Annotated in this window: 50 protein-coding genes (2 of these 50 running past the window's edge); 26 read left to right on the top strand and 24 right to left on the bottom strand. The window is 61.1% G+C overall.

Translation table 11 applies throughout. The features are described from left to right. Positions 1-1006: the 5' portion of an asparagine synthetase B gene (locus F0P96_RS19245; RefSeq protein WP_151080615.1), read on the bottom strand. It extends 275 nt beyond the left edge of the window; 1006 of the gene's 1281 nt are visible here — the first part of the coding sequence; it begins with the start codon at positions 1004-1006; its stop codon lies beyond the left edge, outside the window. 149 nt (positions 1007-1155) lie between these two features. Between F0P96_RS19245 and F0P96_RS19240 the strand changes: the two genes are divergently transcribed. Both F0P96_RS19240 and F0P96_RS19235 read left to right on the top strand, forming a co-directional pair. Beyond that, positions 1156-2397, top strand: a complete 1242-nt coding sequence (locus F0P96_RS19240) for an ABC transporter permease (RefSeq protein ID WP_151080614.1) — start codon at positions 1156-1158, stop codon at positions 2395-2397. A 555-nt stretch (positions 2398-2952) separates the two neighbouring features. Further along, a complete protein-coding gene (locus F0P96_RS19235; RefSeq protein WP_151080613.1) occupies positions 2953-3570 on the top strand; it encodes a helix-turn-helix domain-containing protein in 618 nt (205 codons plus the stop codon). 86 nt (positions 3571-3656) lie between these two features. On the opposite strand, the gene mtaB is transcribed toward F0P96_RS19235, so the two are convergent. The 3 genes from mtaB to F0P96_RS19220 form a co-directional block, all read right to left on the bottom strand. Further along, positions 3657-5006 (bottom strand): tRNA (N(6)-L-threonylcarbamoyladenosine(37)-C(2))-methylthiotransferase MtaB, encoded by a 1350-nt coding sequence (gene mtaB / locus F0P96_RS19230; protein ID WP_151080612.1) that lies wholly within the window; start codon positions 5004-5006, stop codon positions 3657-3659. 80 nt (positions 5007-5086) lie between these two features. Then, the gene (locus F0P96_RS19225; protein ID WP_201743878.1) at positions 5087-5464 is read right to left on the bottom strand and encodes a hypothetical protein; all 378 of its coding nucleotides are present in this window, start codon (positions 5462-5464) and stop codon (positions 5087-5089) included. A 28-nt stretch (positions 5465-5492) separates the two neighbouring features. Continuing rightward, positions 5493-7352 carry an LTA synthase family protein gene (locus F0P96_RS19220; protein WP_151080610.1) on the bottom strand — a complete coding sequence of 620 codons (1860 nt, stop codon included), beginning with the start codon at positions 7350-7352 and terminating at the stop codon, positions 5493-5495. Between the two features lie 317 nt (positions 7353-7669). Between F0P96_RS19220 and F0P96_RS19215 the strand changes: the two genes are divergently transcribed. Continuing rightward, a complete protein-coding gene (locus tag F0P96_RS19215) occupies positions 7670-9856 on the top strand; it encodes a glutamine synthetase III family protein (protein ID WP_151080609.1) in 2187 nt (728 codons plus the stop codon). A gap of 193 nt (positions 9857-10049) precedes the next feature. Here F0P96_RS19215 and F0P96_RS19210 read toward each other — a convergent pair whose 3' ends face one another. Next, entirely contained in the window at positions 10050-10574 is a 525-nt protein-coding gene (locus F0P96_RS19210) for a hypothetical protein (protein WP_151080608.1), read from the bottom strand. A gap of 191 nt (positions 10575-10765) precedes the next feature. Between F0P96_RS19210 and F0P96_RS19205 the strand changes: the two genes are divergently transcribed. Then, positions 10766-11740, top strand: coding sequence for an NAD(P)H-quinone oxidoreductase (locus F0P96_RS19205; RefSeq protein WP_151080606.1), 975 nt, complete (start codon positions 10766-10768; stop codon positions 11738-11740). A gap of 6 nt (positions 11741-11746) precedes the next feature. Here the strand turns inward: F0P96_RS19205 and F0P96_RS19200 are convergent, their stop codons facing one another. Further along, a complete protein-coding gene (locus F0P96_RS19200; protein WP_151080604.1) occupies positions 11747-14200 on the bottom strand; it encodes a TonB-dependent receptor in 2454 nt (817 codons plus the stop codon). Positions 14201-14313: 113 nt separating this feature from the next. Here F0P96_RS19200 and F0P96_RS19195 point away from each other — a divergent pair, with 113 nt between their 5' ends. The 7 genes from F0P96_RS19195 (at position 14314) to F0P96_RS19165 (ending at position 24839) form a co-directional block, all read left to right on the top strand. Next, entirely contained in the window at positions 14314-15006 is a 693-nt protein-coding gene (locus tag F0P96_RS19195; RefSeq protein ID WP_151080603.1) for a MarR family winged helix-turn-helix transcriptional regulator, read from the top strand. A 560-nt stretch (positions 15007-15566) separates the two neighbouring features. Further along, a complete protein-coding gene (ispG, locus tag F0P96_RS19190) occupies positions 15567-17564 on the top strand; it encodes a (E)-4-hydroxy-3-methylbut-2-enyl-diphosphate synthase (RefSeq protein WP_151080602.1) in 1998 nt (665 codons plus the stop codon). Positions 17565-17864: 300 nt separating this feature from the next. Beyond that, positions 17865-18956, top strand: a complete 1092-nt coding sequence (locus tag F0P96_RS19185; RefSeq protein ID WP_151080601.1) for an efflux RND transporter periplasmic adaptor subunit — start codon at positions 17865-17867, stop codon at positions 18954-18956. A 124-nt stretch (positions 18957-19080) separates the two neighbouring features. Then, positions 19081-22272, top strand: coding sequence for an efflux RND transporter permease subunit (locus tag F0P96_RS19180; protein WP_151080600.1), 3192 nt, complete (start codon positions 19081-19083; stop codon positions 22270-22272). Continuing rightward, positions 22265-23698: a TolC family protein gene (locus tag F0P96_RS19175; RefSeq protein ID WP_151080599.1), complete on the top strand. Its 1434-nt coding sequence runs from the start codon at positions 22265-22267 to the stop codon at positions 23696-23698. The genes F0P96_RS19180 and F0P96_RS19175 overlap by 8 nt, the downstream gene beginning before the upstream one ends. A gap of 139 nt (positions 23699-23837) precedes the next feature. Further along, on the top strand, positions 23838-24509 hold the full coding sequence (locus F0P96_RS19170; RefSeq protein ID WP_151080598.1) for an HAD family hydrolase: 672 nt from the start codon (positions 23838-23840) through the stop codon (positions 24507-24509). Positions 24510-24518: 9 nt separating this feature from the next. Then, a complete protein-coding gene (locus F0P96_RS19165) occupies positions 24519-24839 on the top strand; it encodes a DUF6984 family protein (RefSeq protein ID WP_151080597.1) in 321 nt (106 codons plus the stop codon). A gap of 16 nt (positions 24840-24855) precedes the next feature. Here the strand turns inward: F0P96_RS19165 and F0P96_RS19160 are convergent, their stop codons facing one another. Then, on the bottom strand, positions 24856-25269 hold the full coding sequence (locus tag F0P96_RS19160) for a nuclear transport factor 2 family protein (RefSeq protein WP_160619933.1): 414 nt from the start codon (positions 25267-25269) through the stop codon (positions 24856-24858). Between the two features lie 265 nt (positions 25270-25534). Here F0P96_RS19160 and F0P96_RS19155 point away from each other — a divergent pair, with 265 nt between their 5' ends. The 4 genes from F0P96_RS19155 to F0P96_RS19140 all read left to right on the top strand — a co-directional run bounded on the left by F0P96_RS19155 (position 25535) and on the right by F0P96_RS19140 (position 27362). Then, complete coding sequence (locus F0P96_RS19155) at positions 25535-25714, top strand: DUF6728 family protein (RefSeq protein WP_151080595.1); 180 nt, start codon at positions 25535-25537, stop codon at positions 25712-25714. Between the two features lie 23 nt (positions 25715-25737). Beyond that, positions 25738-26100, top strand: a complete 363-nt coding sequence (locus F0P96_RS19150; protein WP_151080594.1) for an MmcQ/YjbR family DNA-binding protein — start codon at positions 25738-25740, stop codon at positions 26098-26100. An 82-nt stretch (positions 26101-26182) separates the two neighbouring features. Beyond that, positions 26183-26632: an Rrf2 family transcriptional regulator gene (locus F0P96_RS19145; RefSeq protein WP_151080593.1), complete on the top strand. Its 450-nt coding sequence runs from the start codon at positions 26183-26185 to the stop codon at positions 26630-26632. 79 nt (positions 26633-26711) lie between these two features. Further along, positions 26712-27362, top strand: a complete 651-nt coding sequence (locus F0P96_RS19140) for an NAD(P)-dependent oxidoreductase (protein WP_151080592.1) — start codon at positions 26712-26714, stop codon at positions 27360-27362. 330 nt (positions 27363-27692) lie between these two features. On the opposite strand, the gene leuS is transcribed toward F0P96_RS19140, so the two are convergent. The 6 genes from leuS to F0P96_RS19110 form a co-directional block, all read right to left on the bottom strand. After that, on the bottom strand, positions 27693-30476 hold the full coding sequence (gene leuS / locus F0P96_RS19135) for a leucine--tRNA ligase (protein ID WP_151080591.1): 2784 nt from the start codon (positions 30474-30476) through the stop codon (positions 27693-27695). Between the two features lie 62 nt (positions 30477-30538). Next, the gene (locus F0P96_RS19130; protein WP_151080590.1) at positions 30539-30751 is read right to left on the bottom strand and encodes a hypothetical protein; all 213 of its coding nucleotides are present in this window, start codon (positions 30749-30751) and stop codon (positions 30539-30541) included. Between the two features lie 24 nt (positions 30752-30775). After that, positions 30776-31477, bottom strand: coding sequence for a hypothetical protein (locus tag F0P96_RS19125; RefSeq protein WP_151080589.1), 702 nt, complete (start codon positions 31475-31477; stop codon positions 30776-30778). Positions 31478-31618: 141 nt separating this feature from the next. Next, complete coding sequence (locus tag F0P96_RS19120; protein WP_151080588.1) at positions 31619-31843, bottom strand: hypothetical protein; 225 nt, start codon at positions 31841-31843, stop codon at positions 31619-31621. Positions 31844-32103: 260 nt separating this feature from the next. Next, the gene (locus F0P96_RS19115; protein WP_167291248.1) at positions 32104-32838 is read right to left on the bottom strand and encodes a spheroidene monooxygenase; all 735 of its coding nucleotides are present in this window, start codon (positions 32836-32838) and stop codon (positions 32104-32106) included. Between the two features lie 137 nt (positions 32839-32975). Next, positions 32976-33488 carry a pyridoxamine 5'-phosphate oxidase family protein gene (locus tag F0P96_RS19110; protein WP_151080587.1) on the bottom strand — a complete coding sequence of 171 codons (513 nt, stop codon included), beginning with the start codon at positions 33486-33488 and terminating at the stop codon, positions 32976-32978. A 106-nt stretch (positions 33489-33594) separates the two neighbouring features. On the opposite strand from F0P96_RS19110, the gene F0P96_RS19105 reads away from it, so the two are divergent. Continuing rightward, on the top strand, positions 33595-34191 hold the full coding sequence (locus tag F0P96_RS19105; RefSeq protein ID WP_160619935.1) for an acyl carrier protein phosphodiesterase: 597 nt from the start codon (positions 33595-33597) through the stop codon (positions 34189-34191). A gap of 359 nt (positions 34192-34550) precedes the next feature. Here F0P96_RS19105 and F0P96_RS19100 read toward each other — a convergent pair whose 3' ends face one another. Beyond that, positions 34551-35063 carry an FKBP-type peptidyl-prolyl cis-trans isomerase gene (locus tag F0P96_RS19100; protein WP_151080585.1) on the bottom strand — a complete coding sequence of 171 codons (513 nt, stop codon included), beginning with the start codon at positions 35061-35063 and terminating at the stop codon, positions 34551-34553. Between the two features lie 137 nt (positions 35064-35200). Beyond that, entirely contained in the window at positions 35201-37210 is a 2010-nt protein-coding gene (locus tag F0P96_RS19095) for an AAA domain-containing protein (protein ID WP_151080584.1), read from the bottom strand. A gap of 218 nt (positions 37211-37428) precedes the next feature. Here F0P96_RS19095 and F0P96_RS19090 point away from each other — a divergent pair, with 218 nt between their 5' ends. Beyond that, positions 37429-37932, top strand: coding sequence for a hypothetical protein (locus F0P96_RS19090; protein ID WP_151080583.1), 504 nt, complete (start codon positions 37429-37431; stop codon positions 37930-37932). Between the two features lie 31 nt (positions 37933-37963). Here the strand turns inward: F0P96_RS19090 and F0P96_RS19085 are convergent, their stop codons facing one another. Then, a complete protein-coding gene (locus F0P96_RS19085) occupies positions 37964-40207 on the bottom strand; it encodes an ATP-binding protein (protein WP_151080582.1) in 2244 nt (747 codons plus the stop codon). A 402-nt stretch (positions 40208-40609) separates the two neighbouring features. On the opposite strand from F0P96_RS19085, the gene F0P96_RS19080 reads away from it, so the two are divergent. The 3 genes from F0P96_RS19080 to F0P96_RS19070 are packed head-to-tail and all read left to right on the top strand — an operon-like array spanning position 40610 to position 44080. Next, positions 40610-41335 (top strand): HAD family hydrolase, encoded by a 726-nt coding sequence (locus F0P96_RS19080; RefSeq protein ID WP_151080581.1) that lies wholly within the window; start codon positions 40610-40612, stop codon positions 41333-41335. Continuing rightward, positions 41310-42347 carry a UbiA family prenyltransferase gene (locus F0P96_RS19075; RefSeq protein WP_151080580.1) on the top strand — a complete coding sequence of 346 codons (1038 nt, stop codon included), beginning with the start codon at positions 41310-41312 and terminating at the stop codon, positions 42345-42347. Before F0P96_RS19080 ends, F0P96_RS19075 begins: the two co-directional genes overlap by 26 nt. A 26-nt stretch (positions 42348-42373) precedes the next feature. Then, a complete protein-coding gene (locus tag F0P96_RS19070) occupies positions 42374-44080 on the top strand; it encodes a glycosyltransferase family 39 protein (protein ID WP_151080579.1) in 1707 nt (568 codons plus the stop codon). A gap of 21 nt (positions 44081-44101) precedes the next feature. Here F0P96_RS19070 and F0P96_RS19065 read toward each other — a convergent pair whose 3' ends face one another. The 3 genes from F0P96_RS19065 to F0P96_RS19055 all read right to left on the bottom strand — a co-directional run bounded on the left by F0P96_RS19065 (position 44102) and on the right by F0P96_RS19055 (position 47509). After that, positions 44102-44461, bottom strand: a complete 360-nt coding sequence (locus F0P96_RS19065) for a hypothetical protein (RefSeq protein WP_151080578.1) — start codon at positions 44459-44461, stop codon at positions 44102-44104. A gap of 16 nt (positions 44462-44477) precedes the next feature. Next, entirely contained in the window at positions 44478-45065 is a 588-nt protein-coding gene (locus F0P96_RS19060) for a hypothetical protein (RefSeq protein ID WP_151080577.1), read from the bottom strand. Positions 45066-45211: 146 nt separating this feature from the next. Next, positions 45212-47509 carry an efflux RND transporter permease subunit gene (locus tag F0P96_RS19055; RefSeq protein ID WP_151080576.1) on the bottom strand — a complete coding sequence of 766 codons (2298 nt, stop codon included), beginning with the start codon at positions 47507-47509 and terminating at the stop codon, positions 45212-45214. A gap of 190 nt (positions 47510-47699) precedes the next feature. Here F0P96_RS19055 and F0P96_RS19050 point away from each other — a divergent pair, with 190 nt between their 5' ends. Further along, entirely contained in the window at positions 47700-47957 is a 258-nt protein-coding gene (locus tag F0P96_RS19050) for a hypothetical protein (protein ID WP_151080575.1), read from the top strand. Positions 47958-48028: 71 nt separating this feature from the next. Here the strand turns inward: F0P96_RS19050 and F0P96_RS19045 are convergent, their stop codons facing one another. Then, positions 48029-49066: an N-acetylmuramoyl-L-alanine amidase family protein gene (locus F0P96_RS19045; protein ID WP_420840983.1), complete on the bottom strand. Its 1038-nt coding sequence runs from the start codon at positions 49064-49066 to the stop codon at positions 48029-48031. A 207-nt stretch (positions 49067-49273) separates the two neighbouring features. Here F0P96_RS19045 and F0P96_RS19040 point away from each other — a divergent pair, with 207 nt between their 5' ends. The 4 genes from F0P96_RS19040 (at position 49274) to F0P96_RS19025 (ending at position 51777) form a co-directional block, all read left to right on the top strand. Further along, positions 49274-49732: an SMI1/KNR4 family protein gene (locus F0P96_RS19040; protein WP_151080574.1), complete on the top strand. Its 459-nt coding sequence runs from the start codon at positions 49274-49276 to the stop codon at positions 49730-49732. Between the two features lie 57 nt (positions 49733-49789). Continuing rightward, the gene (locus F0P96_RS19035) at positions 49790-50584 is read left to right on the top strand and encodes a thymidylate synthase (protein WP_151080573.1); all 795 of its coding nucleotides are present in this window, start codon (positions 49790-49792) and stop codon (positions 50582-50584) included. A 73-nt stretch (positions 50585-50657) separates the two neighbouring features. Then, positions 50658-51290 carry an energy transducer TonB gene (locus F0P96_RS19030; protein ID WP_151080572.1) on the top strand — a complete coding sequence of 211 codons (633 nt, stop codon included), beginning with the start codon at positions 50658-50660 and terminating at the stop codon, positions 51288-51290. A 262-nt stretch (positions 51291-51552) separates the two neighbouring features. Next, a complete protein-coding gene (locus F0P96_RS19025) occupies positions 51553-51777 on the top strand; it encodes a hypothetical protein (protein ID WP_151080571.1) in 225 nt (74 codons plus the stop codon). Here F0P96_RS19025 and F0P96_RS19020 read toward each other — a convergent pair. Genes F0P96_RS19020 through F0P96_RS19005 form a run of 4 tightly spaced genes read right to left on the bottom strand, consistent with a single transcriptional unit; the run spans position 51774 to position 54464 of the window. Further along, on the bottom strand, positions 51774-52619 hold the full coding sequence (locus tag F0P96_RS19020; RefSeq protein WP_151080570.1) for an aminotransferase class IV: 846 nt from the start codon (positions 52617-52619) through the stop codon (positions 51774-51776). The two genes, F0P96_RS19025 and F0P96_RS19020, sit on opposite strands and share 4 nt — an antisense overlap. Then, the gene (gene dprA / locus F0P96_RS19015; RefSeq protein ID WP_476729744.1) at positions 52616-53749 is read right to left on the bottom strand and encodes a DNA-processing protein DprA; all 1134 of its coding nucleotides are present in this window, start codon (positions 53747-53749) and stop codon (positions 52616-52618) included. Before dprA ends, F0P96_RS19020 begins: the two co-directional genes overlap by 4 nt. Before the next feature lie 41 nt (positions 53750-53790). Continuing rightward, positions 53791-54042, bottom strand: a complete 252-nt coding sequence (locus tag F0P96_RS19010; protein ID WP_151080569.1) for a hypothetical protein — start codon at positions 54040-54042, stop codon at positions 53791-53793. A 59-nt stretch (positions 54043-54101) separates the two neighbouring features. Then, positions 54102-54464, bottom strand: a complete 363-nt coding sequence (locus tag F0P96_RS19005) for a MerR family transcriptional regulator (protein WP_151080568.1) — start codon at positions 54462-54464, stop codon at positions 54102-54104. 251 nt (positions 54465-54715) lie between these two features. On the opposite strand from F0P96_RS19005, the gene alaS reads away from it, so the two are divergent. Beyond that, positions 54716-56951 carry the 5' portion of an alanine--tRNA ligase gene (alaS, locus tag F0P96_RS19000; protein WP_151080567.1) on the top strand. 449 nt of this gene lie beyond the right edge of the window, so only the first 2236 of its 2685 coding nucleotides appear in the window; its start codon is at positions 54716-54718; its stop codon lies beyond the right edge, outside the window.

Below are 56951 nucleotides of genomic sequence, written 5' to 3'. Positions count from 1 at the left end.
AACCCTTCACGGTTTTGGTGTGGTTCTGGGTGAGCATGGTGGGCACCGGGTCGTACTTGGCCGAGAAAGTGAAGAGCGAAAAGTAGTCGTTGTCTTCGCCCACGCCTCGCTCGTAGGGTTGCATGTCAATGTTGGAATACTCGTACTGGTACGGGTCGCGCACCAGCGTGAAGTCCTTGAAAGCCAGCGTGCGGTTGAAATTAAGCTTCGATTGGGCCGTGGGGTCGGCCGGGTCGCCGTCGTACATGCTTTCCACCATGTCGAGGCCCAGGCCGGCCAGGGCAATGTCGTAGGTGTCGGTGGCCGAGCACATGGCGAACAAGAAGCCACCGCCAGCTACAAATTCCTGCATCTTGGTTACCACCGAGGCTTTCATCTGAGCTACTTTTCCGAAGCCGTGGCGCTTGGCCGCGGCCTCGGCATCGCGCTGCTGCTGCTGGTACCACGGACGGTTGCGGTAGGAGGCGTAGAACTTGCCGTACTGGCCGGTGAAGTCTTCGTGGTGCAGGTGCAGCCAGTCGTATTTGGGCAGCTTGCCGTCGAGCACTTCGTCGTCGTAAATTTCCTCGTAGGGAATTTCGGCGTAGGTCAGCACCAGCGTCACGGCGTCGTCCCAGGGCTGCTTGCCTTTGGGCGTGTACACCGCAATTTTCGGCGCCTTCTCCAGTTTCATCACGTCCATATTGGCGTTGGGCTCGGCTATCTGGGCCAGCACGCCGTTGTACTGCGCGTCGCTGATTACCTGGTAAGTAACACCCCGCACGGCCAGCTCCTGCTCCACGCCCGGCATGTTGGGGCAGGCAAAGGAGCCGCCGCGGTAATTCAGCAGCCAATCAACTTCTACCTGCTTGCCCAGCAGCCAATAAGCCATGCCGTAGGCCTTGAGGTGTTCCTTCTGCGCCTCGTCCATGGGAATGAGCACCTCGCTGGCGCGAGCCGCCAACGGGCGACCCAGCAGCGCCACGCCCAGCAGCAGAAAAGAGAAAACAGTACGGAGCAAAAGCATGCGACGAAGCGGAAAAAGCAGCCTAAACAAATGTAGCGAAACCAGCAGGAGTTTTGCCGAAAGCCAGTACCTTTCGGCCGGGCCGCGTGTGGCAAGTTGCCGCCCGCAGCGCCACGGTAAGACTACAGACGTCTTTTGGCTTGGTGGGTATGCATTGGTTAGAAAACATTCGCGAAGCGTTCCGTTCCATCAACAGCAACCTGCTGCGCACCATTCTCACGGCCCTCATCGTGAGCATCGGCATCTTCGCGCTGGTCGGTATCCTTACGGCTATTGATGCGCTGAAGTACTCGCTGAACGAAACCTTCAGCAGCCTCGGCGCCAACTCCTTTGATATCAGAGCCAAAGGCTACACCAATAAAATCCGCCGCGGCGGATTGCGGGGAAAGCAGTACCCGCCCATTACGTATTTACAGGCCACCCAGTACAAAGCACGGCTGGGCAGCGACGGGCAAGTGGGCGTCTCGGCCTACATTGCCGGGGCCGTGAAAGTGAAGGCCGGCAGCAAGGAAACCAACCCCAACACCCAGGTAATGGCCGGCGACGAAAATTACCTGCGCAACCAAAGCTACAAGCTGAGTGCCGGGCGCAGCTTTACGCCTACCGAGCTGGAAAGCGGCGCCAGCGTGGCCATTGTGGGGAGCGAAATCAAGAGCAAGCTGTTTGGTAGCGTACCCGCCGAGGGCAAATACGTATACTTCCTGGGGCGCCGGTTTCTGATTGTGGGCGTGCTGGAGCACAGCGGCAGCGGGGCTGGTGGCGGTGGCGGTGCCGACCGTTTAGCGCTTATTCCATTGGTGGCGGGCAACCAGATGCCGCGCCAGCAAGCCCTAACCTACGACATCAAGACGGCCGTAGCCACGGCCGACAACCTGCCCTTTGTGCTCGACCAGGCCCGCGGCATAATGCGCGCCGTCCGCCAGGATGCGCTGGGGCAGGAAGACAGCTTCGAGGTAGAAAGCAGCGACTCGCTGGCCGGCAAGCTCGATTCGCTGTCGGGGCAAGTGCGCTGGGTGGGTGGCATTGTGGCCGCTCTGGCACTGCTGGGAGCTAGCATTGCCCTGCTCAATATCATGCTCGTATCGGTGACGGAGCGTACGCGCGAAATTGGAATTCGCAAAGCGTTGGGCGCTACGTCGCGGCAAATCCGGCAGCAGTTTTTGGTCGAAGCCGTGGTCATCTGCATCATCGGTGGCACGTTCGGCATCATTCTGGGCGTGCTCGGCGGCAATCTGCTGCCGCTGGTTATGGGCGGCGGCGGCTTTTTTGTGCCGTGGCTGTGGGTCTCGTTGGGCTTGGCAATTTGCGTCGCGGTGGGCACCGCATCGGGCTATTACCCCGCTAGCAAAGCTGCCGCTCTGGACCCTATCGAGTCGTTGCGCTACGAATAGTGTAGCTGAATTGGGCTATTGCTCTAGAAATAGACATGAACGTGCCCGTTTGTAGCACGTGCATTACCCGCCAAGAGCAATAGGATAGGGGCACACGGAGGATAAGACAGGTGTAGGTGCTTGAGCCTAGCTCGGCATCATATGATGCTATGTTGCGTCGCGCTCGTAGTCGGAAATGTGTACTTACTGGCCATGATTTTTAGTGACTAAAGAATTGGAGAAAGATTATTCCTAGTCAAGACAAAGCCGAGCGCCAAGCAACTCGCAATGTGGCCTTGGCTGGTTGGCACGCTATATAATCTGTCGGAGTATGAAACTAAGCCTGTCAACGTTCCTGCGCCGGAAGTAGAAAACGATAACTCAAGGTCAGGTCACGATGCGGGTTTTTCATTAAGCTGTGGAAATTGATTTGAAATGCCGGGTACACGTGCCGGTAATAATTGAATCTGATAGGCTCTGTAAAGAAGCCGGTTTATTGGACTCAATGGAGGTAAGAAGATTATTACTCATTTGGTGTATATTTGCCACACATGAGTCTGTTACTCATTTGGATATATGGAAAAGCAAGAAACAGTAGGGCAGCGAGTGAGCAGGTTAATCCAGTCTTTGGGGCTGTCGAAAAACGCCTTTGCTCTATCTCTCGATAAAACGGCAACAGTGATACAACACATTGTTGAAGAGCGGAATAAACCCGGGTTCGACCTGCTATGTAAAATATTTGAAGTATACCCAAATGTATCAAAAGATTGGTTGATGCAAGGGAATGGACCAATGCTCGTTTCAACCTCAGCGGCAGAACACTCACTGAAAGAAATGGGCAATGAAGAAGCTGTACTGCAACCAAATGTGCAAACGGAGCATAAGTTGGACTCAGTGGTTAACAAGGATGTGCCTGATCCTGCTGCGGTGGCCGCTTCCGCTCCCACGGCTGTAGGTGTCCCTGCCGCTTCGAAGGCTAACGAGCCAGTTGCGGCATTTGAATCTGCCCCAGTGCACAGTGCGCAACCCACAGTTTCTGCTGTTCCGCCGGTTGCTGCGGTATCTTGGGAAGCAGCTTTGTATTCCCAGCAACTAAGCCACCAATTGGCAATGGCTGAATTGCGCAACCAACACTTGCAGGAGCAGCAAAAGCTGATGCAACAAATGTTGGAGCTACTTCAAAAGCAACGGTAACACTGCGACGAAAAACCACCGAAACCACAAGCGGCACCTCAACTTGAGGTGCCGCTTGTGGTTTCGGTGGACAACGCGCTTGGGATTTAATGAGCGAATGTCTCTATGCCGAGCTCTTCTGCTTCCATTAGGCCACCAGAGTTTACCTGAACCAACCGTAGCCGCTTCAACTCCCCAACCAGCAGCGGGTCGTACTGCGCCGCTACGCGAATGTAGTTGGGTGTGAAGCCCTCCATGCGCCCGTCGGGGCCGAGGTCGTCTTCAAACAATACTTCGGTTTCCAGGCCCACGTGCTGTTCGTAGAAAAAGCGCTTCTTCTTTTCCGAGAGTCCGCGCAACTGCGTGGTGCGCTCGTGCCGAATGCGGTCCTGAACCCGGCCCGGTAGCGTGGGAGCCAGCGTGTTTTCCCGCTCTGAATAAGGAAACACGTGCAGGTACGACACTGGCAGCTCGTTCAGGAACTGGTACGTGTCGAGGAAATCCGCTTCGGTTTCGCCGGGGAAACCCACAATAACATCGACGCCGATGCAGGCGTGGGGCATCACCTGCTTGATGAGGGCCACGCGCTCCTGGTACAGCTCGCGGCGGTAGCGGCGGCGCATGAGGCCCAAGATTTTATTGGAGCCCGACTGCAATGGAATGTGAAAATGCGGCATAAAGCGCCTCGACTGCGCCACCGTGCGGATGATATCGTCGGTCAGCAGGTTCGGCTCGCAACTGCTGATGCGGAAGCGTTGAATGCCTTCCACCGTATCCAGGGCCTGTACCAAATCGGTAAACGACTCGCGGCGCTGGCGTTCGGGGCCTTGGAGGCCAAAGTCGCCGAGGTTTACGCCGGTCAGCACGATTTCCTTCACGCCGGTAGCGGCTAAGGCCTGCACCCGCTCCACTACGCTCTGCACCGAGCCGGAACGGCTGTGGCCACGCGCCAAGGGAATGGTGCAAAACGAGCAGGAATAGTCGCAGCCGTCCTGCACCTTGAGAAAGGTGCGCGTTCGGTCACCAAACGAATGGGCGGCGTGAAACTCAGTGGCTTCCGAAATAGGTGAGGCAAATACCTGACCCGGCTGCCCGGCTGCTGGTTTGCGGAATGCCGTTTCGTCGAGGATTTCAGCCAGTCGAAATTTCTCGGCCGCGCCCAATACGGCGTGCACCCCAGGAATTTCGGCAATTTCCTGGGGCTTAAGCTGGGCGTAGCAGCCCACAATGGTGACGTACGCCTCGGGGTTATGCTTGAGGGCCTGCTGCACCACTTTCCGGCATTTGCGGTCGGCGTGGTCGGTTACGGAGCAGGTGTTGATGACGTAAATATCGGCCCCACGCTCGAAGGCAACTTTCGCGAAACCCCGCTCCTCGAATTGCCGGCCCAGAGCCGACGTTTCGGAGAAGTTGAGCTTGCAGCCCAGCGTGTAAAAGGCAACGGTGCGCGTTTCCATAAGTTCGGCAAAGATACAACGGTCGGTGGGCTGGCAGTTCCCCCGGAAACATAACGAACCTGTGGTGGGGCAATTCAGAGCTACGGGGTAGCTGGGGGCCTTGCACCTGCAACCCGTGCTTGAACCAAGGCCATTAAGCCCGATAAATCGAGGTGACGGAATTCTGCCGCCGTAACCAAAGGTGCCACGGTGCCCGTCGTGTCATCGGTAAACACGGCTGGCAACGGCAAGGCAGCGAGGTGCGGATAAAGGTCCACTAGCTGGTCGCGGTAGAGAAAAACAACCGGTAGGGGCAGCGTTTGCAAAAACGCCTTCCATTCGGGCCGCATGCGCGTAGCGCCGTACGTGAGGCTGCACAGCGTGCAGGAGTAAGTAGCGGGCGAGAGCAGCTTGTGGAGGGCATCCAGTAGTGCATGGCCTGCACCCGAATTGGCGTTGTAAACGAACAGTAGCTGCATTATGTCTGGAAGTACAGTCGTTGCGGCCTCACTTCTCAAGAAAATCGGCAAACGACAACTGCTGATAGGCCTGTCCTTGGCGAACTTGCCGGGGAATAAGGGGGGCGGGGGTAAGGGGCGCGCGGCTCACGTTGTCCATAACGGTCGGGCCTTGGGGAGTCATCATACCGTAGCCGTCGGTGAAGCAAAAGAAGGCAAAGCCGCCCGGCGCGGCAGCCGGCGCCGGGCTCAGCAGGTTACGGCTCCACGAATAGACACTGGAGGGTAGCCGCAGTTGGGCCAACAGGGTGGCTGCCACATCGGTTTGGCTGCCAAACGTGGCTACCGAACGACCCGCTGCCTCCGGCTTGAGGGCACCGCCCGCGAGCAGCAGCGGAATGCGGAACTTGCGCGGGTCGTACACGGGCATCCACCCCGGAAGTTGGTGCCCGTGGTCGGCTACCAGCACCACCAAAGTATTGGGCCACCACGCTTCGCGGCGGGCGGCCTGGAGAAACTGCCCCAGCGCGTGGTCGGTATACGCGACGGAATGGCGGAAAAAAGCTTCTTCGTCCTGATTGCGAAATTGCTTCTGCCCCGGCACGTCAAAGGGCTCGTGGCTGCTGAGCGTGAAGGCCGTGGTGAAAAACGGCGTCGGCTGCTTGCCCAACTCCCGCAGCATCCGCTGAAACAGCACGTGGTCGTGGGCGCCCCACTTCGAGTTCTGGTCGCGCTGGGCAAAATCCTGCCGCTCGGTCAGGTGCTCGTAGCCGCTGCTGAGCAGGTAGGATTTCATGTTGGCAAAAGCCAACTCGCCCCCGTAGTAAAACGACGTGTGGTAGCCCGCGTGGCCCAGCGTGCGGGCCAGGCTCGGCAGCTGCTCGGTTTTCCGCGGAAACTTAATGATGCTGGTCGTTGGCTGGTTGGGGTAGGCGCTGAGCAACGACACGAGGCCCTTCTGGCTCCGGTCGCCGCTGGCGTAGAAGTTCCGAAACGAAATGCCGGTGCGGGCCAGGCTGTCAAGCGTTGGCGTAACGCCCCGCTCTCCGCCGAGGTGCCCCACCAGCTTCGCCGTGAAGCTTTCCAGAATAATGAACAGCACGTTGGGGCGCGGGGTGGTCAGTAGCTGCACCGAATCGGCGGAGGGCGACTCCTTATATAAGGCCGCTACCTCGCGCCGCGCCGCACTGTCGGCCATGTATTGGTAGGGGTTGCGGCGCATCTCGCGCAACTGCAGCGACTGAGCCACGTTCCACGGCACGTTGATGGCCGCGTGGTTGGCAAACGGGTGCGCGGCCGAAAAGTACACGTCGCTCTGGTTGACGGGAATCTGCTGCACACCCCCGCGCAACGGGACGACCAGCAAGCCGGCGTAAAGAAGGCTCGCCAGAGCGGCTTGCGGCCGTGGAAAAGCAGGCGGCAAGGGCGGCAGCGGTGTGAGCAGACGGCGGTAGAGCCACCAGCCCAGCAGCATCAGGCCCGCAAATACCGCAACCAGGAACGCCAGCGGCGCGCTGCCGGCCGAGGCCGCCATTTCACCCGGCGAGTCGAGGTATTGCAGGGGAGTGGCATCGAGGCGGAAGCCCCAGGCGCGGTAGAGTTCAAGGTCGGCACTCGTGAGTAGCCCCACCACTATGCCTGTCACGGCGGTGTAGCCCCCAATGAGCCGGCCAACCGGCAGACGCGGCCACAAGCTGCCCACCAACAACAGACCAAATGGAATAAAGCTGATGTAGGCTACAGCCGAGCCATCGAGACGCACGCCGTATAGAAAAGAGCGTACTATCTCACCACTGCTCAGGGCCGCCGTGTGCGCGTGGTGGTAAATCAGAAAAGCAGCCCGAGCCAGGGCAAACAGCAGCAGCCAGTACAAAAAGTAGCGCGGCTGAAAGGTTAAGCGGTTTCTCACGCAGTGCAGCAAACAAGACTGCAAAGGTAAGGTCTGTCGTTTGTGCGACGTGGTAGACAGCGCAGCAGTTATACATCCGTCAACATAAGCAGTGCACCAGAAGAAATAAGCATCAGCTGAGGCGCTTCCTCTTTATTATCCGGCAATTCGCCCTATTCTGGTAGATGCCTGCTAAATCATACGGGGGTAAGTGTAATTTAGAACCAATTTGTGGAAAATGCCCTTCTTTTTATGGGGGTGTTTTGGAATTTAGTGTTCGTAATCTACCTTTGGCCTATCGAAAGCAACCCCTGCTTGTTCTCCAACAAACTTTTTTTGTGGCAACCCTCCGTTTCAAAGCCCTCGAACTGGTAGATCAGCGTAAGCCGCGGCCGGTCGTATCCTCCGAACGCCGTTCCGACATCTTCGGTCGCAACGTCTTCAACCTGGAAGCCATGCGCACCACCATGTCGGGTGACTACTTCAAGAAGCTGCAGTCGGCCATCAAGCAGGGCACTCCGGTGGAGCGCTCGGTAGCCGATGCCGTAGCCGGTGCCATGAAAACCTGGGCCATGAGCAAAGGTGCTACGCACTACACGCACTGGTTTCAGCCGCTGACCGGTGCCACCGCCGAGAAGCACGACTCGTTCTTTGACCTGAACTCGGACGGCCGACCGATTGAAAACTTCAAGGGCTCGGCCCTGGTACAGCAGGAGCCGGATGCCTCGTCGTTCCCATCGGGTGGCATCCGCAACACCTTCGAGGCCCGCGGCTACACCGCCTGGGACCCCACCTCGCCCGCGTTCCTGATTGAAACCGCCGGCGCCACCACGCTCTGCATTCCCACGATTTTCGTGGCCTACACCGGCGAGGCGCTCGACTACAAAGCCCCGCTGCTGAAGTCGCTGACGGCGCTGGAGGAAGCCGCGCTGCCCGTGTGCCAGTACTTCGACAAAGACGTACAGCGCGTGCACACCACGCTCGGCATCGAGCAGGAGTACTTCCTCGTCGACCGCGCGCTGTACGGCGCCCGCCCCGACCTGGTGATGACCGGCCGCACGCTGTTTGGCCACGCGCCGGCCAAAGGCCAGCAGCTCGAAGACCACTATTTCGGCTCGATTCCGGCCCGCGTACACGCCTTCATGCTGGAGTTTGAGGAAGAAGCCACCAAACTGGGCATTCCGCTGCGCACCCGCCACAACGAAGTGGCCCCGCATCAGTTCGAGTGCGCCCCCACCTTCGAAGACGCCAACCTCGCCATCGACCACAACCAGTTGTTGATGGACTTGATGGAGCGCGTGGCCGACACCCACGACTTCAAAGTGCTGCTGCACGAGAAGCCTTTCGCGGGCGTCAACGGCTCGGGCAAGCACAACAACTGGGCAATGAGCACCGACACCGGGGTGAACCTGCTGGCGCCCGGCCGCAAGCCCAAGGAAAACCTGCAGTTCCTCACGTTCTTCATCAACACGGTGAAAGCCGTGCACGACCGCGCCGACTTGCTGCGCGCCTCCATTGCCTCGGCCTCGAACGACCACCGCCTCGGCGCCAACGAAGCGCCGCCGGCCATCATGTCGGTGTTCGTGGGCAAACAGCTCTCGGAAGTACTCGACGAGCTGGAGCGCAACGCCAAACTGCCGCTCGACAAGGGCGACAACCTGTACCTCAAGCTCGGCATCGACAAGATTCCGCCCATCCTGCTCGACAACACCGACCGCAACCGCACCTCGCCCTTCGCCTTCACCGGCAACAAGTTCGAGTTCCGCGCCGTCGGCTCGTCGGCCAACTGCTCGTCGTCGATGACGGTGCTCAACACCATCGTGGCCGACCAGCTGCAGCAGTTCACCAAAGAAGTGGATGAGCTAATCGGGCAGGGCCGCAAAAAGGAAATGGCCATTGTCGACGTGCTGCGCCAGTACGTTATCGACTCGAAAGCCATTCGCTTCGAAGGCAACGGCTACTCCGACGAGTGGAAGGAAGAAGCAGCCAAGCGCGGCCTCTCGAACGTGCCCACCACGCCGCCCGCGCTGGATGCCTTCGTGACGGCAGATTCAATTTCGCTGTTCGAGCGCCTCGGCATCTACTCGCACGTAGAGCTACACGCCCGCCACGAGATTTTGCTTGAAGACTACATCAAGCGCGTGCAGATTGAGAGCCGCGTGATGGGCGACCTGGCCGTGAACCATATCATTCCCACGGCGGTTGCCTACCAGAATAAATTGATCCAGAACGTACGTGGCCTGCGCGAATTGGGCCTCGACGATGAGTACACCCAGGTAACGGTGGACTCGATCAAAGAAATTTCGCGCCGCATTGCCACCATCAAAACTACGGTGGACGATATGGTGGAGCGGCGGAAAGTCGCCAATAAATTGGAGGATACTCGCGAAAGAGCGTTATCTTACAGCGAAAATATTCGACCGTGCTTCGACGTTATCCGTCGGCAGGTCGACAAACTTGAACTGCTGGTCTCCGATGAAGACTGGCCGTTGGTAAAATACCGTGAGTTGTTGTTTCTGCACTAACTCATACGGTAGGTAGGACCAGCACTGGAAGTCGAGGGGAAACGATTACTCCGGCTGGCCCACCCACTAAGCCCGTTGACGCCTCTGTCGACGGGTTTTTTTATTTTCTAGCTCTACGAAGGTAATAATGTTTTTTCGAGTACTGCAAACGTTTGCGGAAGTTTTATCTACTTGAGCTCTATACCAGAGCGACTTATATTTTAGCAGATGCCGGCAAAAGAGACGCAGATGGCCCTTGTGGCGCATCATCTTCGTCGTCGAGCACGGCTGCGCCGGAGCCGTAATCGGGCGCAACGGTACGGCGTAATTTGTGGTGCAGTTCATCGAGCGTACGGCGCACGTTCGTCACGGTAGGGTGCGTTTGCAGCTTGGCCGCCGCTTCGGTTCGAAGCGCTGCCCGTACCAACTTCTCGACTACGAAAGGCAGAATCCAGCCGGCCACGTTGGACGCCAACGCGCCGCGCAGCCCCAGCCGGGCCAGCAGCCGCACCGACATACGTTCCAGCAGCAACGCCTTCACGGCCGGCGCAGCTTTGTCGGTTAGGAAGTCGGCTACCACCTTGGCGTTGCCTTTCTGCACTTCCGCCCGCAGCACTTCCTGCACCGATTCGACGGCCGTCAGAAACGCCTTGCGGAACAGCGGACCGGTTTGCCAGGCGCGCAAGCCCAAGCCGCGGGCCGAGTTGAAAAGCGCAGGCAGGAAAGCGGGAGTTTTCATGTGGGGCAAGAAACGCAAAAGCAGCCGAAGTGTTCGTGAGGGTTCGTGCCCTTTTGCCCGACTGTATGCTTTGCGGGCTTGCGCCGGAACCAGCGCAGTACGTTACTTACATTGCTGCTCTGTAGGAGCCGGGCCGGCTTAGGTGCGCCCGTGCTTCTGATTGTACACTCCTTACCCGCCGCTTTTTTGCTATGCAGGCTATTGTCGTTTCCCAGCCCGGTGGCCCCGAGGTGTTGCGCCTACAAGACGTGCCGCCGCCGCAACCGGCCCCGAACGAGGTGCTGGTATGCGTGTTTGCCGCCGGCGTCAACCGCCCCGATGTGCTGCTGCGCCAAGGAAAATACGGGGGCGCGGGCGACGTTACCGGCCTCGTGCCGGGCCTCGAAATAGCCGGTGTGGTAGAGCAGTGCGGCACCGCAGTAACGCGCTGGAAACCCGGCGACCAGGTTTGTGCGCTGCTCGCTGCCGGAGGCTATGCCGAGTGCGTGGCAGTGGACGAGCGGCACTGCCTGCCCGTGCCCGCCGGCTGGCGCATGACCGAAGCGGCCGCGCTGCCCGAAACAGTGTTTACCGTCTGGCACAACGTGTTTCAGCGCGGTGGCCTGCAGGCCGGCGAAACCCTGCTGGTGCACGGCGGCAGCAGCGGCATTGGCATCACGGCTATTCAGCTAGCCAAGGCCCGCGGCGCCCGCGTGTTTGCCACCGCCGGCTCCGACGAAAAATGCCGCGCCTGCGAAGAATTGGGCGCCACGCGTTGCATCAATTACCAAACCGAAGACTTTGAGCAGGCGCTGCAGCTGGAAGGCGTAGACGTGGTGCTCGACATGGTGGGCGGCGACTACACGGCCCAAAACCTACGCCTGCTCAAGGACGATGGCCGCTTGGTATTCATTAACGCCATGCGCGGCGCTAAGGCGGAGTTTAATGCTCTGGAAGTGATGCGCCGCCGGCTCACCATTACGGGCAGCACCCTGCGGCCGCGTTCGGCTGACTTCAAAGCCGCGCTGGCGGCTGATGTGGAGCAGCACGTGTGGCCGCTACTACTCAACAAACAGTTCAAGCCGGTTATCTACCGCAAGTTTGCGCTGGCCGAAGCCGAGCTGGCGCACCGATTGATGGAAAGCAGCGAACATATCGGCAAAATTGTGCTGCGCGTGAACAGCTGAGCGGCCCTAAAATTCCACGATGAAGCCGATGGTGGGCAGTACCGTCGCGTCGTCGTCGGCTAGGATGACGGGCACCGCATTGGCGCCGTTGGGCTGCAGGGGCAGGCCATCGGTGGTGAGGAATGCGGCGTTGTCGGCAGTGCGCTGGAAGGTGTAGCTGGGCACCGAGGGGTTCTTGATCAGGAATACGTTCTGCAAATCCACGAACAAGTCGATGGTCAGGCGGCGCAAGTTGTACTTCTTGTCAAGGCGAAAATCAACCTGCTGGTAGGAGCCCAGGCGCTGGGTGTTCAGCCGCGCGTAGTCGAGCACACCCTGCCCGATGGTGAGGTAGTTCTGCTGCGAGGCTGCGAGGTCGAAGGGCGTGTAGGGCGCGCCGCCAGCAAAGCGGTATTTCAGTCCGGCCTCCCAGCCGCGGGTGAACTTGCGGCCCAGCAGGGCCGAGGCCAGGTGTCGGGTGTCCCAGGCGGAGGGCTTGTACACGCCGTCGGTGCCCGTAAACTCGCTGCGGAACAGCGTGTAGGAGGCCACCGCAAACCAGTTGTTGGTGAGCTTCTGCTGGAAGAAAAACTCGCCGCCGAAGGCCCGGCCTTTGCCCGAGCTGGTCACGGCCTCGTTGCCCAGGGCCACGAAGTCGCCGCCGAGGTTAGCCAGGGAAATTCCATCGCGCACCGACACCGGGTAGTGGTCGTAGTTTTTCAGAAAGCCTTCCACCGTGAAGCGGGTGTTGGCCGTGGGCAGAAATTCCAGCCCGGCCACGTAATGCGTGCTGCCGATGTAGCGGGTGTGTTTGTTCACCATCTGGCCCGCGTTGTCGCGGAAGCCGAGCAGGGTGGAGGGCAGAATCTTGTAGTAGCGGCCCACCGAGGCGTTCAGGTTCCACCGCGAAGCCAGGGCGTAGGAGGCCGAAAGGCGCGGCGAGAGGGTCCGCAGCAGGTTGGCGCCGCCTTCGGTAGAGGAGTTGCCGTCGGCGCGCAGGCCGGCCGACACGGTCAGGCGGTCATTCGCCAAGAAGGGTCGCGTGACCTGGGCAAAGGCACCGAAGCGGGCAAAGGCCAAATCGGACTGAAACCGCACGTCCACGGCCGGCTGCTGCACCGAGCCGTCGGGGTTCAGCACCTCGCGGCGCAGGCGGTTGAAGTAGCGCGAATCGTAGGTAATCCACTGGCCCACGCCACCGTAGGCGTACTGCCATTTGCCCAAAGAGCGGTTCACGTCCACGCGCAGCTTGTTTTCCGACTCGCCCGAGCGGGTGAGCGAAATGCGCCGGCTTTCGTCGCCGCTGAACGCGGAGCCGCCTTCGAAGCGGTTGACCTGGTTGTCGAGCTGGGTACGGCTCAAGGCCACGTTCACGTAGCCGCGCTCAATGAGCTGGCGCAGGCTCACGCCCAAAGTGTAGTTCCACTGGTCGATGCTGGGCGTGTTGCGCAGGATGTACTCTTTTTCCAATGACGACTCCCGCGGCACGGCCACCTCGAAGTGGTCGAGGGCGCCCAGACCCAGGGCGGTGAGGGTGGTTTTGGGCGAGAGTTTGGTGGTGACTTTGAACTGCGCGTCCCAGTAGTTGGGCCGGATTGGCAGGTCGATTAGCTTGAACAACACCTGCAGGTAGGAGCGTCGCACCGAGGCTAGGAAGGTAGTATTCTTGGCCAGCGGGCCCTCCAGCGTACCGGCCACTTCGGTGCCGCTCAGGCGCACGTTGCCCTGCACGCGGTCGGGGTTGCCGTCGCGCTGCCGGAACTGCAGCACGCTCGAGAGGGTGTTGTCGTAGCGGGCCTCGAAGGCCGAGGTGCTCAGCGTCACGTCCTCGATAAACGACACGTTCAGCAGGCCGGTGGGGCCACCGGCCGAGCCTTGGGTCTGGAAGTGGTTGATGACCGGCACCTCGATGCCGTCGAGGTAGTACACGTTTTCGTTGGGCGCGCCGCCGCGGATAATGATGTCGTTGCGGAAGCCGGCCGTGCCGCTGGTGCCCCCGCCGCCCACACCGGGCAGCACCTGCACCACCCGCGAAATATCGAAGTTGCCGCCGGGGTTGCTCTTGATTTCCTCGGTGTTCAGGCGCTGCACGCTCAACGGCGTTTCGGCCGTGGCCACCCGAATGGCGCGGTTGCCGGTAATCTGCACCTCGCCCAGTTGCTGGGCCGAGGGCGTCAGCTCCAGGTTCACGATGTTGGCGTTGCCGGAGGTGATGCTCACGTTGGCGCGCAACAGCGGCTCGTAGCCCACGAAACTCGCCCGCACGTTGTAGCTGCTGGTGGGAATATCGGTGAGGCGGAAGCGGCCCTGCTCGTCGGTGGCCGTGCCCAGCGTAGTGCCTTCCAGGGCCACCGTCACGCCCGGCAGCGGCTGCTGCGTGGCCCGGTCGCGCACAGTGCCGCTGAGTACGCCCACGCTTTGGGCTTGAACCAGCAAAGTGCTGAAGAGCAGCAGAAACAGGAGCAAGTAGCGTTGCGGCATGTCGGCAAGATTAGTTTAATACCACACGAACCAAAGGCACATTCAGATGTTTTGGAATCAAACAACTATTTTTTCACACCAGTTTTGCCGCTGGCCGCCTTACTTTGCCGGGCATGGACTACGCCTTACTAAAGCAACTCCTGGAGCAGGCCGAAGCTTTTGAGCAGCAGCGTGCCCCCGACGGCAAACCGGCCGACCTCGCCGCGTTTGCCGCCTGGCTGTACGGCCGGGTGGGAGCGGTATCCGCCCCGCCGCCTCGGGGCCCGGCCGCCCCGGCCGATGTGGCTTCCATGCCGCCAGAAGCCGAAATCAGCAAGCTGCTCATCTTCCTCACGCGCTACGCACGCTCATACATCCGGCGCGGATTAGCTGGCACGCCCCTGCTCACGCCCGACGATTTTGCCTACCTGGCCACCGTCATGGGCCACCAGCCGCTGTCGAAAACCGAGCTGATTTTCCGCAACATCCACGAAAAAGCCACCGGCACCGAAGTCATTAAGCGCCTGCTGGCCCGCGGGCTGGTAGCCGAGCAGCCCCACCACACTGACCGCCGCAGCAAGCTGCTCACGCTTACCGAAGCCGGCGGCGCCCTGCTGCGGCAGGTGTTCGGCCGCATGGGCCAAGCCGCCCAGCTCGTGGCCGGCGACCTGACCGCCGCCGAGCGGGTGCAGCTGCTCTACCTGCTCCAGAAGCTCGATGCGTTTCACCAACCCATTTTCAGCGGCCCGCGCGCCGAGAACTTCGAGCAGTTGCTGCGGCATCTGCCGAAAGCAGCAGGTGAGTCAGGTGAACAAGCTGGCCAATAGGAACGGTCCTGCTGAGCGCAGCCGAGTCAGTTATACTGCTTCGTTGCTGGCTTAGCCTGACTTTCTTGCACTCACCCTTTCGACCCAATCAAGCAGCGCAACCTAGTATGACTACCTCAATCTACGCTTTGCACGACGCGACTTTGTTGCGTGTCGACTTCACATGGAAAACGGGAATAGTGGATTTTCACCTACGCAAAATATCGAGTCCTGACTTCGTGTTGAGAGTGGTTAAGGTCACTGCATTCCACGCAACCAGGACGTTTGAGTGGGGACCGAGTGAGCAGATTAATACCATGTCCGCTTCGGAGCAAGCAGTAACTATTGAAATGCAAAGCGGCGACGTGATTAGAGTTACCGGCCAAGTTGATTTTTCCTATATGACAGAAAGTAGTAGAGATGCTTCGCGGGGCTCAGCATGACGTTCCTTTTTATCCGCTGGCTCACATTCGCTCAGGCGAGAAAGACCACGGAACAGCTTCCCCGGCCTTCGTACCTTTGCCGCCGAGCAACTTTGCCCTTCCCGGGGCTGTTTGGCTTCCGTCTATCGTTTCTGCTGCATGAGCACTTCCGCTTCCAAGATTTACTGCCCCAGCCTTACCGAATACAAGCGCCGCGAAGCCCGCGTGGTGAACATCGGCGACCTGCCCCTGGGCGGCCATTACCCCATCCGGGTGCAGAGCATGACTACCGTCGACACCATGGACACCCTGGGCTCGGTGGAGGAAACGCTGCGCATGGTGGAAGCTGGCTGCGAGTACGTGCGCATCACGGCCCCCAGTATGAAGGAGGCCCAGAACCTGCTCGAAATCAAGAAGGAGCTGCGCAAGCGCGGCTGCACGGTGCCGCTCATTGCCGACATTCACTTCACGCCCAACGCCGCCGAGCTGGCCGCCCGCATCGTGGAGAAGGTGCGCGTGAACCCCGGCAACTACGTCGACAAGAAGAAATTCCAGACCATCGAGTATACCGACGCCGAGTACCAGGGCGAGATTGAGCGCATTCGGGAGCGGTTTCGGCCCTTGGTGCAAATTTGCAAGCAGTACGGCACGGCCATGCGCATCGGCACGAACCACGGCTCGTTGTCGGACCGCATCCTGTCGCGCTACGGCGACACCCCGCTGGGCATGGTGGAGTCGGCGCTGGAGTTTCTGCGCATCTGCGAAGACGAGAACTACTACAACGTGGTCCTCTCCATGAAGGCCTCCAATACCCAGGTGATGGTGCAGGCCTACCGCCTGCTGGTGCAGAAGCTCGAAGCCGAGGGCTTGCAGCCGTATCCGCTGCACCTGGGCGTGACCGAGGCCGGCGAAGCCGAGGACGGGCGCATCAAGTCGGCCGTGGGCATCGGCACCCTGCTGGAAGATGGCTTGGGCGACACCGTGCGGGTGAGCCTGACCGAGCCCCCCGAAGCCGAAGCCCCCGTGGCCCGCATGCTCATCGACCGGTACACGCACCGGGCTGCCGAAGCCAAGTTCATTGCGCCGGTGACGGAAGTGCCCATCGACCCGTACCAGTACCACCGCCGCCCGACGCACGAGGTGTTGAACATCGGCGGCACGAACGTACCGCGCGTGCTGGCCGATATTTCGCGCCTGCCGCAGCTGGAGTATGCCGACCTGCGCTGCGTGGGGCACCTGTACTCGGCCTTCCTTGACAAGTTCCAGATGAACGACCTAGGGGCCGACTTCATCTATACCGGCCAGCGCCCGGCGCCTTTCATGCTGCCCAACGGCCTGAAGGAGCTGGTGGACTACAGCGCCTGGCTCGACGCCGGCCGGCGGGAAGAACACTTTCCGGTGTTCACCTCCGGCGAGTACGCCGGGGCGGCCGTGCGGCATCCCGAAACCAACTTCGTCTTCCACAACCTGGAAACGCTTACCGACGCGGCCCTGGAGCAGCTGCGCACCGATAAAACGGTGGTGGTCATCCTCTACACCGACAACGCCCACGCCATGCCCGAAATCCGCCGGGCCTTCTTCCGGCTGCTGAACGCGGGCGTAACTAATCCCGTCATCATCAACCGCCAGTACCCTGAGCAGGCGCCCGAGCAAACCCAACTGTACGCCGCCACCGACGTAGGCGGCCTGCTGCTCGACGGCCTCGGTGACGGCGTGGTGCTCAGCACCGAAAAGCTGCCCGATGCCGACCAGAACACCTGGCTGGCCCGTCTCGACGCACTCAACCAGCTCGGCTTCGGAATATTGCAGGCGGCGCGTACCCGCATGAGCAAGACGGAGTACATCAGCTGCCCCAGCTGCGGCCGTACGCTCTTCGACCTGCCCGAAACTACCGCTATGATTCGCCGCCGCACCGACCATTTGAAGGGCGTCAAAATCGGCATTATGGGCTGCATCGTGAACGGCCCCGGCGAAATGGCCGACGCCGACTACGGCTACGTGGGCGTGGGCCGAGGCAAAATTGCCCTCTACCGCGGCCAGGAAGTCATCAAGAAATCGGTGCCCGAAGAAGCCGCCGTGGACGAGCTGATCAACCTCATCCGCGAGGACGGCCGCTGGGTGGAGCCGGTAGCGGTGGAAGAGCCAGTAGGGGTGTAGTTGGTAGACACCGTTTACGAAACGGCAGTAGCGTAATAAAACAAGCAAGCGGACTCCAGGGTCCGCTTGCTTGTTTTATGCCCAATCTGAACGGCCACGGAAAGGATAATCTACCGGCAAGCGCAGCGGTAGTTGCAGGGATTGTTGCCTATTCATAGCGTCTTCATGTAGCCACGCTTGTTTTGCAGCACCCAACATCAGTAAACCCGCTTTGCGGCGCCGGCATTGACGCTGATGTTGACCTGTGCGTGCCGCAACCACCTCGTTTTCCAGGACTACTAACCGCCTGTTAAGGTACTTATGAAAAGAACGTTCCTGCTCATGGGTATGAGCTTGGGTTTCTTGTATTGCTCCACCAGCTGCTCGAAACACGAAGAGGCCAAAGAAGAGAAGCTCAGATTTCTGGTAACCAGTCCGCTGCAGCGCGACACGACCATCACCAAGGAGTACGTAGCTCAGGTACATTCCATCCAGCACATTGAATTGCGGGCACTGGAAAAGGGCTACCTGCAGAAGATCTTCGTCGACGAAGGGCAACAGGTACACGAGGGGCAACTGATGTTCCAGATCATGCCGCTGCTGTACCAGGCCGAGCTGAAAAAGGCCGAGGCCGAGGCCAAGTTTGTGAGCATCGAGTACCAGAACACGAAGAAGCTGGCCGACGGTAAAATTGTGTCGCCGAACGAGTTGGCCTTGTCACAGGCCAAGCTGGAAAAGGCCAAAGCCGAAGTGGCCCTGGCCCAGACGCACCTGGGCTTCACCACCATTCGGGCGCCGTTCAGCGGCATTATGGACCACTTTCAGGCCCGGCTCGGCAGCTTGGTGGACGAAGGCGACCTGCTCACGACGCTATCGGATAATAGCAAGATGTGGGTGTACTACAACGTGCCCGAGGCCGAATACCTGGCTTACAAGGCCCACGCCAAAGCCAACGACAAGGTCGCGCACGTGAAGCTGCGCATGGCCAACAACGAGGTGTTCAATCAGACCGGTGTGGTGCAAACCATCGAGGCCGATTTCAACAACGAAACCGGCAACATTGCCTTCCGCGCCACTTTCCCGAACCCCGACGGCCTGCTGCGCAACGGCGAAACCGGCAGCGTACTGATGACCGTGCCGCTGCAACACGCGCTGATCATTCCGCAGAAAGCCACCTTCGAGATTTTGGAAAAGAAGTACGTGTTCGTGGTCGACAAGAACAACGTGGTGCACCAGCGCGAAATCAAGATTGGCTCCGAAATGCCTGATCTGTACGTCATCCAAGCCGGAATTACGGCCAACGACCGGATTATGCTGGAAGGCCTGCGCAAAGTGAAAGACGGCGACACAGTGGCCTACGACTACAAGGCCCCGCAGAGCGTCATCGCGCACCTGAAAGTGTACTCTGAATAAAGCTTTTGGCCACTAGCTGTTAGCTGCTAGCCTTTTTCACAGGCAACGAGCGGACAGCAGCGGCCTTGTAGTGCTTTTCCAGAACCAGCTAACAGCCATCAGCCAGTAGCTAATAGCCAAAAAAATGTTCAGCAAATTCATTCGACGGCCGGTTTTCGCCATCGTTATTTCGGTGTCCATTCTGCTTTTGGGCGGGCTGGCCATCGTGCAGCTGCCCACGTCGCAGTTTCCCGAAATTTCCCCGCCGCTGGTCATGGTCAGCGCCTCGTACCCCGGCGCCAGCGCCAAGGTGCTGACCGAGTCGGTACTCATTCCCTTGGAGCAGGCCGTCAACGGCGTGCCGGGCATGAAATACATGACCTCCGACGCCGTATCGGCCGGCGAGGCCAACATCCAGATTGTGTTCAACCTGGGCACCAACCCGGACCAGGCCGTGGTGAACGTGAACACCCGCATTGCGCAGGTGCTCAACCGCCTGCCGCTGCTGGTGCAGCGCGAAGGCGTGGTGGTAAACCGCGTGGTGCCCAACATGCTGATGTACGTGAACTTGTACTCGAAAGACAAGAACACGGACATGAAGTACCTGTTCAACTTTGCCGGCGTGAACATGCTGCCCGAGCTGCAGCGCCTCAACGGCATTGGGCGGGCCAGCATTCTGGGCAGCCGCCAGTACGCCATGCGCGTGTGGCTCAAGCCCGACCGCATGCGCGCCTACAACATCTCGGTCGACGACGTGATGAAGGCGCTGGAAGAGCAGAGTGTTATCGGCTCGCCGGGCCGCATCGGCCGCTCCGACGGCAAGCAGGCGCAGTCCTTGGAGTACGTGCTCAGCTATCAGGGCCGCTTCAACGACGTGGAACAGTACAAAAACGTGGTGTTGCGGGCCAACGCCAACGGCGAAAGCCTGCACCTACGCGACGTGGCCACCGTGGAGCTGGGCTCGGAGTACTACGACATCTACTCCAACCTGAATCAGTATCCGTCGGCGGCCATCGTGCTCAAGCAGACCTACGGCTCCAACGCCTCCGATGTGATTAAGGAAGTGAAAGCTAAGCTGGAAGAGCTGAAGAAAACCAGCTTTCCGCCCGGCATGGACTACAAAATCACCTACGACGTGTCGAACTTCCTCGACGCCTCGATTGAGAATGTAATTCACACCCTGCGCGACGCCTTTATTCTGGTGGCCCTGGTGGTGTTCCTGTTCCTGGGCGACTGGCGCTCCACGCTCATTCCGGCCCTGGCCGTGCCCGTGTCGCTGGTCGGCTCGTTCATTGCCATGCAGGCATTCGGCCTCACCATCAACATGATTACGCTGTTTGCCCTGGTACTTTCCATCGGCATCGTGGTCGACAACGCCATTGTGGTGATTGAGGCCGTGCACGCCAAGATGGAGGAAGAGCACCTCTCGCCCTACAATGCGGTGCGCAAAGTGGTGGGCGAAATCAGCGGCGCCATCATTGCCATTACCATCATGATGACGGCCGTATTTGTGCCGGTGTCGTTCATGACCGGCCCGGTGGGTATTTTCTACCGCCAGTTTTCCATCACCATGGCCACGGGCATTGTCATTTCGGGCCTCGTAGCCCTAACGCTGACGCCGGTGCTTTGCGCCATGATTCTGAAAAACCACCACGGCCAACCCAAGAAGCAGACGCCCCTGCAGCGCTTCTTCGACTGGTTTAACCGCGGTTTCGAGAAGCTCACCAACGCCTACGTGCGCCTGCTGACGCTGATTGTGGCCAAGCGCTACATCACCCTGGGCCTGCTGCTGGCCTTCGGGCTGGGCATCTGGGGCATCACGGCGGGGCTGCCGGCGGGTTTTATCCCGAGCGAAGACCAGGGCCTGATTTACGCCATTGTGCAGACGCCGCCCGGCACCACGCTGGAGCAAACCAACGCGGTGTCGCAGCGCCTGGCCGGCCTGGCCAAGGACATTCCCGGCATTGCCAACATCTCTTCGCTGGCCGGCTACGAAGTGCTGACTGAAGGCCGCGGCTCCAACGCCGGCACCTTGCTGCTCGACCTGAAACCGTGGTCGGAACGCAAGGAATCCATTGCCGACATCATCGAAAACCTGGAGAAGAAGGCGCACGAGATTCCCGGCGCGACCATCGAATTCTTCGAGCCGCCGGCGGTGCCGGGCTACGGCGCGGCGGGCGGTTTTCAGCTGCAGCTGCTCGACAAAACCAACTCCGGCGACTACAAAGCCCTGGAAAAGGTGAATGCCGAGTTCATGGCCAAGCTCAAGAAGCGCAAGGAGCTGGCCGGCCTGTTCACCTTCTTCTCGGCCAATTACCCGCAGTACGAGTTGAAAATCGACAACGACCTGGCCATGCAGAAAGGCGTGAGCATCGGCAACGCCATGAACACCCTGTCGGTGCTGGTGGGCTCAACCTACGAGCTGGGCTTCATCAAGTACCAGCGCTTCTTCAAGGTGTTTGTGCAGGCCTCGCCCGAGTACCGCAAGCTGCCCGAGGATGTGCTGAACATGTGGGCCAAAAACGACAAGGGCGACATGGTGCCGTTCTCGGCCTTCATGAAAATCGTGAAGACCCAGGGCGCCAACGAAATCAACCGCTACAACATGTACACCACGGCCTCCATTCGGGGCGGCGCAGCCCCCGGCTACAGCTCGGGTGAGGCCATCAAGGCGGTGCAGGAGGTAGCTAAAGACTTGCCCCACGGCTACGACATCGACTGGGGCGGCCTCTCGAAAGACGAAGTGGGCCGCGGCAACGAATCGACCATCATTTTCCTGGTGGTGCTCGTGTTCGTGTACCTGGTACTGGCCGCGCAGTACGAAAGCTTTATGCTGCCGCTGGCCGTTATTTTCTCGCTGGTAGCGGGCGTGTTCGGCTCGTTCCTGTTCATCAAAATGTTTGGTCTGGCCAACGACATTTACGCCCAGGTGGGGCTGGTGATGCTCGTGGGTCTGCTGGGTAAGAACGCGGTGCTGATCGTGGAATTCGCGGCCCTGAAGCACGAAGAAGGACTGTCGGTGAGCGAGGCTGCAATCGAAGGCGCCAAAGTGCGTTTCCGCCCCATTCTGATGACCTCGTTTGCCTTTATTGCCGGCCTGATTCCGCTGGTGGTGGCCACCGGCGCCGGGGCCATTGGCAACCGCACCATCGGCTCGTCGGCCTTGGGCGGCATGCTGTTCGGCACCGTGTTCGGCGTCATCATCATCCCCGGCTTGTACTACTTGTTCGGCACCCTGGCCGGCAGCAAAAAACTGATTCGGGACGAAAACGAAGCCCCGATCCTCGAAGGCGTAGAGCCCCGCGTGACACTGGAAGAAATGGAGCCCTATGCGTAAGTACCGTTTGTATAGCTACCTGGGCGCTGCCAGCCTGGCGCTGGCGGTAGGCGCCTGCAAAACCCCGCAGCTGGCGGTGAAAACCGAGAACAAATCCGTGCCGGTGAGTTTCGGCACCGCCCAAGACTCGGCCAACTCGGCCCGCCTGCGGTGGAAGGAATTTTTCACCGACCCCAACCTAGTAGCCCTGATTGACACGGCCCTGCAGCGCAACCAGGAGCTGAACATCACGCGCCAGGAAATTGACATTGCGCAGCAGGAAGTGCGGGCCCGCAAAGGCGAGTACCTGCCCTCCGTGGGCCTGGGCGCCGGTGCCGAGGTAGAAAAAGCCGCCCGCTACACCCTGCCCGGTGCTACCGAAGAAAACGTCGACATCAAGCCGGAGCGCCGCACGCCCGATCCGCTGACCAACTTTCAGGTGGGGGCCTACGCCCGCTGGGAAGTGGACATCTGGCACAAGCTGCGCAACGCCAAAAAAGCCGCCGCGCTGCGCTACCTAGCTTCGGTGGAGGGCAAAAACTTCACCGTGACCAACCTGGTGGCCGAAATTGCCAGCTCCTACTACGAGTTGCTGGCCCTCGACAACCAGCTGGCCATCATCCGGCAGAACCTCGACATTCAGGGCAACGCGCTGAAGGCCGTGCGGCTGCAGAAGGACGCGGCCCGGGTAACCGAGCTGGCCGTGCGCCGCTTCGAGGCCCAGGTGCACCACACCCAGGCCATTCAGTACGACATCCAGCAGCGCATCGTGGAGACGGAAAACCGCATCAATTTTCTGGCCGGCCGCTACCCGCAGCCGGTGGTGCGCAACGCCGCTTCGTTTAACGACCTGGTGCCGAAAGCCATGCAGGCAGGCGTGCCCGCCCAGCTGCTGCAGAACCGCCCCGACATCCGGCAGGCCGAGCAGAACCTGGCCGCCGCCAAGCTGGACGTGCAGGTGGCCCGCACCAACTTCTACCCGCGGCTGGACATCACGGCTGCCGTGGGGGCGGCCGCGTTTAATCCCACGCTGCTCACCACCTTGCCCGAGTCGATGCTCCTGTCGCTGGCCGGCGACCTAGCCGCGCCGCTGTTCAACAAGAACGGCATCAAGGCCCTGTACTACAGCGCCAACGCCCGCCAGACGCAGGCCGTGTACAACTACGAGCGCACCGTGCTGAACGCCTACATCGAGGTAGCCAACCAACTGGCCAGCATCAGCAACCTGGAAAAAAGCTACGGCGAAAAAGCCAAGGAAGTGCAGGCCCTGAACGAGTCGAGCACCATTTCCAACAGCCTCTTCAGCTCGGCCCGCGCCGATTATACCGAGGTGCTCTTCACCCAGCGCGACGCCCTGGAATCGAAGTTCGACCTGATTGAAACCAAGCTCCAGCAGCTGAATGCCACGGTGAATGTGTACCGGGCGTTGGGTGGCGGCTGGCAGTAACGCTTCGTCGATAACTGGTAATTCGCAAAGCCCGTCTGGCTCCGCCAGCGCCCTGCCAAGCCGGGTGTTGGTTGGGGCCGAACGGGCTTTGCCGTACCGACTGTCTACCTTTGCCGCGCCTTCCACCCAAGCCGCCCGCATGATTCAAACCGTCATTTTCGACATGGACGGCGTGCTCGTTGACACCGAGCCGCTGCACCACGACGCCTTTTTTCGCCATTTCGCCGAGCTGGGTATTCCAATGTCGGCCGAGGAGTACGCCACGTTCCTGGGCTCGTCTACGCGCAACGTCTACCAGCAGCTTAAGCAGGAGTTTGGCCTCGTTGGCGACGTGGAAACGCTGATGCTGCGCAAGCGGGAACTGTTCGGCGCTGCCTTCGATGCCGACACCGAGCTGGACCTGTTGCCCGGCGCGCGGGAACTGGTGCTCGATCTGCACCGCGCGGGCGTGCCGCTGCAGCTGGCTTCGTCGGCTTCCAAGGAAACCATTGCCCGGGTGTTCACGCGCTTCGGCCTGTACCCGTACTTCGACAACCTCGTGAGCGGGGAGGACTTTCCGCGCTCCAAGCCCGACCCGGCCATTTTTCTGCACGCGGCGAAGCTGGCCGGCGTAGCCCCCCAACACTGCCTGGTCATCGAAGACTCGGCCAACGGCGTAACGGCCGCCAAAGCCGCCGGCATGTACTGCATCGGCTACCGCAGCGAGCATTCAGAAGGGCAGGACCTGCACCACGCCGACCGCATCGTGTCGCACCTCGGGCAGTTAGACGCCGCCCAGATTGTGGGTTTTGATCAGAAGCAGAAACCGTAGCTGCTTGCCATGACCAGCCGTCCGTTGAACCTGCCCGAGCTAGGACTGCTTATTTACTTGCTGCGCGACCATGCGCAGGCTGAGCAGTTGCTGGGGCAACTGCACGCGGCCCAGGTGGCCGACATCACGGCCAGCGGCGTTGGGAGCTTGCGGTTCGTCAGCTCCCACCCCGAGCAGCGCCTGGGCGAGCGGGTTGCCAGCACGCAATTTCTCGACGAAGACGGTGTGCCGGTGCTCGTGTCGCTGTATCTGGATCAGCAAGGCAATTTATTCGAGCTGGATTGCTGGAAGGTAGATGACGCGCCGGTGCGGCGAATTCCGGCGTTTTAATCCGCCTCCACCGCTCTTACTTGCAGCCGTCTTTGCGCCGCGTGTCGATGACGTAGACAATGCGCCAGCCCGCGGCCAGTTTCACCAGTTGAAACGAGTTGTAGCCGCAGTGGCTGAACTTGTTGCCGAGGTAGAACTGGTAGGGCGTCCATACGCTGGCCAACTGCCCGTCCAGCAGCACCCGCTCGAACGTGATGCGCTCATCCCACACTTCCTTGTGCGGCGTACCCACAGCCTGCAGAAACTCTTTCGGGCTTTCGGCCAGCACCTGGGTTTGGCCACCGCGGGCACTGATGGTGTGCAGCACCACGGCCGGGGCGAGGGTGCCGCGCACCATGGCGCTGTCGCCTTTGCGCAGGCCCTCGAAAAAACGGGTGACGGTCTGTTTCACGGCCTCGGTTTCGGCCGCTGCGGGAGCAGATTGGGCCATAGCGGCGGGAGCAAGCAGGAGCAGAGCGGGGAGGAGCGGTAGTTTCATGCCGGGAAATTTAGGAATACCGCATAGGCACCGCCGGACAATCGACGTTGCAGCGTCGGTGGCCAGGGAGTCAAAATAGGCCAGTGCCGTTCGGTTTTTCTTGCCGGGCAGCCGGCAACTATCCGGTCGCACCGGCTGTTATCAACCCGCCAAGGCAGTGGTTACGCAGCGCGTTTTGCTACCTTCGCTTTTCCCGCCGCTTTTAATTTTCTGCCTCATGCGTACCAAAGGTTTGTTTGATTTTGGCCCGGTTCTCACGTATTTCTTCCGCAAGAAAGACCCGAACCGCCACACCAATTTCAACCTGCGCACCATGCACACCATCAATAAGATATCGATGCTGATGTTCCTGGCGGGTTTGATTTTCATGCTCTTCAAGTTCGTTATCCTGCGCTAACTGGCCCGCCGTTCGTCGCCGTTATGAACATCGAAGAATTCCGCGACTACTGCCTCGCCAAGCCCGGCACCACCGAGGAAACGCCCTTCGGCCCCGATACGCTGGTGTTTAAGGTCGGCGGCAAAATCTACGCCCTCACCAGCATCGACGACTTCGGCAGCGTGAACCTGAAGTGCGAGCCGGAGCGCGCCGTCCAGCTGCGCGAGGAGTTCGACTTCGTGGTGCCCGGCTACCACATGAACAAGAAGCACTGGAACACGGTGCTCATCGGTACCGGTGTCACCCTGCGGCAGCTGCGCGAGTTTATCGACCATTCCTACGACCTGGTGCGTGCTTCCCTGCCCCGGGCCGTGCAGGCCGAGCTGGCCGAAGCCGAGAAGGAGTAAGTCTGACCCGTCGAACATTGCTGTAACCTATTTGGTTACACCCCTAAAGCCGACTTGCGTCGGTCCTGACTTTCCGCTTTCAATGCAGATCAGCAGCCGCTTTTCCGTCGCCGTGCACGTGCTGGCTTTGCTGGCCCTGCACCAACCCGCCCAGGATAGCCTGCTGACTTCCGAGCGGATGGCCGGCAGCGTCAACACCAACCCGGTGGTTATCCGCCGCATCCTGGGCCAGCTCAAAAAGGCCGGGCTGGTAGAGGTGCGCCCCGCCTCGGGCGGCACTTTCCTCTCGCGGCCCGCCGCCGCCATCAGTCTCCTCGACGTGTACCAGGCCACCGAGGTGGTGGAGGCCGGGCAGCTGTTCAGCATCCACGAGCAGCCCAACCCGGCCTGCCCGGTGGGCCGCAACATCCAGACGGCCCTGAACGAGACGCTGCAACGGGCCCAAACCGCCCTGGAGCAGCAGTTAGCGGGCGTTACGCTGCAGCAGGTGGCCCTGGATATTGCCGCCAAGGCCGCGGTAGGCGTGAACTGAAATTTTTTTGTCGCATATTGTAACAATTATGGTTACAATAGGTTGTTCCTTTGCAACACCAACTCTAACCCCAGAACCCATGAACATTGCCCTCCTCGGCGCCACCGGCTTTGTCGGCTCGAACCTGCTGCGCGAAGCCCTGCAGCGCGGCCACCAGGTCACGGCCATCGTGCGCGACCCGAGCAAAATCACCGAGCAGCCCGCCGGCCTCACCGTGGTGCCGGGCGACGTGAACCAGCCTGCGCAGCTGGCCGAGCAGCTGAAAGGCCACGACGTGGTCGTCAACGCCTTCAACGCCGGCTGGACCAACCCCAACCTGTACGACGACTCCCTGACCGGCAACCGCGCCATCGAAAAAGCCACCGAGCAAGCCGGCGTGCCGCGCCTCGTGGTTATCGGCGGGGCCGGCAGCCTCTACATAGGCGATGCGCAGCTGGTCGATGGCCCGCAGTTTCCGGCCGAGTACAAGCCCGGCGCCACCGCCGCCCGCGACTACCTCACCGAGCTGCGCAAGAATGACAAGCTAGACTGGACCTTCGTCAGCCCCGCCATCGAAATGCACCAGGGCATCGACACCGGCCGCACCGGGCAGTACCGCCTCGGCACCGAAAACCCGGTGTTCAACGAGCAGGGCCGCAGCATCCTCTCGGGCGAAGACCTGGCCGTGGCGGTGCTCGACGAGGTGGAAAAGCACCAGTTCAGCCGGCAGCGGTTTACGGCGGCGTATTAAGTCGGCAAAGCGACGAAACAAGTACGTCATCCTGAGCAAAGCGAAGGACCTTCCTCGAAACCTGCACTGACACTAATGCCAATGCGCGGACGCCAATCGGCTGGACGACAAAAGCGCAGCCACCAATGCCCTCGTACGGGCCACGGCGGCTGCGCTTCAGATTTTACGCCGCAACGGCAAGCTCCAGTGCCTGGACTCAAGCGGTGGTGCAGGGTGGGAGCAAGGTCCTTCGCTGCGCTCAGGATGACGTTCTATTTTCAATCGTTTTGAAAGCAAAAAGCCCGCTGGTGCAACACCAGCGGGCTTTTTCGTGCCTGATACATCAGCAGCTTACACCACCACGTTCACCATGCGGCCGGGCACCACGATGACCTTCTTGGCGGGCTTGCCCTCGGCAAAGCGGGCCAGGATGTCGGTGGCGCGCACGGCGGCCTCGATGTCGGCCGCCGAAGCGTCAGCGGCAAACTGCATCTGCTCCCGCACCTTGCCGTTGATGGCAATGGGGTAGTTCACCGTGTCTTCCACCAGGTACTTCTCCTCGAACTCGGGGAATGGCGCGGTGCTGAGCGAGCCGACCGGGTGGCCCAGGGCTTCCCACAGCTCCTCCGCCAGGTGCGGGGCGTAGGGCGAGATGAGCACCGTCAGCGGCTCCAGGATGGCGCGCTTGCGGCAGTTCAGCGCCGACAGCTCGTTCACGCAGATCATGAAGGTGCTGACGGAGGTGTTGAACGAGAACCGCTCGATGTCCTCCTGCGCCTTCCGAATGGCCTTGTGCAGGGCTTTTAGCTCGGCCGGCGTCGGGGCTTCGTCGGTGACGGCCCAGTCGCGGTCTTCGGGGAAGTACAGGCGCCAGAGCTTGCGCAGGAAGCTCAGCACGCCGGTCATGCCCTGGGTATTCCACGGCTTGTACTGCTCCAGCGGGCCGAGGAACATCTCGTGCAAGCGCAGCACGTCGGCGCCGAAACGCTCCACCAGGTCGTCGGGGGTGGCCACGTTGAAGCGGTTCTTCGACATTTTTTCCACCTCCCAGCCGCAGACGTAGCGGCCGTCGTCTTCGAGGATGAATTCCGCGTTGGCGTAGTCGGGGCGCCAGCGGCGGAAGGCTTCCGTGTCGAGCACGTCGTTTTCGACGATGCTGATGTCCACGTGCAGGGGCGTGGTGTCGTACTGATCCTTTTTGCCGAGCGTCACGAACGTATTGGTGCCGTTGATGCGATACACGAAGTTCGAGCGGCCCAGGATCATGCCCTGGTTGATGAGCTTCTGGAAGGGCTCTTCGGTCGTCACCAGGCCGTAATCCTTCAGAAACAGGTGCCAGAAGCGGGAGTAGAGCAGGTGGCCGGTGGCGTGCTCGGCGCCGCCCATGTACAGGTCCACGTTCTGCCAGTACCGCTCGGCTTCTTCGCCCACGAACCGGTCCTCGTTCTTGGGGTCCATGTAGCGCAGGTAGTACCACGAGGAGCCGGCCCAGCCGGGCATGGTGCTCAGCTCAAACTCAAACTCGTTGCGGTACTTCCAGTCCTGGGCGCGGCCCAGCGGCGGCTCCCCGGTTTCGGTGGGCTTGTACTCGTCGATTTCGGGCAGCACCAGCGGCAAGTCCTGCTCGGCCACGCCGAAGGCCATGCCGTCGCGGTAGTAAATGGGAATCGGCTCCCCCCAGTAGCGCTGCCGGCCGAAGATGGCGTCGCGCAGGCGGTAGTTGATTTTGCCCTTGCCGATGCCCTTTTCCTCCAGGCGCTTGATGACTTCCTGGATGGCGGGCTTCACGTCGAGGCCGTTGAGGAAGTCGGAATTGACAATGCGGCCTTCCTTGGCCACGTAGGCCTCGCCGGCTTCCTCGTCAAAGCCTTCCACCACCGGTATAATCGGGAGGCTGAAGTGCCGGGCAAAGGCGAAGTCGCGGGTGTCGTGGGCGGGCACGGCCATGACCACGCCGGTGCCGTAGCCGGCCAGCACGTAGTCGGCCACCCAGATGGGCAGCTTTTCGCCGCTGAATGGATGCAGGGCGTAGGCGCCGGTGAATTCGCCGGTGATGGTCTTCACGTCGGCCATCCGGTCGCGCTCCGAGCGGTTTTTGGCGTACTCCACGTACTTGCTCACCGCCTCGCGCTGCGCTGGGGTGGTCAGCACATCAATCAGCTCCGATTCGGGGGCCACCGCCATGTACGACACGCCGAACAGCGTATCGGGGCGGGTGGTAAACACGGTCAGCGGCAGCTCGGGGTGGTTTTCGACCTCGAAGCGCACCTCAGCGCCCACGGAGCGGCCAATCCAGTTGCGCTGCATTTCCTTGACCGCGTCGGGCCAGTCGAGGTGGTCGAGGCCGTCGAGCAGGCGCTGGGCGTAAGCGGTGATGCGCAGGTTCCACTGGGGCATCAGGCGGCGCTCCACCGGGAAGCCCCCGCGCTCCGACACGCCGTCTTTCACCTCGTCGTTCGACAGCACCGTGCCCAGGCCGGCGCACCAGTTCACGTAAGTTTCCGATTGGTAGGCGAGGCGGTAGGGGTGAACGGCGGCAATTTTCTGGGCCTCCGTCATCATCTGCCACTGCCCGGCCGAGAAGTCGTGCACTTCCTCCTCGTCGCACACGGCGCGCACGCCCTTCGAGCCCTCAGCGGCAAACTTCTCCTGCAGGGTGCGAATTGATTCCGCTTTGTTGGTGTCGAGGTTGTACCACGAGTTGAACAGCTTCAGAAAAATCCACTGCGTCCACTTATAGTAGTCGGGGTTGGAGGTGCGGATTTCGCGCGACCAGTCGTAGCTGAAGCCCAGGGCCGAGAGCTGCTCGATGTAGCGGGTAATATTCTCGCGGGTGGTCTTCTCGGGGTGCTGCCCGGTCTGGATGGCGTACTGCTCGGCGGGCAGGCCGAAGGAGTCGAAACCCATGGGGTGCAGCACGTTGAAGCCGCGGTGGCGCTTGTAGCGCGACACGATGTCGGAGGCAATGTAGCCCAGCGGGTGCCCTACGTGCAGCCCGGCTCCCGAGGGGTAGGGAAACATGTCGAGCACGTAGTACTTGGGCTTATCGGAGTGGTTCTGGGCGCGGAAGGTCTGGTTCTGCTGCCAGAACTGCTGCCATTTCTTCTCTATCTCCTGCGGACGGTAGCCGGGCATAGGGCGGTTATTCGATTGCTGAAACCGCGAAGTTAGGACAAGCAGAAACTTGGGCGGATTTTTTATCCGGTAATCAGAATGCGAAGCCGATTTTCCTCGGCGGAAACGCCAACCTCTTCGGCGACGACATGGAGCACCTGGGTGAGGGCCCGCTCCACCGGAGCCTGCACTTTCTTCAGGCCCGTTTGAATGGCGCCGCTGATGCCGTCCAGGTTCAGCCACTTGGCCAGGAAGCCCAGCGCCACGGGCAGCAGGCGCACCAGCGTGGTTTCCACTGCTGCTGGGCACGGCCGCTTGTCTTACGTGGCCCTTTTCGGCTGGGCCGAGAGCTTGACCAGGTCGTAGTGGGCCACGAAGGCGTCCAGGTCCCAGTCGGGAATGTGCTGGGCCAGCAGCGGCAGTTTCCATGCAATGGTGTTGCTGGCCAACGAATCGGGCTGCAGGCGGAAGGGGCGGGCCTGCCCGGCGGGGCTGGCCAGCTCGAGCAGCAGCAGCAGCCAGTTCAGAAAGCCCCAGGTGAACTGCAGCAGCGAGATGTAGCCCTGCAGGTCCAGGTCCAGCGGCTCCAGGTCCCGGTCACTCTCGTCGTAGTAGTACAGCTGCGGGCTGCGCCGCTCGTCGTGGAGCAGGCCCACGCAGGCGTCGGGCTTGAACATGTCCACCGGCCGGAAGTCGTGGAGTTCGGGCGCGTCCTCGGGCAGCACCAGAAACTCGTCCGGGTCCAGCGGGCCGTAGATCCGCTCCACCGGCAGCAGGTTGATGCTGCCCTCCAGCCGCACGCCTCCGCGCGCCTGCCAATCAGCCCGTAGCCCGTTTATCTGACGTCCGTACGACAACACCACTTCCGGGATGCCCTCAGCCTGAAAGGCGGCCAGCTGCTTCTTTTTTAAGATGCCGTATGGCTGAGACCACGGCATCTCCATGTGCCTATCCAACTCATCATACACCGTAAACAAAACCCGGCGCATGTGCCATTCAACAAACGGAGGAGCGAATATCATACTATCAGCAGGAAATGAAGAGACCCGAAAGTAAAGCTTGGAAGGACATTACAAGGAGTACTTGATGCGCTTGGCATCACGCGCACCTTCCGCCGCTTTCTTGTCTTTGGCAAGGTCCAGTGAGTTCTTCGCAATGAAGTCCTAGATTTCGCGCCGGGAATTATTGATGATTACCCGGGGCTGGCCAGGTAGTCCGGGCTTGGTGGCATAGGCCCGCAGACCGCTCTGGTCAATGGGATTCTCGATGGTAAGGTTGAGGTCCAGCCCACCGGGGGGCAGGGGGGCGCGCCCGATGGGGTCGAGTTCCTGGATACGGCAGATGAGGCTGCGCGGCACGTATTGCTCGGCCTCCAGCAGGGCTTTCATGGTAGCATAGTTGGCAGTAGGTGTCTTGGTTTTCAGGGTAATAGCTCGACAATAAAGCAGCCGAAAAGCGGCTTTTAAATGCTCAGGCAACGATTTGGAGCATAAAAATTACGTACTAATAACCGGGCAATATCCGTAGTTGTGCTGCCCCAAAGCGAAAAGTGCCCGCGTTACTTTGTAATGAGCGGGCTGCCTGTCAAATGCGGCAACTAGGTACAACCTCAGGTGTGGTGTTGTACCGTGACAGGCGGTCCGCTTTTTTATGCCCTTTCGGGGCGTAGCAGCGGGTTATAGCCGTCCCAGGTGCCGTCGGTGCGCAGCACCCGAAACCGCGCAAACAGCTCTTCGGAGTACCACTTTTCCTGCCGCGTGCGCCTGACCACGTCTTTGTGGCGGCCGTCGTGCCCGGCGCCGTAGGCATACTGCCGCATCAGCGCCGCCGATTCCCACACGCTGAACGTGGCTTGCCGGATAAACGGCAGCTCGCCCAACCCAATACCGCCCACATAACCCGCTGCCGAAGTCACGGCGCGGCTCACGGGCGGCACCGCTCGCCAAAAGCTCCACGCCCGCAGCGGCCGAATGCTGGCCCGCGTGAGCACCGCTACAGGCCCGTCGGCGGCTTCCGCAACTTCGGTCACCTCGTAGGCAAACGGGTTTTGGCCGTCCCAGGCGCCGTGTGCCTGCAGCGGCTGCAGGTAGGCCGTCCACAGCTCGGTGCTGCGCTGCCGAAACTGCTGCCAACCAGTGTGCCCGCTGAAAAACGCCTGCGCGGCGGCTTCGCTGTCCCACACCGCCATCAGCCCGTAGCGGCACAGGTTAGGCCGCAGGCCAAAATCGAACCCCGACCCCAAAAGCTTGGCGAAGCGCAGGCCCGGCACCTGCCCGAACTGGCGCGGCAGCACGCCCATTTGGGCCAAGCCCCAGCGGCGGTGAGCGGGGTGCAGCGAAATGATGGTGAGCGTGGTGAGCGGCGAAGTGGGCGTGGCAGGCAAGCGAGAAGAGCTGAATGGACCCGCAAACAACAAAAAAGGGAGAGAACGAATTCTCTCCCTTTCGGATAGTAGCTAAGTAGGGCGCGGTGGACAAAACCATGTACGGGCGTTTGCGTCCCGTGGTTTCGGCGGGTGGCTTATTTCGTTTTCACCTGCGCGTGCTGGTTCACGTCGTCGTCTTTGCTTCGCTCGCCGGTGGCCACGGCGCGCACGTAGCCATAGGCGCGGCTGAGCAGCGACGAAGGTGAATCCCAGTACTCGGCTTTCTGAATTTCTACTTTCAGAATGCGGATGCTGGGGTCTTCCTTGCCCTTGGGAAACCAGGCGCGCATGTCTTCCGACCACAGCTCGTCGATTTTGGCCTGGTCGCGGTACACGCTGGCGTGGCCGGTTACGGAGGCGTACACGTTGTTGCCGGGGTGGGCGTAGCTCAGGTTCACGTGCTGGTCCTGCTTCACCTCGTACACCTTGGCCGAGTCGGCGTCGGTGAAGAACAGCAGGTTGCCGTCGGCTTCGGGCTTCTGGGTAAACATCGGGCGTGAATGCAGCTCGTTCTGCTCGTCGAAGGTGGTGAGCATGGCAATGCGCACGTCCTTGATTTTGTCGAGCAGCTTGGAAAGGTCGTGGGTAACGGGCGTTTGGTCGGCCATGAGATTGTTGGGAGGTTGGTGTGGATGTGCGGAAGGAGTAGAAGGGCTTACGGGCGGGTTGCGGCGCGGGTTGGCGACCCAGCCCAGCTTCCGCTACCTTGCCGCCGTGAACTTCCTCGCCCACCTGCTGCTCTCGGGCCCCAACGACGACCTCATCGTGGGCAACTTCGCCGCCGAAGCCGTGCGCGGCCGCGCCGCCCTCGAAGCCTACCCGGCCGCCGTGCAGCGCGGCATCCGCCTGCACCGCCTCATCGACTCGTTTACCGACAACCACCCGGTGGTGCGGCGCAGCACCGCCCGCCTGCGCGAGCAGGGCCTGGGCAAGTGGGCCGGCGTGGTGGCCGACGTGGGCTACGACCACCTGCTGGCCCGCGACTTTGCCCGCTACACCTACCGCCCGCAGGAGCCGCTGGCCGCGTTCAGTCAGCGCATGTACACCATTCTGCAAGCCCGCCACAACGAGTTGCCGGAGCGCTTGCAGCACATGTTTCGGTACATGCGCGAAGGCGACTGGCTAACCGGCTACGCCCAACCGGAAGGGCTGGCGCGGGCCTTGGACGGGCTCAGTCGGCGCGTGCCCGGCGCGGAGGTGCTGGCCACGGGCGGGGCCGCGTTTCTAGCCGAGCGGCCAGCTTATGAAATGGATTTCGAGGAGTTTTGGCCGGAGGTGCGGGCGGCGGTGGATGAGCTAATAAACACTTGAAATGAAAAGCACAGCACCGGTATTTGCTTCGCTGGATTTCTTTCTTCGAATAGAAATTAACCGCGTAACAAGGGCTGAGTTACTACTCATAATTGGTCTGCACCAAGTGTACCGTATGGCCCGCTATACCTGGGCCAGCAACGTGTATCGATTGGAATTCGACTACGCAAACGATGTGGTAGAGCTGTGGGACGATGTAATGGTTGCCTGTTGCGAGGCACAGACCCCTTTAGTTGTCACCATTAACGACTTTATTAAATCCCTCCAGGCATTCAGCCCCGATAGATGATGCGAATCAGGCATAAAAAAACGGGGCTGCGCGGCCCCGTTTTTTTATGCCTGTAAAGCTGGCAACAGCCTTAGTGGTGGTGCCCGCCTTCGCCGTGCACGTGGCCGTGGTCGAGTTCTTCTTTCGTTGCATCGCGCACGTCTACCACTTTGCCTTCGAAGTGCATGGTCATGCCGGCGAGGGGGTGGTTGAAGTCCATCTGCACGGTATCGTCGGTTACGGCTACCACTTTGCCTTGCAGCTGGTTGCCTTGGTTATCCGACATGGGCAGGTAGTTGCCAGCCTGCAGCATCTCGGTATCGATTTTGCCGTCGATTTCGAACACGTTCTTGGGCAGGTCCACGAGGGCGTTCTGGTCGTAGTCGCCGTAGCCGTCTTCGGGCGAGAGGCTGAAGGCGAAGGTGTCGCCGGGGTTTTTGCCTTGCAGCTGCTGCTCAAACTCCTCGGGCAAGCCGCTCATGCCAAACAAAAACACCATGGGCGAGTCGGCTTCGGCCTTTTCGACGAGCATTTTTTCCTGCTCGTCGTTGGTGACACTCAGGTCGTAGGTGAGGGTCACCACTTTGTTGTCGGCAATCTGCATGGGGTATCGGGGCTGGTTGAAAACCTTGTGTGAACTTGAAGGCAAGTACGGGAAAATAACGACGCCGTTGGGCGGCGCAGAGGCGTATCCGACTAAACGCCGTCACGCTCAGAGCGACAGGGAAACCGGGGGCGGCGCTACTGCTGAAATTCCCAGGCCGTGCGGTAGGCGCCGATGTCTTCCACGTAGTTGACGAAGTCGCGGTAGAAGGGGTGCGAGCTGAGCGTGGCCGAGTCGCCGACCATGAGGAGCTTGCGGCGGGCGCGGGTCATGCCCACGTTCATGCGGCGCACGTCGGCCAGGAACCCGATGTCGGAGGCGGCATTGGAGCGGGTGAGGGTAATGGCAATGACGTCGCGCTCCTGGCCCTGAAACGAGTCGACGGTGCCGATGCTGAGCTGGCGCTTGAGCAGCAGCTCGTGCAGCTCGGGAATATCCTCCACGCGGTCTTTCAGGTGGTTGATCTGGGCGCGGTAGGGTGCAATGACGCCGATACTGAGCGGGTGCTGGTCGTGGTCGTGGTCGTGGTCGTCGGGGTGGTAGTCCTGCAGCAGCTCCACGAGGCGGCGCAAGAGCAGGTTGGCCTCTTCGGGGTTGGCCACCGAGGGCGAGTCCAGAATGCCCAGCTCCTCAAAGCCGCAGCCGGCCGTGTCGATGAACTCCACCGCGCCGGGCTCGGGGGCAAAGCGCACGTCGTAGGCGTGCAGGTCGGCGCGGCGCACGCGCTCATCGGCCTGCAGCTTGCCGCCGTAGAATTGGTCGGAGCTGAAGCGCATGATGTCCTCGTGCATGCGGTACTGCACTTCCAGCATTTTCGCGGTTTCGGGCTGGCGCGTGATGCACTTCTCGAAGAGCGTTTCGCGCAGGCCCTGGGCGGCGGCTTTGTCGCTTTTCACGGTGGGCGGCAGCTGGCAATGGTCGCCGGCCAGCACCACGCGTTCCGTTTTCGTTATCGGAATCCAGCAGCCCGGCTCCAGGGCCTGCGCGGCTTCGTCGATGAATACCGTCTCGTAGGTGAGGTGGCGAATGGCGCGGTTGGCGGCGCCCACCAGCGTGCAGGTAATGACCTGCACTTTCTCCAGCAGATCTTCGGTGATGTACTTTTCGAGCTGATCCGACTCCTGCAAGAGTTGGTGGGCCTGCTCCTTGAGGTTCTGGCGCTGCTGCCGCTCTTCCCAGCCGTAGTTGCGCTTGTACTGGCCGGCCATCTGGCGGTATTGCTCGGCCGTCTGGCGCAGGCTGCGCATCTCGGGGTAGTGCTTGTGGGTCATCACCTGGGCATCCAGCGTGTGCTCCAGCAGCAAATCCGACACGCGCGAGGGGTTGCCCATGCGAATGACGTTAACGCCGCGCTCGGCCAGCTTTTCGGTGAGCAAGTCCACGGCCGTGTTGGAGGGCGCGCACACCAGCACGCGCCGCTCGCGCCGGATGGTTTCCAGAATGGCCTGCACCAGCGTGGTGGTTTTGCCGGTGCCGGGCGGGCCGTGGATGATGGCCACATCTTTGGCGGCCAGCACGTGCTGCACGGCGGCAGTTTGCGAGGCGTTGAGCGGGTTGGGGTAGTAGAGCTTTTCGGTCTGCTCCGCCGATTTGTATTCGGCCGGGCGGTGGCCCAGCAGCGTGTCGCGCAGCTCGGCGAGGCGGCCGTAGGCGCCCTGTACTTTCTGCAGGGCCAGCTCCATTTCGCGGTAGCTGACTTCGTCAAACGTCAAATCGAGGCCCAGCTTGCCGCCTTCTTCCACCCAGTCGGGCAGGTCTTCCTTGTTGGTGGCAAGGGTGATTTTGTTGCGCCGCACGCTCGTCACCACGCCTTGCAGGGTGGGCTTGTCGGTGCCGGCACGGCCGGGCACGTTGCCGAACAGGGCGGCGTTTTTGCCCACCTGAAACAAATGCAGCTGCTGGCTCTGGCCGCTGGGACGCTCCAGCTCCAGCACCAGCTTGCCGCCAAAGCCGATGTCTTCCTTCGAGATTTTGACCGGGTACCAGCTCAGGCCGCGGTGCACGCGCTCGGCAATGGTGCTTTTGGCGTTGCGGATGCGGTATTGCTCCAGGTCTTCTTGCTGCTCCACGCGCAGCAGGCCGGCTACGCGTTTCAGCTCGTCGTAAACGGGTTCGAGGGCGGGGGTAGTGGGGGTAGCTTCAGCCAAGCTTGTAATCTGAGGTGCGAAGAGTAAACCAGTTCAACAAGTGTTAAACGGCAAACGTGCGGCCGAAGGTCGGGGAGAAAATGGATTGCAACTCTTGAAAGATTATTTTGCCATACCTATATGTCTGACAAGCATTAGTTCTTAATATGATAACAAGAGTTCTTGCTGCCGTGCTAGCATCATGCTTATTACTTGCGTCTTGTATTAGACCCCGAGCTATGTCTTCTATAATACAGGTAGATAAACTTTACCAGACTGCCTTTCCTGCTAAACCTGAGTTCGATGGATTAGAAAATTGGTTGTCTGATTTTTTCTCAGTAAAAACGCAAGCCGAGGTTTTGCTTATCACTTCCGTGGGAGGAAAGCCGGATAAATTCAACTCTAAAAGGCTTATGGTAAATCAGACAGGCAGCTACTGCCTGAACCTCAACTATAAAGGGGAAATAGATACAACACAGCTTAGGCTAAACGATGACGCTACTGTGAGGAATATTCTCGGCAAAATTCCAACTGGTCATTATCTATCAATGGAACAAAACTCGGGTGCTCATGTTGCCCAAACAATACTCTTAGTCAGGCGAGGGAAAGAGGTCATATTTAGTTATATAGTAAGTAGAAATTGCTTCAATAACCTTGATGAGGCAGATCAGAACAAAATCAGAAGTGGTTACGAACTAGCATTAAGGCTAGAGAATAGATTTACTTCCAATTCTCGTCCCTAAGTATTGGAAAGTGCTCGGTGGGAGGAAGCGGCTACCCTTCCAGCGTAATTACAAACTCCGTGTATTCACCTGCCCGCGTTTCGGCGCGCAAGGTGCCGCCGTGGCCCTTGGTCACGATGTCGTGACTGAGAGACAGGCCCAAGCCTGTGCCTTCGCCTACGGGCTTGGTGGTGAAGAAGGGCTGGAAGATTTGCTCGTGCAGGTCGGCCGGAATGCCGGAGCCGTTGTCGCGCACCCGAATTTCCACCTGCCCGTTCAGCTGGCGGGTGCTGATGTGCACAGCCGGCGCGAAACCGGCTTCGGTGGTTTGCTCGCGCTGCCGCACGGCATGAAAGGCGTTGCTGAGCAGGTTCAGCAGCACCCGGCCCATATCCTGCGGAACGACGGCAACGGCGGGCAGCTGCGGGGAAAGGTCGAGCGACAACTGCGCGGGCACGCCGGGTGCCTGGCTTTGGTACGCCTCGTAGGCCAGGCGGGCGTGCTCGGTCACCAGGGCATTCAGGTCGGTGAGCTGGCGGTGCTGGAGGCCGGTGCGCGAATGTTCCAGCATGCCTTTGATGATGGACGAGGCCCGCAAGCCGTGCTGGCTGATTTCGTGCAGGTTCTGCTTGAGGCCGGCCACAATTTCCTGCTGCAGCGCGCCGGTGCCGGCGCCCTGGCCCGGGGGCAAGTGCTGCACGTTGTCGAGCATGGCGCTGCTCACTTCCGCAAAGCGCTTCATGAAGCTGAGCGGATTCTGCAGCTCGTGGGCAATACCGGTTGAGACTTCGCCCACAAAGGCCCACTTTTCGGCGGCTACCAGCTGTTGCTGCGCCTCGCGCAGCTGGGCCAGGGTGCGGCGGTTCAGCTGTAGTTGGCGGTAGAGCATCACGCCCAGCCCCGACACCAGCGCCACCACAAACAGCACGCTGCCCAGCAGATAGCTGCGCTGGCGCAGCTGCACGTGCTGCACGGCCTGGGCCTGCCGGAGCGCCGCAATCTGGGCGGTTTGGGCCTGCTCCAGCCGCTCGCCCTCGTACTGCGCCACATTGAAGCCGGCGTGGGCGGTGCTCATCGAATCGACGAGGGCGAGGTAGGTGCGGGTGAACTGCTGCACGCGCTCGGGCTGCTGACGCGCGTCGTAGAATCGGATCAGCTCCTGCAACAGCCCTGGCCGCAACATGTCGAAGTGCCCGGCCGATGCTTGCCGGTAGGCCGCCAGCCAGTGCGTTTCGGCGCGGCTGTAGTCGCCGCGGGCGGCGTAGTAGCGGGCCCAGGTTTCGTCGAGTAGAAACTCGCCGGGCCGGCCGGAAATAGGCAACTGCAACGAATCGGCCAGCTGCTGGGCGCGGCGCAGCAGAGGCGTTGCGGCACCGGCCTGCCCCATTTGAATGAGCACCGCGCTTTTGCGCACCAGCCCGTAGGCCGTGTACAGGGCGCGGTCGGCCGAGTCGCGGCGGCCGGCTTGCAGGGCCTGATCGGCGTAGCGCAGGGCCTCGGGCAACTGGCCCTGGCGTTGGTACACCCGCGAAAGGGCCTGCAGGGTATAGAAACGGCGCAGGCCTTCCAGGTTGTAGCGGTTTTCGAGGGCCACGGCCTGGTGCAGGTAATGCAGGGCTTTGCGGGTGTTGCCCCAGTCGGCGTAGGCCGAGCCGGCCACCATCAGCTCGTTGCTGTAGAGCATGCGGTCGAAATGCCGGAACAGGTCGGCCGCGTGCAGGTAGTGGCTGATGGCCTGGTTGAAGTCGCCGCGGTGGCGGTAGGAGCCGGCCAGCACGAGGTAGCAGGCCGCCGCGTTTTCCGCGGGCCCGTTCACCCGGTAGTAGTCGAGCTTTTGCCGGAAGTAGGTGAAGCGCGCCGCCGACTGGTGCAGGCGGTTGTAGAGCGGGGCCAGGTCGATGAGCAGGCGCGGAATGGGCCGGTGCACCTCATCGAACAGGTCGATGGCTTGGTGCAGCAGTTCCATGGCCTGCGCGTCGTGGGTGCCCTCCACCCACAGTTGCACGCCGCGGCGCAAGAGCCGGTAGGGACGGTCGTCGAAGCGCTGCAGTTCCTGGTTGAGCACGACCAGCTTGTCGAGCAGGGGCAGGGCTTCTTCGCGGCGCCGGGCTTCGGTCAGCTCCGTCACGTCGAGCAGGTGCACGAGGGTGCGCAGCCGGGCCGTGTCACTGGCCTGATAGGGCAGGGTGCTTCGAAGCGAGTCATAGTCGGCATTCCAATAGCCGCCGGCCCGCACGGGCCCCCCGAGCCACACCAAGAAAATCAGCGCCAGAAAGCGGAACAGGATTGTGCGCACGAACTACAGAAGCGTCGATAAGAAGAACAGGACCAGAAAGTCAGCGCGCGGCAGCGGGGTGCAGAACGAATGACTGGGCTGGCTTTTCCGGGAACTGGTGTTTCAAAATGGGAATAAATGTAAGCCATGAAGCTCCGTCAGACCGCATTGGCGAAGACATAAACTTCCAGTGGCAGGAATTTGGCTGCCCGACTGCTGCCCCGCTAACCGCAGCAAGTAGTCTGGCTGCGCATTTCTGCCTGCCGGGGCAAGTAGCAGCCCCGCAGCACGTGCCCTTCTGAACTCTAGCGGCTGCACCGGCTGAAGAAAACGGCAGCAAAGGCAGCTCATTGGCAAAAAGCAGGCACTATATAGAAAGAAATAATATTTGACATTAATAAGATTTTTTATAACATTAGCGTCATGCGTATTGCTTCCGATATCAATTGGTCCACGGTTAAAGCAGTCATCTTCGATGTAGATGGCACCCTATACCCGCAGGCACCGCTGCGCCGGAAAATGCTTGTGGATCTGGTCCGCTTTTATGCCCTGCGGCCCTGGCGGCTGCAAGAAATGCTGATGCTGCGGCGGTTTCGGGCCGAGCGCGAGAAGCGGCCGGCCTACGCCGCCGGCGACCTGGCCAACGCCCAATACGCCTGGTGCGCTGCCGGCACCAGTTATACGATTCCCGAAATCAAGCAGGTGGTGGAGCGGTGGATGCTTCGCCACCCCAATCAGTACCTGGCCGGGTGCATGTACCCCGGCACGGCGGCGTTTTTCGCGGCCCTACAGGCATACGGTATCAAAATCGGCATTTACTCCGACTACCCGGCCCACGATAAGCTGGCGGCCATGGGCTTGCCCGCCGATGCCGTCGTCAGCTCCACCGACGCGGCGGTAGACCGCCTCAAGCCCGACCCGCGCGGGCTGCTGTACCTGGCCGCGCAGTTTGACCTCGCGCCCGAGGAGTGCCTGTTCATCGGCGACCGGCCCGAACTCGACGGCCTGTGCGCCGCGCGGGCCGGCATGCCCTTTCTGCTCGTTGACCCGGCCCCAGCGGCCGGGATGCCCTTTTTCCACCAACTCCACCACCAACTCACCTCCCAGGTAAACGCCCCCCGTTATGAGCCAGACATCTTTATCGCCTAACACCGCCGCCGAGCCGGAGGTAGCCCTGGTGCCGGCCGGCCTACGCGATTACATTGCCATTGCGCGCCCCGATAACTGGGTGAAAAACGTGTTTATGATGCCCGGTGTGCTGTTTGCACTGCTGGTGTACCACCCCGGCCTGCACGCGGGCCTGCTCACCAACATTCTGCTGGGCGTGGTGAGTACCTGCCTGGTGGCGTCGGCCAACTACGTCATCAACGAATACCTCGACGCCGAATTCGACAAGTTTCACCCGCTGAAAAAGAAACGCACCTCGGTAGTGCGCGTGGTCAATCCGGTGCTGGTGTATGCCGAGTGGTTTTTGCTGGCTGTGGCCGGCTTTGCCCTGGCCTACCAAATCAGCATGCAGTTTCTGCTCGTGTCCATGTTCCTGCTGTTCATGGGCGTGATGTACAACGTGCGGCCGTTCCGCACCAAAGAGCGGGCCTACATCGACGTGCTGTCGGAGTCGGTGAACAATCCCATCCGGTTTGCGCTGGGCTGGTTTACCATCGCGCCGGGCATTGCCCTCGGCGACGCCACGGCCCTGCAGGTGCTCAACAGCTTCCCGCCGTCGAGCATCATTGTGGCCTACTGGATGGGCGGGGCGTTTCTGATGGCTACCAAGCGTTTCGCCGAGTACCGCCTCATCGACAACCCCGAGCTGGCTGGGCTCTACCGCCGCTCGTTTAAGTTCTACACCGAGCACAGCCTGCTGATTTCGATGTTCTTCTACGCCCTCACGTCGGCATTTTTCCTGGGCATTTTCCTCATCAAAAACCGCATCGAGCTGCTCATCAGCTTCCCGTTTTTTGCGCTGCTGTTTTCGTGGTATCTGCGCATCGGGCTGCTGAAAAACTCGCCGGTGCAGGGTTCCGAAAAGCTCTATACCCGCTACTGGTTTATGCTGTACGTGGTGCTGTTCTGCGCGCTGCTCACGTTCCTGCTGTTCGTCAAAATTCCGTGGCTGAACAACCTGCTGCAGGACCACTACAACCTGAGCGGCAACTAAGCCAGGCTTGGATAGCCCTTATTGCTATGCAACTGCTTTTCAGAACGGCCCACGCGCCCGTGGTGCCGACGGCCCCGGCCGTGGCCGCAGAAGTGCGCGCCCGGCAGCTCAATTACTACGCCCTGGCTTTGGCGGCAGTGCTGGCGCTGGGTACCTTCTTCCGGCTGTTTCACTACTTCCACAACCGCTCGTTGTTCATCGACGAGCTGTTTCTGAGCATCAACCTCATCAAGCTCGGCTTCCGGGACTTGCTCACCGGCCCGTTTATGTACGAGCAGAAAGCACCCATTGGCTACCTGTGGGCGGTGAAGCTGTGCGTGACGCTGTTTGGCAAGCAAGAAGCGGCGTTGCGCCTGTTTCCGCTGCTCTGCGGCCTGGGGGCGCTGTTTGGTTTCGTGCCCGTTGCGCGGCATTTTCTGCGGCCCTGGGGCGTGGTGGTTGCCGTGGGCATCCTGGCCTTGTCGGCGCCGTGCATCTACCATTCCGTGGAAGCCAAGCAGTACAGCACCGAGCTGTGCGCGGCGGTGCTGGCTCTGCTGCTTTACACGCGCTTTGGGGCGGCCTCGCGGGTAGGTCCACTGCTATTGTGGGGGCTGCTGGGTGCCGGGCTGCTGCTATTTTCTTTCTCGGTGATATTCGTGCTGGCCGGCATTGCCAGCGTCGTGGTTCTCGACACCGTGCTGCGGAAGGAGTGGAAGCGGGCGGCGCTGGCCTGCCTGCCGGGCGCCATTTGGCTCGTTGGCTTTGCGCTCCAATACCACTTTTTCATCAGCAAGTATCCGCAATCGGCTTGGCTCATTGATTTCTTTCGGACGCAGAACGACGGGTTTATGCCCGTGGCAGGGCCGCTGCTGGGCACCCTGAAATGGGTGGCCGCCAAGTTCTACTTCCTGTTTCTGCACCCTCTTGGCCTATTGCTGAGCCTCGACGGCCCCCTGCAGCCCCTGGCCGACGGCCCCTGGAAGCACCTCTTCAAAATGGGCTTTCTGCCCGCGGTGTTTACCACTGCCGGCTTGGTGCTGCTGGCCCGCAGGCAGCCGCTCACGTTGGCGCTGCTCACGTTGCCCATCGGGCTGGCGCTGGCCGCTTCGGCCCTTGCCATCTACCCCTTTTACGAGCGGTTTACCTTGGTTTTCGCGCCGGCGCTGGCTCTCATTCTGGCCTACGGCGTGCAGCGGATGCTGGCCCGGGAGCGGCGCTACCGCTTGGTGGCCGCAGCCGTAGCTGGTTTGGTGCTGCTGCCGGCTCTCGTCAATTCGGCCCGCCAGGTAGCCCGCCCAACGCTGATTATGAACGCCGAAACCAACCGGGACGTGCTGCTCTTTGTAAACGAGCATTTCCAGCCCGGCGACGCGGTATACGTGTTCTGGAACATGCGCCAGGCCTACGAGTACTACCAGGACGCCTACCAACTGAAGTACACGGCCATACCGGGGAGCCGGGTGAAAAACGGCACGCACAACCAAGCAGAATACTTCCAGCGCCTGCTGCCCGATTTCCAGGGCCTAGCCGGCAAGAAGCGCCTCTGGTTTATCTACAACGACGTCAACCGAGACGCCATCGGGGATTTTGCAGGCCGGCCGGCGTGGTACCACCGCCCCGAGTTCAACCCCAGCGGCATGCTGAAAACCTATTTTGCTCAGCGCGGCCGGGCAGTGCTGCATTACCAGTCGCCTCGGGAGCCGCACCCGGCCACGCCCCACGCCGCCGAGCTGTTCGTGCTGAACGACTAAAACCCTGATAAGTCAACGGCGTCAACCAGCCAATTCCTGGCCGCAGTTGCGGCAACGGTATACCGTGGTGCCGGCGTAAAACAAGCGCTTGTACCACGGTTGTGGCGTTTCGGGGGCCGGCCACACGTCGTAGGAGCCGCAGTGAGGGCAGCGCACGGCGGCCCGTTCGGTGCGTTGCTGCTCAAAGGCGGCTACAATGTCGCGGGCGGCTTCCACGTCGTCTTCTTCGATGAGCAGGCGGAAATACAGACCGTCGCCGAAGGGCAAGGTGGCGGGACCGTAGTTCTTTACCAGACTCACCACGCCCACCTCGTCGTGGAGGCGGCGGTACAGGCCCACGGCTTCAGTGTAGGTCAGGTATTCAGCAGCTACAACGAGCATAGGTTACGGTGGCGGGCTACCGCCGGCGGCGGGCCGGCGCGGCGCCCAGGCGCTGGCGCTGCCGAAAGATAACCCACAGCAGGCCGGCGCTCAGCAGGGCCAAAGCAGTAGCCAGCAACTGGGGGGTGGTGCGGCCGGCTTCGGCCTCTTCGGCCGTGGCCAGGGCCTCGCGCAGCTTTTTTTCGCGCTGCTGGTCGCGCAGCTGCAGGTTCTGAATTTGGTTTTCGAGGTCGTAGAAGCGCTGGCGGGTCGAGGTTTGGTCGGTGGTGGCCACGGTAGCCTGCTGCTCGGCCTGCTGCTTTTCGGCCACAATGGTGGCGGTGCGCCGCAACGACGACTCTTTCAGAGCCTGCACAATCTCGGTGTCCTTCCGGATAATGCCTTTTAGCGCGTCAATCACCTCCTGCAAGTCCTTCTTGGAGGGTTTGTTGGCCAGAAATGCATTGCGTTGGGCGTTGGCCGCCTCGTATTCCCGAATCAGCTGCTCGCGCTGCTGGATGAGCGGTGGGAGCGGGTCGGTGGGCGGAGCGGGGGGCTGGGGCGTTTGTGCGGCGGCCGAAAGGGCAAGCAAGCCGGCCGTAAGTAGGCTCAACGGGAATTTCATACGACACAAACGTAAGCACACCGGCTGGTGGGGTTCAAGGGCTGGCCTACGCGGGCTAAACAATTCGGGGGTAGACAATTTCAAATTGTTTACCCCCGAATTGTTTAGCTGTTGGTCACGCGAAGCCGGGTTCAGTAACAAAACAATCAGGCTGCTCGCACCTGCCGGGCGCGGCCGACACGGGGCTTTTTATAGACGGCCAGAATAAGAATGGGCAGTAGCGTCAGCTCGGCCACCACGCCCACCAGCAGCGTCAGGCCGATGAGCAGGCCCACATAGAAGGTGCCGTCGAACGAGGAAAAGAGCAGGGTGCTGAAACCGCCGACCAGAATGAGCGAGGTGACGATGACGGCCTTGCCGGCCAGCCGGTAGGTGTGGCTCACGGCCCGCTGCACGGTGGGCTCCTTGCCCAGCATCAGCCGCAGCTTGCTGATGAAGTGAATGGTGTCGTCGACGGCAATGCCGAAGGCAATGGTGAAGATGATGCTGGTGCTGACTTTCATGGGTACGCCGCACACGCCCATCACGCCACCCACCACCACAATGGGCAGCAGGTTGGGAACGAGCACCACCGGCACCATGCGCAACGAGCGAAACAGCAACAGCACAATGACGGTGACCATCAGCACGTCGACGCCGATGCCCAGGAGCATGTCGCGGGTCAGGTTCTGGTTGTTTTTGTCGATAAGCAGGGCCGAGCCGGTAAGCCGTGTGCGCAGCACTGTGGAGTCGGTGCGGGCGCGCAGGAAACGGTGCAGGCCGGCGTTCAGGCGGGCCACCGTGCTGCTGCCGGGGTCGGGCATGCGGCCGGTCAGGCGGCCTTCGAGGCCGTCGGGCGTGGCCAGGGCCCGAAACTCGGGCCGCTTGCTCACCCGCCGCAACTGCCGCTGCAGGCGGGCCAGCTCGGCTTCGGTGGCGGGCAGCCGGTACTCGTCGAGCGCGCCGCCGTTCAGCGCCTTGCGCACCGATTTGACCACCGTAACGGGCGAGGCCACAAAATGCAGGCCGTAGGTGCGGGTGAGGTACTGCTCGATGGCCTCGGTTTGGCGGAGCACGGCCAGATCGTACACCGAGCGGTTGCCCTGGGGCTGCAGGTTCAGCTCGAAGGGCCGCACCCCCGCAAAGCGCTGCTCGAAAAACCGGAAGTCCAGCTGCACCGGGTCGTCGTCGGCCAGGTCGTCGAGCAGCCGCGACTCGATGCGCACCTGGCTGGCCGCCGTCAGCCCGCCAATGAGCAGCAGCGCGGCGGCGCCCACAACCCAGTGGCGGCGGCGCAGCACGTGGTGCAGCAGGCGGCGGAAAAACCCATCCCACGAGCGGCCCGCGCCAAACCGCTGCTGCGGCCGGGGCAACAGCACCAGCAAGGCCGGCAGCAGAGTGAACGTGAGGGCATAGGCCAGCAGCACCGCCAAGCCGGTGTACAGCCCGAAGTTGTGAATGGGCCGGATGTGGCTGGTGGTGAGCGTGAAAAAACCCAGCGACGTGGTGAGGGCCGACAAGCCCGAGCCGAACATGGACTCGCGCATGCTGATGCGCAGGGCCGGCACAGTGGCGGTGCCTTCGCCGGTTTCCGTCACGTAGCGGGTGAGAAAATGCACCGAGTCGGCAATGCCCACCACGCACATCATCACCGGCAGCAGGGCCGTCATCAAATCGATGCCCGCCCCGCTCCAGCCCACCAGCGCCAGCCCGCCCACGGTGGCGCCGGCAACTACCGTGAGCGGAAGCAGCACGCCCCACCAGGTGCGGAACGTGAGCCACAAAAGCCCCATCACCAGCAGCACCGAGAGGGACACGAACACGGCCATTTCCACCTTTAAGCGGTCGACAAACACCGACTGTGCCACCAGCTTGCCGCCGAGGTGAAGGTGCTCGTCGGGAATGCCGAGGCGGGAGAGTTCCTGGCGCAGGCTGGCCATCAGCGAGTCGCCGGGCGGCTTCTTGAGGTCGGGCGTGGTTTGCAGCAGCACCGTCACGGCGCGGGCGTTGCGGGCGAAGAGGTTGCCCACGAGGCCGGGCGTGCGGAAAATCAGGCTGGAATCCTGGGCGCGGGAGGCCGGGTCGGCGAGGCGGTCGAGGTGCAGGTAGGGCACGTTGAACACGCCCAGTCCTTCCACCACCGGATTGGCCGCCGTGGTGGGCGACAACACGTGCACCACGTTCGGCTGCCGTTGCGCGAAGCGGGTGAAAGTATCGACGCGCTGGGCGAAGTCGGCATCGAACAAGGTGCGGCCGGCGGGGGCTTCCAGCCCGACGAGCACGTAGTCGTTGTCGTTGCCGAAGCGGGCCGAATACTGCTCGTAGTAAGCTAGGTCTGGGTCGCCGGTGGGGTAGAAGTCGTTGAAATTGTAGTTGAAGCGCAGCCGCAGCAGGCTGGTGGCGCAGGCGGCGCCCAGCAGGGCCAACAGCAGCAGCGTGAGGTAACTAAGGGAGCGAACGGACATGCAGTGCTTTAAAAGGCCGGCCCTGCCACACGGCTGGGATGAGAGTCTCAAGGCGTCTCTACGCTACGCACCAGCGCAACGCAGGGGCGGGCTTCCGCATCAGCCGATTCTTCTTATCTTTAAACCCGGCGGTGAGCCAACCGCCCGTTTTCGGCTTTTGTTTCCTACCCACCCACTCTTTTCCGCTTCCATGAAAAACGCCCTGCTCGCCCTGGCCCTGTTCGCATTCGTTGGTTCTGCCTCGGCCACCGACGGCAAAGACGAAAAAGGCAAGAAAGCCGCCAAGAAAGAAGCCTGCTCGGCCGAAGCCAAAGCCCACTGCGGTGGTGCCAAAGCTTCTACCGCTTCGCTCGGCGGCGTACCCGCCTGCTGCGCCAAGAAAGGCGCTTCGGCTTCGGCCGAGAAATCCACCGATACCAAGGCCGCTTCGGCCGTGAAGTCGCTGTAGTCGACTACGAGCCCAGTTATAAAAACGCCCCGGCTTTGCAGCCGGGGCGTTTTTGCGTTCATAGTAAACGGCTATTTGCCTCGGTAATCGGCAATGGCGCCTTCACAAATCCAGTTGGCCAGTGCCTGCCGGTTCTGCGGCAGCACGAAGCGGCGCTGGTCCTTGCTGTTGCGAATGTTGCCCAGCTCGATGAACACGGTCGGCGCGTAGCTGTTGCGCACCACGTACAGGCTGGTGCGCGGCGACACCGTGCCCACGTAGGGCCGGTTGGGCTGGTAGCGCAAATACCGGCGCTTGAACACTTGGTGGATGTTTTTGGCTAGGCGAAGCCCCACGGCGCTCCGTTCGTGGTGGTAGAAGAACACGTCGGTGTTCAGGCCCGCCGAGCGGCTGTCGACGTGAATGGTAATCATGCGCTGGTAGGCCTTGCCGTAGCGCCCGTGCAGGCGGTTCACGGCGTTGGTGTACTGGCGCAGCCGCGCCACGTGGCCCAGCGGAATGGTCAGGTTGGGGTAGGTCAGCTCGTCGGCGTCCATCAGCAGCACGCCTTCGTCGCGAATCCCGTCGTTGGGGTCCTGCACAATCATGTGCACCGTAGCGCCGTGTTCCATGAGCACGCGGGCCAGGCGCACGGTCACGTCGTAGGCGTACTCGTCTTCGGCCAGCTTGGCGTTGCCGTACTGCCCCACCGCGCCGGGGTCGGGGCCGCCGTGGCCCGACATGAGGTAGAACACGGCCCCGCGCAGGGCCTGGTCGCTGGCCGAGGGCCGACCGTACTTGCCGAACAGCAGGGCTGTCTGCCCGCTGTGCTTCTTCACGGCGGTGACTTTCTCGGCGGCGGCTTTTGGGGCCGCCGTTTTTTTCATCGCCAGCTGAGCCTCCGATTTGCGCGGGGGCAGGCGGTAGGTTTTGCCGGCCCGCAGGCTGTTGCGCGGCCCGAGGAGCGGCTTGTTCAGGGCCACAAACTCCCGTTCGTAAAGTCGGGGATTCAGGCCGTGACGCACCAGCAGCGTCGAAATTACTTCGCCGCGCTTGGGAACTACCTTGCGAAAATGCTGACTAAAGGCTGCAACAGGGATGAGCAGGAAAAGGAGCAGGAGAATTCGCAAAGCGGCAGGGCGTCGGTTTTGGGAAGAAAATTTTAGGTAGTGCTAACCGGATAAACCGGAAGATAAGCCCGGGCTAGAAAGGCGGTTGGGGCGGGGAGTAGCGCAAAAGTAGTGACTGGAGTTGCTGCCGGAAGGATAGCAGCGGGATTCTGAGCGGAAAATGATAATGTTTGCCTTCACGAGTCATTCTACCTACGCTCATCTTGCATGTCTATTGCCGAATGCCTGTCACAGCTATCCGGCTCCGCCTTTCGTCAGCTGCCGCCCGCTTCGGCAGGGGCAGTACGGGCGTTGGAAGTCGCGGCTGCCGGACCGCTGCCCGTTGAGCTGCGGGAATTGTATCACCTCAGTAACGGCCTGGAAGAATACCTGCACGTCGGGCAGGACGAGGAGTTGATGGTTGGCTACCTCGTGCTTCCCGCCGAAGAAGCAGCTGCGGAGAACAGAAAAGCCCGGCAAAATCCGCAAAGTCTAACGGAGGCTGAGCTGGTGATTTTTGCGCACACCTACACTGATGGTGGTCGGTTTGCCTACCGTCGGGACGACTTGCCGGCAGCTTCGGCAGCCGTGTACCTCTGGTTGCCTTTGGAAGACGAATTGACGAAAATAGCCAATTCGCTGCCGGCGTTTCTGCTAGGCTGGGCAACCGGGCAAATCCGCATTTGAGCTGGGCATCCGTGCCGCATCCTTATTTTTGTCGACTCGCCCTCACGCCCCGCCGCCATGCAGCAATACCTCGACCTCGTTCAGCACATCCTCGACCACGGCACCCCAAAAACCGACCGTACCGGCACCGGCACGCTCTCGGTGTTTGGCCACCAGATGCGGTTCGATTTGCAGCAGGGCTTTCCGCTCGTCACCAGCAAGAAGGTGCACCTGAAAAGCATCATCTACGAGCTGCTCTGGTTTCTGCGCGGCGACACCAACACGGCCTACCTCAAAGAGCACGGCGTGAGCATCTGGAACGAGTGGGAAGACGCCAACGGCGACCTGGGCCCCGTGTACGGCAAGCAGTGGCGCAGCTGGCCCGACGGCCGCGGCGGCCACATCGACCAGATGCAGCAGGTGCTCGACCAACTGCGCCGTTCCCCCGATTCGCGCCGCATCCTCGTCTCGGCCTGGAATGTAGCCGAGCTCGACCAAATGGCCCTGATGCCCTGCCACGCGCTGTTTCAGTTCTACGTGGCCGATGGCAAGCTCTCGTGCCAGCTCTACCAGCGCAGTGCCGACGTGTTCCTGGGCGTGCCGTTCAACATTGCCAGCTACGCCCTGCTCACGCTCATGGTGGCGCAGGTGGTGGGCCTGCAGCCGGGCGAATTCATTTGGACCGGCGGCGACACTCACCTCTACACCAACCACCTCGAGCAAGCCCGCCTGCAACTCACCCGCACCCCGCGTCCGCTGCCGCAGATGCACCTGAACCCGGCCGTGACGGACCTATTCAACTTCCAGTTCGATGACTTCAAGCTGGAAAATTATGACCCATGGCCAGCCATCAAGGCTCCGGTTGCGGTGTAGCCTAGCCTATACAAACCCGGCCCATTACCTCCGTGCGTTGCAGGAGTAGTTTTTGGCAGTTAACGCTTCGTATATGAAAGCTACTTCATACCGAGCCCGCGTCTTTTTAGTAGCTCAGAGCAAGCCTGCCGTTCTGTTGTTGACAGTCTGTCTGTTGCTGTCCGTTAGTGCTGTGGGCCAGCGAAGCTACAACCAATGGGATGCCCGGCCCGGTCGTGCCGCCGCACCCGCGGCGCTAGCAACTGCCCGCGGAAAACTACTCATGGCAGCACAGGACCGGCGGGATTCGCTACACCGGGAGGTGCAATGGCGGCAGGACTCCCTGCAACTAGCGACCCTGCCCGATTCAACTTTGGTGCCCCGCGGCTTAGGCGAGCGGCTTCAACAGCATTTGGCCTTGGGTTCGGAAAGGGCATACTTCAATCAGTTGCGTCGTTTTCTTCGCTACCCCGCGGCTGCATTACGAGTCCAATTAGAAGGGAAGGTGCTCGTGCAACTCGTCGTCAGCCCTTTAGGCTACGTGGGCAATGCCACCGTTATACAAGCTGATTTCAAGCCAATCACGACTGAGTCGGCGCAGACAACAGCCGCAGCTCGACAAGCAATGACGGATGCCGCCATCTATGCGCTTCGCCGCATACGTTTTACGGCTGCTTCCAGTACTTCAACAGAAGTAATTACCATTCCATTTTCATTAGTTGACTAAAGTATTGGGAATGGCATGGTAAGCGTAAGATCTTATAAATCTTGATGCAGTAAGGATTAATCGTGGAATAATCTTGGCGGTTAGCAGGGTTTTGTATGACTGTTACCAGCCGCGCTAGCTCGACAGCAAAAACCGGGGGATATTCACATCTTCATGTGATGCGCTCAACTTGCTTTTGGCAATACAAGAGCGTTTTTTGCGTTAGAAAAATTAAACCCGCCCGAGAAAATCCAATCCAACGGCAGTTTTCGTATCTGCCGCCATGCCTGCCCACGCCTTTCCATTGCCTGCCATACTCACCGCTCCGCCCACCACGAGCACGTTGCCGCGCCAACACCGCGCTTGGATTGCCCTCTACGCGCTGGAAGCCGGCGCCAAGCCCCGCAGCCGCGTGTTGTCGGAAAACGACGTAACAGAAGCCGATTTGCTTGAATTTGAGGAAAGCTGGTTGGCGTTGCGCTGCCGGATGCTCACCCCCGTCGGCTAGTCCTCGGCGTCCCACTGGCGTAGCGCTTGCAAAAGCGGGTGGGCTTCGCTTTTAAAACGGACCCCTTGCACCTGTTGCACCGCCCGTATGCCCGCCACGTTGGCCGTGAAAACGGCTTCCGCTTGTAGCAGCTCCGCAACTCCAAACAAGCCTTCCTGACAAGGTAGCCCCTGCGCTTGCGCCACCCGCAGCAAATGTGCGCGCCGCACTCCGGCCACGCAGCCCGTGCTGAGCGCCGAAGTAAACAACTGCCCCTCGCGAAGCCAGAAAACGGCCGCGGCTACCGCTTCGGCTACGTGCCCTTGGGCATCGAGCAGCACCAGTTCGTCGAGGCCGCGTGCCGCTCGTTCCTGCGCGGCCAACACGTACAGCCAGCCTTGCGGGCCTTTGCAAAAAGCCAGCGGGCTGGCCACAGTGTGCACTTGCTGGGCAATGCCGGCAACCTTGATAGGCGCGTTGTTGAGGTGCAGCGGAGCGGCCGTCAGAATGTATTCAGCTTGGCTGGTTTCGGGCAGGTACAGGCCCGCACCGCTGCGCCAGCATTGCAGCCGCAGGCGGGCCGATGCTAGATTATTGGCAGCCGTCAGGCGGGCAGCGCAGGCTGCCAGATCTTCGGCCGATTGTAGATCGGAGGGAAGCTGCAGCTGCAACACCGCGCAGGCTTGGTGGAGCCGCGCCAGGTGGTCCGAGACGTAGCGTATGTGCCCCGCCGACCACACCATCGTTTCAAAGCACCCGTCGCCGTAGAGCGCCGCGCGCGACGAATGCGGCAGCGCGAAGCCGGCGGCGGGCAACAGCTGGCCGTTGTGCAGCACCCAGCCCGTTGCGTCGGTCGGCATCATACCAGCGCAAATTTCTTGCCCGGCAAGGCCTTCACCAGCCCCCGAAACTCCAGCCCCAGCAGCAGCGACGCCACTTGGTGCACCGGCAACTGGGCCTGCCAGCTCAGCTCGTCGATCTGCTTTTCGCTGCTGCCCAGAATAGTGAGCAGGCTGAATTCCTCGGGAGTGAAATCGGCCGGGTCGAGGGCGGCGGGCAAGCGCGTGGGGTGCAGGGCGTTGTCCCAGTTCAGGGCCTGCTCAATGTCCTCGGGCCCGGTATAGATACTGGCGCGGTTGCTCCTGATCAGATGATTGCAGCCTTCCGATGCAGGCGCGCCAAGGTTGCCGGGCACGGCCAGCACTTCCCGGTCGTAGTCCTGCGCCAGCTCGGCGGTGATGAGCGCGCCGCCTTTGCGGGCTGCCTCCACTACCACCGTGCCATCCGATAGGCCGGCAATAATGCGGTTGCGCGCGGGGAAGTTGTATTTGTCGGGGCCGGTGCCGAAGGGGTATTCGGTGAGCAGGCCGCCGTGTTCGAGCATTTTCTCGGCGGTGCGGCGGTGCGCGGCCGGGTACATCTGGTCGGGCCCGGTGGCCATGACGCCAATGGTGGGCAGGCCTTCCTGCAGGGCGGCGCGGTGGGCCACAATGTCGATACCGTAGGCCAGGCCGCTGATGATGAGCGGTTGGTAGGGCGCCACGCCGCGGATGAGCCGCTCGGTTTGGTCGCGGCCGTAGTCGGTGGCCTGGCGGGTGCCCACCACGGCCAGGGTGCGCGGCGCGTTCAGCTCGGTGGTGCCCTGGTAATAAAGCAGCACGGGCGCATCGGGCACGGGGCGCAGGCGGGTGGGGTAGTCGGGGCGGGTGTAGTAGAGCAGCCGTACGCCAGCTTTTTCGGCGCGGCGTAAGATGTCCTCAGCCTGTCGCAACGCGGCGGTGTGGCTCAGCAGCGTTTTGGCCACGGCCGGCCCCACGCCGGGCACCTTTTGCAGCTTGGCCATCGGGGCGCTCAATACCGCCTGGGCTGAGCCGGCATAGCTGATGAGCTGCCGCGTGAGCAGCGGGCCGATGCCGGGTAGCAGCGTCAGGGCTACTTCGGGCAGCAGGTCGAGGGAAGCGGCCGGTTGCGAAGCGGCTGCAGGCGCGTTCAGATCGGGCGAAGAAGAAAATAGCGGCACGGGAATACGCTGGCTTAGGAAATTATTAAAACGTAAAGCAGGGAAAGAACCAAGCCAATAATAGGTGCTATACCCCAAAGAATACCCTTGACAACCGCTTTCTGGCCTTTGGTTCGATAGTACACAACTACCGCAGCCGCTATTGCCAGGAAAACAATCAGTGCACCCAGCGCTGATTCGAAAGACCGGTCGGCCGCCTGGTTTTTGCTGTCGTTTTTAATTCCCCACCACAAGGCCAGATACAGCGCCCCGGCATCGGCTGCCACGGTCGACACGAAGGCCACAATTCCCTTGAGTCTGCCTGAAACCGGCTGCCGCACCGTCGTTAGCCGTTTGCATTCTTGGTCGTAGCCTCCAGCTCCTTGCGCAAACCCACCAGGAAATTGCGCACTTTCTCCAGTGAGTGAATCACGTCTACCTTTTCCTTGAGCTGCGGGCCGCGCTGCTTCATCAGGTCGCGGGCGCCGGGAATGGTGTAGCCGCGCTCCTTCACCAAATGGTAAATAGTGCGAAAAATTTCGATGTCCTGCGGCGAGTACAGGCGGTTGCCTTTCTTGCTCTTGCGCGGCTTGAGGTCGTCGAACTCGGTTTCCCAAAAGCGAATCAGCGACGGGGCCACGTCGAACTGCGCGGCCACCTCGCCGATGGTAAAATATTGTTTCTCGATGTCGCGCTCTTTGTAGGGCATAGGGGCGGGGAGGTGTGGTGGCGCAGCTGAGGTCGGGGTAAGCAGCATGCCCGGCAAGCGAAAGCCGCCGGTACGTTCTTTCTTCCAGGCGAAGTGGCTACTTTTGCCGGAAGTGCTTTCCAAGGTAGCTGCGGCCGCTTCGGAAACCGAAAAGTAGCCAAAAACCCGGCCGCCGCCAATTTCCGGCGAATGGGCTTGTTCCCCACGATACTCACCGATACGCGAACAGTACGTTCGCGCACCCGCCGCTTATGTCGCTTCCCTCAGCCAATCAGGTTCGTCAGCAGTTCCTCGACTTTTTCGCCTCCAAAGGCCACCACATCGTGCCCTCGGCACCCATTGTGGTGAAAGACGACCCCACGCTGATGTTCATCAACTCGGGCATGGCGCCGTTCAAGGACTACTTCCTCGGCAACAAGCCCGCGCCCTTCAAGCGCATTGCCGACACCCAGAAGTGCCTGCGCGTGAGCGGTAAGCACAACGACCTGGAAGAGGTAGGCTACGACACCTACCACCACACCATGTTCGAGATGCTGGGCAACTGGTCGTTCGGCGACTACTTCAAAACCGAGGCCATTGCCTGGGCCTGGGAGCTGCTCACGGAGGTCTATAAGCTGCCGAAGGAGCGCCTGTACGTAACGTATTTCGAGGGCGACAAAGGCGACAACCTAGGCGCCGACACCGAAACGCAGGCCCTGTGGCGGAAGTACACCACCGATGACCGCATTCTCCCTGGTAATAAAAAGGACAACTTCTGGGAAATGGGCGATACTGGTCCGTGTGGTCCTTGCACCGAAATCCACATCGACCTGCGCGACGAGGCCGAAATAGCCCAGAAAGGCGGCGCCGAGCTGGTGAATGCCGACCACCCGCAGGTGGTCGAAATCTGGAACAACGTGTTCATGGAGTTCCAGCGCAAGGCCGACGGCTCGCTGGAAAAGCTGCCCGCCCAGCACGTAGATACCGGCATGGGCTTCGAGCGCCTGATGATGGCCGTGTCGGGAGTAAAGTCGAACTACGACACCGACGTGTTCCAGCCGCTGATTCAGTTCATTGCCGCCGAGGCCGGTGTGAAGTACCACGGCACGGCCCCGGCCACCGTGACCGACCAGCCGACCACCGAAAACGAGAAAACCGACATTGCCGTGCGCGTCATTGCCGACCACGTGCGCACCATCGCCTTCACCATTGCCGACGGGCAGCTGCCCAGCAACGTGAAGGCCGGCTACGTCATTCGCCGCATCCTGCGCCGCGCCGTGCGCTACGCCTTCTCGTCGCTGAACCAGAAGCAGCCCTTCCTCTACAAAGTGGTGCCGGTACTGGCCGACCACATGAAATCGATTTTCCCCGAGCTGAAAGCCCAGCAGCAGTTCGTGACGCGCGTCATCGAAGAAGAGGAAATTGCCTTCCTCAAAACCCTCGAAAACGGTCTGCGCCGCCTCGATGCGCTGGAAGAAGGCTTCCGCCAGAACAACAACCACATCGACGGCAAGTCGGCCTTCGAGCTGTCGGACACCTTCGGCTTCCCCTTCGACCTGACGGCCCTGCTGGCCCGCGAAAAAGGCCTGACGGTGAGCGAAGACGAGTTCAAAGCCGAGCTGGAGCAGCAGAAAGCCCGCTCGCGCAACGCCTCCGAGCAGGAGCAGAGCGACTGGACCATCGTCGAAGCCTCGCAGGAGCTGCCGCGCTTTGTGGGCTACGACGCCACCGAGGCCGAGGCGCGCATTCTGCGCTACCGCGCCGTGACGCAGAAGGGCAAAACCGAATACCACATTGTGCTCGACCAGACGCCGTTCTACGCCGAGTCGGGCGGGCAGGTGGGCGACACCGGCTACCTCGTCACGCCGCTCTCGAAAGTGCGGGTCATCGACACCCGCAAGGAAAACGACCTCATCGTGCACACCGTGCTCGACCTGCCGCAGGACCTCGATGCCGCGGTGGAAGCCAAAGTCGACCGGGCCCGCCGCGAGCAGATTCGCAAAAATCACTCGGCCACCCACCTCATGCACGCGGCCCTGCGGCAGGTGCTCGGCACGCACGTAGCCCAGCGCGGCTCGCTCGTGAACGAAAAGCTGCTGCGCTTCGACTTCTCGCACTTCTCGAAAGTAACCGACGACCAGCTGCGCGAGGTGGAGCGCCTCGTCAACCAGCGCATCCGCCAGCAGATTCCGCTGGGCGAGGAGCGCAACGTGCCCATCGACGAAGCCCGCTCGCGCGGCGCCATGGCCCTGTTCGGCGAGAAGTACGGCGACGCGGTGCGCGTCATCACCTTCGACCCCGCGTACTCGGTGGAGCTGTGCGGCGGCATCCACGCGCCCAACACCGGCGAAATAGGCTTCTTCAAGATTGTGAGCGAGTCGGCCGTGGGCGCCGGCGTGCGCCGCATCGAGGCCGTGACGGCCGACTTGGCCGAGAAGTTTGTGGACGAACAAATGGACCTGCTGACCCAGGTACGCGAGCTGCTCGGCAACCCGCAGCACCTCGTCA

Source organism: Hymenobacter busanensis (assembly GCF_008727865.1).
GTDB classification, from domain to species: domain Bacteria; phylum Bacteroidota; class Bacteroidia; order Cytophagales; family Hymenobacteraceae; genus Solirubrum; species Solirubrum busanense.
This window is presented reverse-complemented; position numbering and strand designations above follow the sequence as displayed.

What these genes read in the sequence shown, in the direction of transcription:
- F0P96_RS19240 (WP_151080614.1), top strand. Translation starts at nt 1,156, where the DNA reads ATGCATTGGTTAGAAAACATTCGCGAAGCGTTCCGTTCCATCAACAGC.
- F0P96_RS19235 (WP_151080613.1), top strand. Translation starts at nt 2,953, where the DNA reads ATGGAAAAGCAAGAAACAGTAGGGCAGCGAGTGAGCAGGTTAATCCAG.
- mtaB (WP_151080612.1), bottom strand. Translation starts at nt 5,006, where the DNA reads ATGGAAACGCGCACCGTTGCCTTTTACACGCTGGGCTGCAAGCTCAAC.
- F0P96_RS19225 (WP_201743878.1), bottom strand. Translation starts at nt 5,464, where the DNA reads ATGCAGCTACTGTTCGTTTACAACGCCAATTCGGGTGCAGGCCATGCA.
- F0P96_RS19210 (WP_151080608.1), bottom strand. Translation starts at nt 10,574, where the DNA reads ATGAAAACTCCCGCTTTCCTGCCTGCGCTTTTCAACTCGGCCCGCGGC.
- F0P96_RS19205 (WP_151080606.1), top strand. Translation starts at nt 10,766, where the DNA reads ATGCAGGCTATTGTCGTTTCCCAGCCCGGTGGCCCCGAGGTGTTGCGC.
- F0P96_RS19200 (WP_151080604.1), bottom strand. Translation starts at nt 14,200, where the DNA reads ATGCCGCAACGCTACTTGCTCCTGTTTCTGCTGCTCTTCAGCACTTTG.
- F0P96_RS19195 (WP_151080603.1), top strand. Translation starts at nt 14,314, where the DNA reads ATGGACTACGCCTTACTAAAGCAACTCCTGGAGCAGGCCGAAGCTTTT.
- ispG (WP_151080602.1), top strand. Translation starts at nt 15,567, where the DNA reads ATGAGCACTTCCGCTTCCAAGATTTACTGCCCCAGCCTTACCGAATAC.
- F0P96_RS19185 (WP_151080601.1), top strand. Translation starts at nt 17,865, where the DNA reads ATGAAAAGAACGTTCCTGCTCATGGGTATGAGCTTGGGTTTCTTGTAT.
- F0P96_RS19180 (WP_151080600.1), top strand. Translation starts at nt 19,081, where the DNA reads ATGTTCAGCAAATTCATTCGACGGCCGGTTTTCGCCATCGTTATTTCG.
- F0P96_RS19175 (WP_151080599.1), top strand. Translation starts at nt 22,265, where the DNA reads ATGCGTAAGTACCGTTTGTATAGCTACCTGGGCGCTGCCAGCCTGGCG.
- F0P96_RS19170 (WP_151080598.1), top strand. Translation starts at nt 23,838, where the DNA reads ATGATTCAAACCGTCATTTTCGACATGGACGGCGTGCTCGTTGACACC.
- F0P96_RS19165 (WP_151080597.1), top strand. Translation starts at nt 24,519, where the DNA reads ATGACCAGCCGTCCGTTGAACCTGCCCGAGCTAGGACTGCTTATTTAC.
- F0P96_RS19160 (WP_160619933.1), bottom strand. Translation starts at nt 25,269, where the DNA reads ATGGCCCAATCTGCTCCCGCAGCGGCCGAAACCGAGGCCGTGAAACAG.
- F0P96_RS19155 (WP_151080595.1), top strand. Translation starts at nt 25,535, where the DNA reads ATGCGTACCAAAGGTTTGTTTGATTTTGGCCCGGTTCTCACGTATTTC.
- F0P96_RS19150 (WP_151080594.1), top strand. Translation starts at nt 25,738, where the DNA reads ATGAACATCGAAGAATTCCGCGACTACTGCCTCGCCAAGCCCGGCACC.
- F0P96_RS19145 (WP_151080593.1), top strand. Translation starts at nt 26,183, where the DNA reads ATGCAGATCAGCAGCCGCTTTTCCGTCGCCGTGCACGTGCTGGCTTTG.
- F0P96_RS19140 (WP_151080592.1), top strand. Translation starts at nt 26,712, where the DNA reads ATGAACATTGCCCTCCTCGGCGCCACCGGCTTTGTCGGCTCGAACCTG.
- leuS (WP_151080591.1), bottom strand. Translation starts at nt 30,476, where the DNA reads ATGCCCGGCTACCGTCCGCAGGAGATAGAGAAGAAATGGCAGCAGTTC.
- F0P96_RS19125 (WP_151080589.1), bottom strand. Translation starts at nt 31,477, where the DNA reads ATGATATTCGCTCCTCCGTTTGTTGAATGGCACATGCGCCGGGTTTTG.
- F0P96_RS19120 (WP_151080588.1), bottom strand. Translation starts at nt 31,843, where the DNA reads ATGAAAGCCCTGCTGGAGGCCGAGCAATACGTGCCGCGCAGCCTCATC.
- F0P96_RS19110 (WP_151080587.1), bottom strand. Translation starts at nt 33,488, where the DNA reads ATGGCCGACCAAACGCCCGTTACCCACGACCTTTCCAAGCTGCTCGAC.
- F0P96_RS19100 (WP_151080585.1), bottom strand. Translation starts at nt 35,063, where the DNA reads ATGCAGATTGCCGACAACAAAGTGGTGACCCTCACCTACGACCTGAGT.
- F0P96_RS19090 (WP_151080583.1), top strand. Translation starts at nt 37,429, where the DNA reads ATGTCTTCTATAATACAGGTAGATAAACTTTACCAGACTGCCTTTCCT.
- F0P96_RS19080 (WP_151080581.1), top strand. Translation starts at nt 40,610, where the DNA reads ATGCGTATTGCTTCCGATATCAATTGGTCCACGGTTAAAGCAGTCATC.
- F0P96_RS19075 (WP_151080580.1), top strand. Translation starts at nt 41,310, where the DNA reads ATGAGCCAGACATCTTTATCGCCTAACACCGCCGCCGAGCCGGAGGTA.
- F0P96_RS19070 (WP_151080579.1), top strand. Translation starts at nt 42,374, where the DNA reads ATGCAACTGCTTTTCAGAACGGCCCACGCGCCCGTGGTGCCGACGGCC.
- F0P96_RS19065 (WP_151080578.1), bottom strand. Translation starts at nt 44,461, where the DNA reads ATGCTCGTTGTAGCTGCTGAATACCTGACCTACACTGAAGCCGTGGGC.
- F0P96_RS19060 (WP_151080577.1), bottom strand. Translation starts at nt 45,065, where the DNA reads ATGAAATTCCCGTTGAGCCTACTTACGGCCGGCTTGCTTGCCCTTTCG.
- F0P96_RS19055 (WP_151080576.1), bottom strand. Translation starts at nt 47,509, where the DNA reads ATGTCCGTTCGCTCCCTTAGTTACCTCACGCTGCTGCTGTTGGCCCTG.
- F0P96_RS19050 (WP_151080575.1), top strand. Translation starts at nt 47,700, where the DNA reads ATGAAAAACGCCCTGCTCGCCCTGGCCCTGTTCGCATTCGTTGGTTCT.
- F0P96_RS19040 (WP_151080574.1), top strand. Translation starts at nt 49,274, where the DNA reads ATGTCTATTGCCGAATGCCTGTCACAGCTATCCGGCTCCGCCTTTCGT.
- F0P96_RS19035 (WP_151080573.1), top strand. Translation starts at nt 49,790, where the DNA reads ATGCAGCAATACCTCGACCTCGTTCAGCACATCCTCGACCACGGCACC.
- F0P96_RS19030 (WP_151080572.1), top strand. Translation starts at nt 50,658, where the DNA reads ATGAAAGCTACTTCATACCGAGCCCGCGTCTTTTTAGTAGCTCAGAGC.
- F0P96_RS19025 (WP_151080571.1), top strand. Translation starts at nt 51,553, where the DNA reads ATGCCTGCCCACGCCTTTCCATTGCCTGCCATACTCACCGCTCCGCCC.
- F0P96_RS19020 (WP_151080570.1), bottom strand. Translation starts at nt 52,619, where the DNA reads ATGATGCCGACCGACGCAACGGGCTGGGTGCTGCACAACGGCCAGCTG.
- F0P96_RS19005 (WP_151080568.1), bottom strand. Translation starts at nt 54,464, where the DNA reads ATGCCCTACAAAGAGCGCGACATCGAGAAACAATATTTTACCATCGGC.